The sequence below is a fragment of the Nonomuraea sp. NPDC049158 genome (genome assembly GCF_040648335.1).
GTDB lineage: Bacteria > Actinomycetota > Actinomycetes > Streptosporangiales > Streptosporangiaceae > Nonomuraea.
Genome location: NZ_JBEZDM010000017.1, coordinates 1 through 57,671 on the forward strand (window position 1 = coordinate 1; position 57,671 = coordinate 57,671).

Consider the following 57,671-nt stretch of genomic DNA (forward strand, 5'->3'; position numbering starts at 1 on the left):
CCGGGCATGGCGATATCGTCCGCCATGCCCGGCTGCCGCGCTGGGCTGAGATGGTCAGAAGCGGTCGACCCGGTACGGGTCCAGCACGTCCACGCGCGCCCCGTCAAGCACCTCGGTGGCCATGAGCTGGGCGAGCACGGGCCCCAGCGTGATCCCGGCGTTGGTGGTGACGCTGCGCACGTTGGAGTACAGCGGGCTGTGCCCGATCACGGGCAGGCCGTCCGCGGGGACGATTCTGCGGCCCACCGTCACCTTCTCGATCGAGGCGTCGCGGAGCGCGGGCAGGGCGGCGGCCGCGTCGGCGCGCAGGCGCTCGCTACGTTGATCCCGAGCGGGGTGAGCAGCGCGCGGGAGTCGGCGCCGCACGCGATGACGACCTCGTCGCACTCGACGTGTCCGGCGCTGGTGACGACCGCCGTGGCCCGGCCGCGAACGCCCTCCACGGACAGCGCCTCGGCGCCGGTCACGTACCGTACGCCCAGCTCCTCGCCGGCCTTGACCAGCGCGGCGACGGCGGCGTTGGGGTCGGCCGAGCCGGCCTCGGCTCGGGCGGGATCACCCTCGGCGAGCTGGCCGGCCGTGACGAGATCTACCTGCCCTGGGGGCCCGACTACGACCTATGGCGTGAACGACACCTGCTCCGGAAACCCGCCCATACCATCACCAAGGCACACTCGCTGGCGCCCGTGCTCCGCGCACCCGAAACGTGGGCTCTCGTACCCTCGTTCATGGCCGCCGACCTCACCGCCAGGACCGGCTGCCGGGCCGCGCCCCTGGCCGAGAACCCTCCCGAGCGGGCGGTCTACTGGGTGGAGCGCCGGCGCCGTCGCGCCGCCAACAACGCCGCGCTGCACGTCCTGGAGGACGCCCTCACCGACCTGTTCTGAACGGCCGCCCCGCGAGCGACGACATGACAGGCGTGTTTCTAGATTGTTATGAAAGGCAACAAATTAGCCCGGAAATAGGGCTAGACCCGTCTGGCCTCCCGGGATTACGTTGCCGCAAACAACATTCAACGAAACGGTGAGGCCGGGACCCGGCGTACTCGAAGCGCGATCGACGGTCGGAGGCGCTGCCCATGACCATGACCACAGCAACGATGGCAAGCCCGTCCAGGCAACCGGATCCCGCGCGGACGGTGGCCAGCCGGGTGCTCAGCGTTCTGGACGCGTTCTCCGGCGAACGTCGCCGGCTGACCCTGTCCGACATCAGCCGGCGGACCAGGATGCCGCTGACGACGGCGCACCGCCTGGTCGGCGAGCTGGTCGCGTGGGGCGCGCTCGAACGCGACCGCAACGGCCGCTACCAGATCGGCCTGCACCTGTGGGAGGTCGCGGCATTGGCACCTCGCGGCCTGGGGCTGCGCGAGGTGGCCATGCCCTACCTCGAGGACCTCTTCGTGGCGACCCGTCAGCACGTCCAGCTCGCCGTCCTCGACGGCCTGGACGTCGTGTACATCGAGCGGATCTCCAGCCACGACGCCGTCGGCGTGCACAGCCGTGTCGGCGGGCGATGGCCCGCGCACGCCACCGGTGTCGGCCTGGTGCTGCTCGCGTACGCGCCCCGGGCGTTCCAGGAGCGCTACCTGGGCAGGCCGCTGGCGGCCTTCACCAACAAGACCATCGTGGACCCGGACGCCTTGCGCCGCGTACTGGCCGAGGTGCGGCGCACCGGCTTCGCCGTCAGCGACCGGCAGGTCACCCTCGACGCGGTGTCGGTGGCCGCCCCCGTGAGTGACGCGGCCGACGAGGTGGTGGCCGCGCTCTCCGTCGTCGTCCGCGCCGGCGATCCGCTGCCGGGCTTGCCCATGCCGGGCGTCGTACCCCCTGTGCTGGCCGCCGCCCGCGGCATCAGCCTGCAACTCCTCCGGCATCCCGAAACGCCGTAGCGGCGAAAGTTGCCGGCTCCCCCTAGTCGTTCTTGGTCACGGTGCCGGACTTGGCGTCGATCTTGAGCCCCTGCCAGGTGCCGTCCGGGCTGACGACATCGACATCCCAGACGAGAAGGTCGTTGTTGTACTTGTCCAGGCTCATGTGGGTGATCTTGCCGTGCGACACCGAGGAGGACACCTTCTCCAGCGCGTCCTTGAAGGTCACCTTGGCGTCCTTGACCAGCCCCATGACCCTGGCCTTCTCATATTTGCCGGTGTCCTTGGACCTGGCCTCCGAGACCACCTTTCCCGACGCGTCCACTTCCAGCAGCCGCTCGGTGCCATCGGGCCCGGCCAGCTGGACCTCCCAGATCTTGCCGTCGTTCTCTGACTGGACCGAGAGGACATGGGAGCCCTCGGCGGAGTTCGTGGCCGCGGCGGCCGCCTTCTCGAGGCTCGTCATGTCGCCGGGTTCCTGCTGGGGACCGCCCGGCGTCGACATGGGCAGGGGGATGACGCCCCGCGCGGGTTCCGCCTTGATGGTGCCGGACTGAGTGTGGGCGCCTGCGCAGGCCCCGGCCGCGAGCAAGGCCGAGCCGGCGAAGAGGGTGCCTATGATGGTCTTTGACCGGTTTCTCCCATTCATGCTGAAGACGCTGCCCGGAACTCCATAAAGGCACGCCCAGGCGCTGGGCAACACGCTCCAGCGCTAGATCACTTCCCCGAGCACGTTGTCGAGCGGGGTGGCACGCACGCCGAGGATCTTCTCGGTCTCGGAGTAGTCGACGATGAACGGGTGGCCGGGCTTGGTGAGCACTTCGTGCATTTCCCCCCAGAGCGGGTCGGTGTACGCGAGCAGGGTCAGGTCGCGTTCGGTCATCTCCTCCATCCGTGGTGCCGGCGCCCCCGCGAGTTCGGCGAGTCGCCCGGCCAGCTCCCGTACCGACACGGTCGAGGTGGGCGCATGCCACGCCCTCCCGTACGCCTGCTCGTCGCGGCTCGCGGCGACCAGCGTGCGCGCGGCGTCGCCGATCGCCGTGTAGCTGTGCGGCACGTCGAGCTCCTGCGGCACCAGGACGAGCCTGCCCTCCAGTACGTGCCGCTGCACCATGAAGCTGAACACCGAGAAGGCTCCGGCGCCGTAGAACTGGCCGGCCCGCACCTCGGTGACCCTCACCCCTGCGGAGGCGGCCTCCTCCCATACCCGCGCCCTGGCCCGCCCCTTGGGTCCGGCCGCGGCCAGCGGGAAGTCCGGGGTGATCGGCCCCTCCACCGGCCCGTAGGCGTAGAGATTGCCGAGCATGACGTAGGCGGTCCCGGTCCGCCTCACGGCGGTGAGCAGCGACGCCGACAGGATCGGGAACAGTTCGGGCCAGGTGTGGTACGGCGGCGCGGCGGTGGTGAACAGCGTGTCCGCCCCCTGGGTCAGCTCGGTGAGCCGATCGGTGTCGGTCGCGTCCGCGGCGACCCTGTCGATGAGCGGGTGCTCGGGCCCGCCGCCGGTGCGGCTGATCATCCGTACCCGCTCGCCGTCCTCGGCCAGCAGCAGAGCGGTCTTCGACGCGGTAGCCCCACGACCCACGATCACATGAAATTTCATGACAACAACGGTGCCGACTCGCAGTCTCGTAGCCTAGTGGCCGGAATGCCAACTATCCGGAGGATCTGGCCATGCACCGCGTCGCCGCAGTCGTCGTGCCCCCCGTGCTGAGTTTCGACATCTCGATCCCCTCCATGGTCTTCAACAGCGTCCCCCACTATGACGTGCGCGTCTGTACGGCACGCCCCGGCCCGCTGCCGACCGTCGGGGGCCCCGACGTCGTGGTGGCGGACGGTCTGGACGCGCTGGAGGGCGCGGACACGGTGCTCGCGGTCGGCAGCGGCGGCGAGCAGGCGCCCCCGGAGGTTCTCGACGCCTTGAGGAGAGCCGCGGCCGGCGGCGCCCGGATCGCCTCACTGTGCACGGGCGCGTTCGTGCTGGCCCAGGCCGGCCTGCTCGATGGGCGCCGCGCCACCACGCACTGGGGGCTGGCCGACGACCTGGCCACCCGCTTCCCGTCGATCGAGGTACGGCCCGACGTCCTCTTCGTCGAGGACGGCGGCATCTTCACCTCGGCGGGCGCCGCGGCCGCCATCGACCTGTGCCTGCATCTTGTCAGGCTCGACTATGGCGCGGCGGTGGCCAACGCGGCCGCGCGACTCGCGGTCGTCTCGCCCGTACGGCCCGGCGGCCAGTCCCAGTTCATCGAGACGCCGCTGCCTCCCGAGCGCGGCACCTCACTGGCTCCCACCCGGGCCTGGGCGCTGGAGCACCTCGATCGCCCGCTCACCCTGGCCGATCTGGCCGGACACGCCAAGATCAGCGTGCGCACCCTGACCAGACGCTTCCACGCGGAGACCGGGCTGAGCCCGCTCCAGTGGCTGCTGCACCGGCGCGTCGACCGGGCCAGGGAGCTTCTGGAGACCACGGAGCTGCCCATGGATCAGGTGGCCGGGCAGAGCGGTCTGGGCAGCGCGGACTCCCTCCGCAAGCACCTGTCGAGCCGGGTCGGGCTCACTCCCACGGCCTATCGCGCGAGCTTCAGCCGGGTTCCCGCCTAACGAGGCCGGTGGGCGCGGGCAAGGCCTCGCGTCCGCTCGCCGGAGTGACGCGGACGCGGGCGGGCGCCGCACGCGTTCGCGTTCAACGCGCTGGGCTTCATCGCACCCGGACTGCTGGTGATCGCGTTCGCGACGGGGTTCGCCCCGCTGATCCGGGCGGGCGGCTCCGCGGTCGGGCCGGCGCTGCTGGCCCTGTCCGGGGCGTCTCTGGTGATCGCCGGCGTCTTTCCCGTGGACATGGCGGCACGCGACTCCGGCACGTCCCTCGCGCATCTGGCCGGCGCCAGCGCCTCGGGTATCTTCTGGGCCGCCTCCCTGTTCTGGATGGGCCGGCTGCTGACGCGCCTGCCCTCCGTCGCGGGCTTGGCGCGGATCACGCCGTGGTTTGTCGTGTTCCTGGTGGCGAATCTGGCCTGGCAGGCGATGTGGCAGGCCACGGGGTGGCCGCCGCCCGGCTGGGGCCAACGCATCGCTTTCGCCGGCTACTTCCTCTGGATCGCATTTACCGGCGTGATGCTGTTGCGCGGGTCAAGCCCGGCCAATGGCCAGCCGGTGCGCGGCGCGGGTCCTCCGTCTTCCCCTCACAACGGTGTCATCGGTCCGTAATCCATGTACGGATCAGGCCGCCTGGGGAAGGTGGCGCTGATCGGCCTCGGCCTGGTCGCGGTGGTCTCCGCCATCGCCTTGCGGGTCACCGAGCACCGCCGAACGCGGCGAAAAGCGGCGAAGAGCCGTTGAACGCAGAAGCCCGACGTGGCCAGCGCTCGCCCGGCTGAGGTTTGTGATCTTAGGGTGTCGCCCAGGAGCCCCTGCAGCCCCGACGCGGCGGGTCGGTGAAAGCCGGATGCGGTGCGCGAGCGGCAGGCTGGCCCCGCAACCTGCTGTGCTGCAAAAAGGGGCGTACCTTCATGGCTGCTGTCGTGATCGCCGTGGTGGCGATCTTCTTCCTCGGGATGGGCGTCTACGGACTTGTCGCGCCCGCCGCGCTGATCAGGCCGTTCCGGATCGTGGCCGACTCGGCCGAGGCACGCGCCGAGATCCGCGCCGTGTACGGCGGTTTCGGCGTGGCCGTCGCGGGCCTGCTGCTGGCAGCGGCGGCCGACGTGGGCGGGATACGGACGGGCGCGGTCGTGGCCGTCGCGGTGTCCCTGCTGGGCATGGCCTTCGGACGGCTCGTGGCGCGGTTGGTCGAGCGGCCGTCGGCGTTCTATCCCTCGTGGCTGTACTTCTGGGTGGAGGCCGTCGGCGGTGGCGCGCTGCTGGCCGCCCTCACCTGGTGAGCCGTCCCGTCACACGACGGGATCCAGGGCGGCGGGCGCATGGACGGGTGCCGGTCATCAGTGCATGCTCCGGGCGTCCAGTTGGCGTAGCACCCTCGTGACCACCTCGGGGTCGGCGGTTGAGTCGCGGCGTGCGTCGATTACAGCCTGGCGGGCGGCGGACAGCATCTCCGATTCGACGCGCCTGACCGTCCGTACCCGCTCGGCGCGTTTCTCGTATGCCGCGCGTCGCTCCTCGTCGGCGGCCTCGGCGCTGATGCGCATGCCGATGTCCGTCATCCGTTTGGAGAGCAGTTCGACTACCTCTTCGGGCAGGTCCTCGGTTTCGTTGATTTCCTTGAGCCGCTTCCTGGCGGCTTTGGCGGCGCTGATGGCCAGGCGGCGTTCCAGGTCTCGTTCGGCTGCGGTGTCGGTTTTGACGCCTAGCCTGGTCACCAGCCAGGGCAGGGTCAGCCCCTGGAAGACCAGCGTGACCAGGATGACGGCGAACGCGATGAACACCAGCACGGCCCGCTCCGGGAACGGCGACCCGTCCTCCGTCTTCAGCGGGAGGGCCAGGGCGAGTGCCACCGAGGCGACGCCGCGCATGCCCGCCCACCACATGACGACCGTCTCGCGCCAGCTCAGCGGTACCTCGGAGTCGTCGTCGCCGGCTCGGCGGGTCTTCCTGGCCAGCCAGGCGGCGGGCAGCAGCCAGACCAGCCGTACCACCACCACGACGCCCACCACGGCGGCGCTCCAGCCGAGCACCTCGGTCAGCCGGCCGCCGACCGTACCGAACAGGCTGTGCAGCTCCAGCCCGATCAGCCCGAACGCCACGCCCGTCACGAGCGTGTCGACGATCTGCCAGAACGTCGCGGCCGCGAACCTGCCGTGCACGTCGTCGGCGTCCGACAATCGGTCGCTCAGGTAGAACGCGCTGGTCAGTACGGCCAGCACCCCCGAGCCGTGCCACTTGTCGGCCACCGCGTAGCTGACGAACGGCACCAGCAGCGACAGCCCCACCTGCAGCGTGGCATCGCCCAGCAGGGCCATCAGCCGGCCGGCGAGCCAGCCGAGCCCCAGCCCCACGGCGACCGCCACCACCGCCGACAGCACGAACTCGCCCAGCGCGCCCGGCCACCAGAAGACGCCGGTGACCGCCGCCGTGATCGCCACCTTGTACAGCACGATCGCGGTGACATCGTTGAACAGGCCCTCGCCCTCCAGCAGCGACACCAGCCGCCTCGGCAGCCCCAGCCGGCCCGCCACCGCCGTGGCCGCCACCGGGTCGGGCGGCGCCACCAGCGCCCCGAGCGCCGCCGCGGCCGCGATCGGCAGGCCGGGGATGAGCGCGTGCGCCGTCACCGCGACGGCCGCCGTCGTCACGAACACCAGCGCCACGGCGAGCAGGAAGATCGGCCGCCAGCTCGCCGCGAACTGCCGCCACGACGTCCGCCGCACCGCCGCGTACAGCAGGGGAGGGAGGAGGAGCGGCAGGACGATGTCGGGGGGTACGTCCACGTTCGGCACGAACGGCAGCAGGGCCAGGACGATGCCGAGCAGGGTCATCAGCACGGGGGACGGCAGCCCGAGCCGGTCGCCGAGCGGCACCGTGATCAGGGCGCCCAGCAGGATGAGCATGAGCAGCACGAACTGGTCCACGACGCCCTCCGATGATCGTCTCAATCAGCCTAGACGGGTCGTTCGCCGAGGCCACGGAGGGGCGGCCGCCGGAGGTGCGATCGGGGGTTACGGGGGGTGGCCTCGGAGGTCTGATCCGGGTTTACGGGGGACGGCCCCAGAGGTGCGATCCCGGGGCCGCGGGGGCGGGCCTGGGCCCTGGAGGTGCATCCGTGTGGGGTGCGGCGTCAGTGGTCGAGGACCCGCAGGGTGTGGTGGGCGGAGCCGAGCGGGGCCGGGCCCGCCGCCGTGATGGCGACCACGTCGGCCACCCGGGCGCCGAACAGGTCCGGCACGTAGATCGCGGGCTCCAGGCACAGGGTCATCCCCGGTTCCAGCGGCGTGTCGTCGCCTGGCTGGACACGCGGGCCCTCGTCGTGGCCCAGCCCGACGCCCCGGCCGAAGTGGGCGGCGGCGAAACGGCCGTACCCGCTGCCGTCGATCACGTCCCCGACCGCCTTGGCCACGCTCTCGGCGACGGCCGACGGCCGGGCCGCCGAGCGTAGAGCGGCGGCCCGTGCGGCGAGTACCACCGAGTACATCGCCTCGAAGTCCTCGGGCGGCTCGGCGACGGCGAACACCCGCGCCACCTCCGCGCAGTAGCCGTCCCACCGGCCGCAGAGCGACACCAGCAGCGCGTCGCCGGGGTTGATCACTCGGTCGCCGGGGCGGTGCGCGGGCCGCGCGGTGTGCTCGCCCGCGGCGACCCGCAGCGACAGGACCTCCTCGCAGCCGGTCTCCATCAGCAGTAACCGCAGCCGGGCCGCCATCGCCCGCTCGGTGGAGCCGAACCAGGACAGCTCGCGAGCCTGGCCGAGCACCGATTCCGCGGCCACGACTGCGCGCTGGACCGCCTCGATCTCGTGCGGTCGCTTGCGCAGCCGCAGCGGCGCCAGCACGGCCGTGGCGGGCACCAGCTCGGCCTCGATCGCGAGGCCGAACAGCTCGCGGACCCGCATCTCCGGGTCCACGCCGACGCGCCGCGCGGCCCGAGGTACGAGCGGGACCGGGTCGGCGGTCTCGGCGGCCGTGTCCAGAGTGACGACGAGAAACCCGTCGCCCCGCCCGCCCAGGAACCTGAAGTCGGGCGAGGGCCGCAACACCAGGGCGTCGACCTCCGCCTCGGCCATGGCCCCCCGCACGGCCCTCAGGACGGACTCCGGGCTGGCCTGCTCCAGGATGGGAACTGCGGTGGGATCCGTGGTGGGCTCCAGGACCGGTCCCTGCGTGGGTTCCGTCACGTTGGGGTCCGTCACTTTGGCTCGTGCAGCCAGCAGGCGACCGGTCCGAAGTCGGGCTCCTTGTCCCGGCACACGTCCATGACCTGCGGGCAGCGCGGATTGAACCGGCAGCCCGCCGGCGGGTCGGCCGGGTCTGGTACGTCGCCGGGCAGTTCGGCGGGCAGCACGCCCATGCCGTCGGGCTTGGGGATGGCGCGCAGGAGCGCCTGCGTGTACGGGTGACGGGGATTGGCCCACACCTCGGCCGTGTTCCCGACCTCGACGATCCTGCCGAGGTACATGACCGCGATCCGGTCGGCGATCAGCCGCACCACCGACAGGTCGTGGCTGATGAACAGCAGCCCCGCCCCCGAGTCCACGGCCAGGTCGCGCATCAGGGTGGCGACCTGCGACTGGGCCGAGGCGTCCAGCGCCGAGATCGGCTCGTCGCCGATCAGCAGCCGGGGCCGGGCCGCCAGCGCCCTGGCGATCGCGATGCGCTGCCGCTGGCCGCCGGAGAACTCGTGCGGGTGCCGGCTCACGAAGTCGCGCGGCAGCCCGACGCGTTCCAGCAGGTCGGCGGGGGCGGTGGCGGTGTCGCCTGAGGTACGGAGGCCGTCGGCGATCTGGTCGCCCACGCGGCGGCGCGGGTTCAGCGACGCGTACGGGTCCTGGAACACCATCTGGATGCCCGTCAGCTTGCGCCGCCGCAGCCCGAGCGGCGTCACCGGCTGCCCGTCGAACGTGATCGAGCCCTCGGTGACGGGGTTCAGCCCGCAGACGGCGCGGGCCAGCGTCGACTTGCCGCAGCCGGACTCGCCGACCAGGCCCACGACCTCGCCGGGCCCGACGGACAGGCTCGCCCCGGCGACCGCCCTGACGATCGGGCGCCCGGGCGAGCGGTGCTCGACGACCAGGTCGTCGATCGCCAGCAGCGTCATGAATCCTCCGAACGGGGAGCGGGAGCGGGCGGGCCAACAGGCCCGGCAGCGGGCGCGGGGTCGGACCCGGCAGCGGGCTCGGTGTCGGGCGGTGAGGCGTCGGGTAGCGAGTCGAGCAGGGAGCGGGTGTACGGGTGGGCGGGTTCGCGCAGCACCTGGCCGCGCGCCCCCGTCTCCACCACCAGCCCGTCCTTCATCACACTCACTTCATCCGCCACCGCCGACATGACGCCCAGGTCGTGGGTGACGAGCAGCACGGCCAGCCCCAGCTCGTCGCAGAGCCCCCGAAGCAGCCGCAGCACCCCCGCCTGCACGGTCACGTCCAGCGCCGTCGTCGGCTCGTCCGCGATCAGCACCTTGGGGGAGCAGGCCAGCGCGATGGCGATCGCCACGCGCTGCCGCATGCCGCCCGAGAACTGGTGCGGGAAGCGCCCGTACGCCTCCTCGGCCCCGGGGATGCGTACCTTGCCGAGCAGCTCGACGGCTCGCCGCCGGGCCTCCCGCTTGTCGACGCCGAGGTGGTGGCGCATGTGCTCGGTGAGCTGCTTGCCGATCGTGAGCATCGGGTGCAGGCTCGTGGCCGGGTCCTGGAAGACCATGGCCACCTCGCCGCCGCGTACCCGGTTCAGCTCCTTCGGCGGCAGCGTGAGCAGTTCGCGCTCGCCGAGCGCGATGCTGCCGGTGGCCCGCGAGCCGTGCGGCAGCAGCCCGAGTACGGCCAGCCCGGTCATGGTCTTGCCGGACCCGCTCTCGCCCGCCAGCCCGTGCACCCGGCCCTCCTGGAGCGACAGGTCCACGCCGCGCAGGATCTCCTTGCCGCCGATGGTCACCTTCAGATCGGTGATGTCCAGGGTCACAGCGCACGCTCCTTGATGGCGCGGGCCGTACGGGGGTCGAGGGCGTCCCGCAGCGTGTCGCCGAGGAAGTTGAAGGCCAGCACCACGGTCAGGATCGCCAGGCCGGGGAAGGTCGCCACCCACCAGCTGTCGAAGACCTCCACGCCCGAGGCCACCATCGCGCCCCACTCCGGAGACGGCGGCTTGGCCCCGAGACCGAGGAACGACAATCCCGACAGCAGCAGCAGCGCGGTGCCGATGTCGAGCGTGGCCAGGACGAGCACCGGGCCCGTCACGTTCGGCAGCACGTCCACGCGCAGCGAGCGCCAGGCCGAGAAGCCCAGCAGCCGCCCGCTCAGCACGAACTCCCGCTCCCGCACGCCCAGCACCAGCCCGCGCGTCACGCGGGCGTAGGCGGGCCAGGCCACGACGAGTACGGCCAGCACCGCGTTGGTCAGGCTGGCCCCGAGCGCCGCGGCCACCACCATGGCCAGGATGACCGTCGGGAAGGCGAACACCAGGTCCGCCACCCGCATGATCGTCTCATCCACCCATCGGCCGAAATATCCGGCGCAGGCGCCGAGCAGGCCGCCGATCAGCACCGACAGCGCCACCAGCATCAGCGTCAGCGGGATCGACACCCGCGCGCCGTGCATCACCCGGCTGAGGATGTCCCGGCCGAGCTGGTCCGTACCGAACCAGTGCCCGGGCCCGGGGGCGGCCAGGCGCGGCAGGTCCTGGGCCAGCGGGTCGTGCGGCGCGAGCACCGGCGCGGCCAGCGCGACCACGAGCCAGGCGATCGCGATCACGCCGCCGACGATGGCCAGCGGTTGCCGCCAGGCATGGGGGAGCCGCCCGGTCAGGCCCTTGCGGGCCAGGGGATCCCGTTTCACTGAAGCCTCACTCGGGGATCGATGACGCCGTACAGCACGTCCACGATCAGGTTGATGACGAGGTAGACGACGCCGACCACCAGCCCGACGCCCATGACGGCGGGCAGGTCGAGGGTGGTGGCGCTCTTGTAGGCGTACTGGCCGACGCCCGGCCAGGCGAAGATCGCCTCGACCAGCACCGTGCCGGACAGCAGGCTGCCGAACGCCAGGCCGGCGACCGTGATGATCGGCACCAGCGCCGAGCGCAGCACGTACCGGAACAGGATCGTCCGGCCCGGCAGGCCCTTGGCCCGGGCGGCGCGCACGTAGTCCTGGCCGAGCACCTCCAGCACGGCCGAGCGGGTGAAGCGGGTCAGCAGCCCGATCGTGTACAGGGCCAGCACCAGGGCGGGCGTGATCAGGTGGCCGACGGCCGAGCCGAAGATGTCCCACCGGCCGGCGAGCAGCGCGTCCACCGTCTGCAGGCCGGTGACGGCCGGGGCCGTGCCCAGCGCCGCGTCGACCCTGCCGCTGCCCGGGGTGATCTGCAGCCGGTAGAAGAACACGTAGAAGGCCACCAGCGCCAGCCAGAACGTCGGCACCGAGATGCCGATCAGGCTCAGCACCCGCAGCGCGTGGTCCGACAGCCGGTCCCTGCGCAGCGCGGCGATCACGCCGAAGGCCACACCGAGCACGAGGGAGACCAGGATCGCCGCCCCGGCCAGCTCCAGCGTCGCCGGGACGAACTCGGCCAGGTCCTGGCTCACCGGCCGGTGACTCTGCTGGCTGGTGCCGAGGTCGCCGTGGACGACGCCCTGCAGATGCAGCAGGTACTGCTCCCACAGCGGCTTGTCCAGGCCGTGCTCGCTGCGCCACTGCGCGACGATGGCCGGGTCGCCCAGGGCCCGCTGGCCCAGGTTCGCGGCGACGGGGTCGCCGGGCACCAGGTTCGTCAGCACGAACGTCACCAGCGTGATGCCCCAGGCCAGCAGGAGCGCCATGAGGATCCGCCGGATCAGGAACCGGGCGAGGGGATGCGCCCCGCGCCGCCTGGACGGGCGGGGCGGGGCGGCCGTGGTGGGCATGCCTACTTCGCGCCGAGGTCGGCGACGTCGACGGTCCAGACCGGGTGGTACTCCAGGCCGGTCACCGAGGCGGCGGTCACGATGTTCTGGCTCGGCTGGATCAGCGGGATGAACGGGCCCGAGGCGTTCAGCTTCGTCTGCACGTCGGCGTACGCCTGCTTGCGCGCGTCGTCGCCGATCGCGACCGCGGCCTTCTCACCGGCGGCCTCGATCTCCTTGGCCGCGCCGGCCTTCCAGCCCGCCCGCAGGCCCACCGTCTTGCCCGGCAGGAAGGCCAGGTAGTCGCTGGGGTCCGGGTAGTCAGGGCCCCAGTACCACAGGCCCATCTCCTCCTTGCCGTTGCGGTAGTTGTCCAGCGCGGTGGTGACCGGCGCGGGCTGCAGGTCCACCGTGATGCCGACCTCCTTGAGGTTGGCCTGGATCCGCTCGGCCAGCGGCTGGAACGACAGGCCGTTCACGGTCAGCTCGCTCGGGTACTCCAGCTTCACCGTGGGGTTGGCCACGCCGCTCGCGGCCAGGGCCGCCTTGGCGCCCTCGACGTCGCGCTTGGCCGCCTGGTCGGCGGGCAGCGCGCCGAGCAGCTGCGACGGGATGACGCCGGGCGCCTGCGTGGAGCCCTCACCGGCCAGTTCGAGCAGGCCCGCGTAGTCGACGCCCTTGCGTACGGCCTCGACGAACTTGGCGTTCGGCGTCGTCTTGCTGACCTTGTCGTCCTGGTTGGCCAGCAGGAAGATCACGTTGGCCGAGGCGGTCTTCTTGACCTGCAGGTTCGCCGGCATGCCGGTCACCTGGTCGCCCGACAGGTTGAGCGCCACCTGGCTGTCGCCGCGCTGGACGTTCAGCTTCTGCGTGGCGGACTCGACGTTGCGGATGACGACCTTGTCGTAGGCGGGCTTGGTGCCGTAGTACTTCGGGTTCGCCTTCAGTACGACCTGGCTGCTCACGTTGAACGACTCGATCGTGTACGGGCCCGAGCCGGCGGAGGAGGCGTTCAGGTACTGCTCGGCCTTGTCCTGCGCGTCCGCGGTCGCGCCGTGCTGCTTGGCGAGCTTGCTGTTGATGATGCCGAGCGCCGGGTTCGGCAGGATGAACGGCAGCGCCGGGTTGGCCGCCTTGGAGGTCAGCGTGATCGTCGAGTCGCCCTCCTTGGCCACCTCGACGCCGTCGAGCAGGAACGACGGGGTCCCCTTCATGTCCCGCACCCGGTTCAGGGAGAACACCACGTCGTCCGCGGTGACGGGGGAGCCGTCGGCGAACGTCGCGCCCTGCTTGAGCTTGAGCGTGAGCACCTTGCCGTCCTTGGACAGCTCGTACGACTCGGCCAGCGCCGGCACCGGCTTGGTCACGTCGGCGCCGTCGAAGGTGAGGAGCGTCTCGTAGATCGCCTTCTCGACGGTCAGGCCCGTCGGCTCGTACGTGCGCCCGGGGTCGGCCGTCTTGAGGTCGAAGGACGTGTCGATCACCAGGGTCTTGCCGCCGCTCTGGGCGGCGGGCGTCTGGGAACCGCCGCTTCCGCAGGCGGCGAGGGCGAGTGCACCGGCGAGCAGCACAGCCGCCGTCTGCGAGCGGGTCGCCATTGAGTCCTCCAGTTGGACGGTTGGCCGAAAGATGTCGAGGATTGTCGGGCAGAACGTCCAGGCACTGTGCGGTCGCTGAGACGTATATAAATGGGCTGGGGGTAACTATGAGTGAAATTTCCAGGAATGGTGCCAGCGGTAGTGGTCAGCCTGGACGGATCGGCATCGGCCTGGAGCTCGACGCGGTCCACCTGAAGATCCTCGAGGTCCTGCGGGAGAACGGCAGGATCTCGGTCTCGTCGCTGGCCGAACGGGTGGGCATCTCCCGGGCCAACGCCTACACCCGCTTCGAGGCGCTGCGCGCCGACGGCGCGATCAAGCGGTTCACCGCCGAGATCGACCATGTCAGGACGGGCCTCGGCATCACCGCGCTGATCTTCGTGACCGTGCGGCAGCAGATGTGGAAGCAGTTCAGGGCCGAGCTGGCCAGGATGCCCGAGGTCGAGTACTGCGCGATCACCACCGGCCAGCACGACGCGATGATCCAGGTACGGATGTCGGACGTGGCCGAGGTCCACGCCATGGTGACCGACCGGCTGGCCAACATCCCGGCCGTGAAGGCGACCGAGACGGTCTTCATCCTGGACGAGGTGCTCAGGCGGCCGTACGTGCTGCCCAGCGACCGTGACAAGGCCCGTCCGGCACGGCGGGCGGCCCAGGAGGCCCCCGGCGACGTGCCGCTCGGCAAGATGCGCTTCGTCGGCGCCGCGGAGGGAAGGGCCGCCCTGCGCAAGGACGGGTAGGTCAGGCGGAAGGACGGTCAGGTCAGCCGGTGACGACCTCGGTGCACACGCTGACGTGCCGGGTGTCGTCGCCCTCGAACTGGAACTCCTCCACCAGGCGCAGCCGTCCGTCGGCCTCGGTCTCGATGCGGCTGTTGCTCTGGCCGCCCGCCTTGCCCCCGGCCTTGAGCGCGTGCGCGTAGGCGATGGAGACCAGGTCGCCGTCCCTGGTGCCGACGAAACGGCCGTGGGTGACGGTGTCACCCGTGTAGCTGCCCCACACCACCCCGTCGGCCTCCCAGTAGTCGAACGCGGTGGGCCGCTCCTGGTCCACCACGCTCGCCGTCGAACTCACCATCACGAATCTGCGGCCGTTGAGAAGGTTCACGCCGCCCATGCTCCCGATGTTTCCTGACACGGAGCGTCAGGCTGGACGTTTCTCGCCGAACGCCGAGATCTCCTCGGCGATCCGTCCAGCCGCCGGGGCCGCGAGACGGGCCTTGTCAGGAATCCGGCTCCGCTGGTCGGGGTTGACCAGGGGTCGGACAAATGGTCAAAGAGTCGAGTGGAACGATGGACTTGTGACGGCCGCTCCGCGGGCCGCCGCGTCCCATGACGAAAAGGAGACGCCATGTCTTCTTCGGCCACACACCGTTCCATGCAGGCCGGCGAGCCTGGCGGCGACCTGTCTCTCGTCCGGGCGGACACCCGGGAGCCGGGCCCGGGCCAGGTACGGATCACCGTCGAGGCGTGCGGGGTGTGCCACTCCGACGCGTTGATCACCTCCGGCCACATCCCGGGCACCACCTTCCCCGTCACGGCGGGGCACGAGATCGCGGGACGCGTCGACGCGATCGGCGACCACGTCACCGGCTGGTCCGTCGGTGATCGGGTGGCGGTCGGCTGGTACGGAGGCAGCTGCGGTCACTGCGACGCCTGCCGGCAGGGAGACGGCATCCTGTGCCCCGAGCTCCAGGTGCCGGGCGCCGCCTACGCCGGCGGGTTCGCCGACTCCGTCGTGGTGCCGGCCGTCGCCCTGGCCGCGATCCCGGACGAGCTCACGGCGGTGGAGGCCGGGCCCCTGGCCTGCGCCGGCGTGACCGTGTACAACGCGCTGCGCCACAGCTCCGCTCGTCCGGGCGACACCGTCGCGATCCTCGGCGTGGGCGGTCTGGGGCACCTGGGCGTCCAGTTCGCCGCGAAGATGGGCTTCAACACCATCGCGCTGGCCCGCGGTCCCGACAAGGCGCCGCTGGCGCACAAGCTCGGCGCCGCTCACTACGTCGACAGCGCCACCGCGCCGGTGGCTGACGCGCTGCGGGCGTGCGGGGGAGCCAAGGTGGTGCTGGCCACGGTGACCAACGCCGAGGCGATGTCCGCGACCGTCGACGGCCTGGGGCCCCGCGGTGAGCTCATCGTCGTCGGCGTCGACATGGAACCGCTGCGGGTCACGCCCCTGCAGCTGGTGGGAGCGGCCAGGCGGGTGTACGGGCACGCTTCCGGCAACGCGGTCGACATCCAGGACACCATGAGGTTCGCCGCCCAGAGCGGTGTCCGGGCGTGGGCCGAGGAGGTCCCGCTGGAGGAGGCCCAGGCGGCCTTCCAGAAGATGCTCTCCGGCCAGGCCCGCTTCCGCATGGTCCTGGCCACCGGGAACTGATCGACCATCGCAGCGGAAACTCCGCCTGACCGTTACCGATCGGTTACGTACCGTACCGCAATCTATCCCCTGAGTAGTCATGCGGTCTGTGATAGTAATGTCACGCTCGGTGTTCGGTGGGGATTGGGGAGATCCTTATGCTGCAATACGTAATCGCGGCCGTGGCCGCGGTGGGTGTGGTGGCGCTGGCGGCCACCCTGTTCAGGCTCACGAAGAAGGGCAGCGACGACAACGACGCCGGCGGACCGTCGGCGGGCCACGCGGGCGCGATGCTGTCCGCCCTGTTCCTCCTGGTCTTCGCCATCGCGATCATCGTGCCGTGGACCACCGCCGACTCCGCCGGCCAGAACACCCACACCGAGAGCCAGGCCGCCGTGGAGGCCTACTGGTCGGCGTCCGGCCTGCCCGGCACCGCCCCTGACGTGGTGCGCGCCGGGCTGCGCGACTACATGACGTTCGTCGTCAGGGACGAGTGGCCCGTCATGCAGCGCGGCTCGATGGATCCCGTCGGCACGGAGCGGCTCGACGCGCTCCGGGCCCGCGTCGCCGCGCTGCAGGTGACCACCGACCAGAAGGAGGCCAAGACCGCGGTGCTCGACCACCTCGCGGCGATCGCCTCCGCCCGTTCCCAGCGCACCGCCGACGCCGCCGCGACGCCGCCCGACGGCCTGCTGGCCCTGACGATCCTCACCGGCCTGTTGGTGGTCCTGTTCCCGTTCCTGGCCGGAGCGCGGCCGAGCGGGCTGGCGGTCCTGCCGCTGCTGGCGATGGCCGCGATGCTCGGCTTCGGCATCTACCTCACCTGGGACATCTCCCACGCCTTCGACGGACCGCTGGCTGTGGGGCCCGAGGCGTACAAGGGCGCGCTGCAGGAGTTCGCCCGGATAGCCGGAGGCGTGTGATCGTGGGGGCCTGGCGCATGCCGCTGCTCCTGGCCGGCACGCTGCTGGCGCTGTCCGCGAGCGCTCCCGCCGCGGCCGATCCGGATCCGGGCGACGTGACGGTGAAGGTCGGCGTCGAGGCGAACGTCTGTGTGGACGTGCCGCTGGTGAGCGTACACATCGGGCACTGCGGGGCACCGGCGGCGCAACCGCCGACCGTGGTGAAGCCGCCGACCGTGGTGATCGTGAAGCCGCAGCCCGTCGTCACCCCGAAACCGCAGCCCGTGGCCACCCCGAAGATGACACCCAGGGTGCGGGTCGTGATCACGCCTCCTCCCGCGAAGCCCAAGCCGACCCAGCGGCCGGCCTCCCGGCCGATCCGAAACCCCGTGCGGGTGCCGCACGTCGCACCCCAGCCCGTCCGCGTCAAGCCGGCGAAACCGACACCGAAGCCCACCCCGACCCTCAAGCCGACCCCCAAGCCCCCGGTGACCTACGTACGCGCCCATCGCGCCCCGCCACCGCGCCCGCGGAAGAACCCGCTGGGCACCGTGCTCCTGATGGTGGTCCTCACCACGGCCATCGCCTCCACCACGGCTGTGGCGTTCGCGTCCGTGCGATGAAAACGCGCTCGGCCAAACCGCATGCCGCCCTCGAAAGCCGTGAGACATCGCTTCACCGGTGAAGCGATGTCTTCACCATCGGCAAGCTGGTCGAATGACCGTCTGGCGACGCTGGAGGCGGAACCGAAACCGGTTCCGCCTTCTTGGCTTTCAGCGTGCGGTGGTGAACAGGAACGCGCAGTCCTGTACGGCCTCCACGCGGTGGCGGCGTTCGGGCATGACCAGCAGATCGCCGGGCATCCCGTCCCAGGAGTCGGGCCCGGCGACAAGCCGCATCCGCCCGTGCAGTACGTGCACCGTGACCTCGCCAGGATGCTCGTGTTCGTGTAGGTGTTCGCCCTGTCGCAACGCCATGACGGTCTGCCGCAGCGAACGATCGTGTCCCCCGTGGACAGTGGTGGCGCTGCGACCGCTGTCCGCCTCGCGGGCAAGCGTGAGCTGATCGCGAACGAGGGCAGTCAACGAGACCTTGGTCATGACTGTGGGGCGCGACGGTCTCGCCGAGCTTCCAACTCTTCCGGGCTGACCGGGATCAGCATCGGCTGTCCGGGCGCGCAGAACATCGTCACCACGAACTGCGACTCCTCGTCGGTGAGGTGGTTGCCGTCCTGGTAGTGGATCACGTCTCCACCGGGCTCCCAGAACGCGTCACCAGGCCGGAGAACCCGCACGGGTTCGCCTTCGAGCTCGAAGTTGACGGCGCCCTTGATCACGTAACCGTACGCGGGCCCGGAGTGCCGGTGCGGCGGCGCACCCGGGCTGTTCGGCGGCAGCGTGACCCGGAGCGTCATCGCTTCGGCCCCCTCCGGCGCGGCCGGCGCCCCCGGTACGGTGCCGACGACGTCGATCTGCGGCGGTGGCCCGCTCTTGTCGGGGTTCTCGAGGTGGTGGGCTTGAGCGTGATCGGTGCTCATCACGATTCCTTCCCGGAAGTGGCCGGCTCGATCCGGCCGTTCACCAGCTCAGACAAGACAGCGCCCCGATCTGTGACAACGCTCCGAACAGTGCGTCTGTCTCATCCGCCCATTTCAAGCGGCAGGTTGGTGGCGGCGTGCGCCCGGTCGTCTGCGTCCCGGCTCGCGCAGCCGCCATCGAGCATCTCCAGGGCGCTACCCGGTGTCGAGGACGACCCGGGCAGTGAAGAGAGTGGCCGGACCAACGAGGAGCGCTGGCCGGGCACCGACGACGACGCGGCGCAAGCCCGGCGTGGCGGATGGCGCGCGTAGCCCGGCGGCCAGTGTCCAAGACGCGCAAACAGCGGCCAGTGTCCAAGAAGCGCAAACAACTGTTCCGTTGTCCTTCAACTTCGCGTACGACCGTCCTTGCCGGGTACCGGGGGCGCCAGAGAGGGGGAGCCATGACATTGGACGCCATCAGCATGATCAAGTCAGACCATCGCGACGTCGAGCGGCTTTTCGGCCGGCTCAAGAAGGACACCGAGGATCGTCCGGCCCTGCTAGCCGAACTGGCCGCCAAATTCGTCGCCCACTCCAGAGGGGAGGAGGAACTGGTCTACCCGGAGATCGCCAAGACCGTACCCAGTGAGAAGGACCAGGTCCGAGAGGGGGCGGAGGAACACCACCAGGCCGAGCGGATGCTGCTCAACCTCCTGGACGTCGACACCGACTCGGCGCGGTTCGACACGCTGCTGAACGAGCTCGTTCAGGCGGTCGCTCACCACGTTCAGGAGGAGGAGAGCGAGATCCTGCCGGCGCTCAAGAAGGCGGTTTCCCGCGAGCGTCTGGAGGAGCTCGGCCGAGCCTTCAGCGAACGCAAGGCGCAGGAGATCCAGCACGGTCTTCCGGTGGGGAGCCGTAACAAGTCGAGGAAGCAGAGCCGAGGAGCCAAGGAACCGAGCAAGGAGGATCTGTACCACCGAGCCCAGGAGGCCAAGGTTCCGGGCCGCTCATCCATGACCAAGGAAGAGCTCACCCGTGCGCTGCAGAAGAGCGGCAAGATCTGATCGGCGCGTGGGCCGCCTCGCAAGATTGGGGCCTTCGGCCCTGCCAAACTCAGCGATAGCGCCGGATAATAGCAGGTAGGAGGTGATTTCGATGAAAGAGAGTCATGAGCTCCGTTGGGGTGGAGTGGCAGGCGTCGCGGCCGTAGTGGTCGCCCTCATCGGGCGCCTGGTGATGGGGAACGTGCCGCAGATCACGGAATCCGCGATGACGATCTCGGGGTATCTGGTCGAGCGCCGGGCCCAGGTTCTGGCGGCGGCACTGCTGTACGCCATCGCGACCGCGCTGTTCCTGTGGTTCGGCGTGGCGCTGGCCACCGTCTTCCGCCGTTCGGACGAGACCAGTGACGCGCCCGCGATGGTGCTCGCGGGGTACATAGTCCTCGCCGCCACCGGGTTCATCGGCATATCCGTGTTCGCCGGGATGACCTACGCGGTCACCACGCATCGGCCGCTGCTGGCCATCGCCGCGGGGCCGTACATCTCGCTGACCGTGATGGACGCCATCATGGGAATCGCGCTGGCCGTGCCGTTCGGGGCCTCGGCCGCCGCCATCATGCGCACGCACGTGTTTCCGCAGTGGATGGCCTGGTGCGCCATCATCGTCGCCGTGGTCAGCGTCCTGGGCGCGTTCACGGTCGCGATCACCGGCGGTCCGCTGGCGCCCGGCGGCGCGTTGGTGGCGTTCGTGCCCGGAGTGCTCACCGCGCTGTGGGTGCTGGCCGCGAGCTGGCTGCTCATCCGCGAGCATCTTCCGATCCCGAGCGCCGGGGTAAGGCCGGTGATGGGCCACTAGCCACACGCCACCAGCCACCACGCCGGGTGCCCGACCATGCCGGATCCGATCCGGCATGCTCGGGCACTCGGCGAGCGGCGATCCAGTGAGCCTGCTCAGTCTCCGTGCAGGCCGTCGGGGTCGCAGTAGTCGACCTCGTCCGTGGGCCTGAAGTTGGACACGATGATCTCGCGTTTGAACCGGCCGCCCTTTGGTACGTCCTCGGCCGACACCTCGTACGTGAACTGCTGCATCGTACGAAGCCGGGTGCCACCGATGACGATCGGGCGCCGGACCAGGTAGATGGCCGCCCACGGGCAGCAGTAGTAGCTGCCGTACGGCTTGCCCCCGGCGTCGGTGGCGTAGGTGATGGCGCCACTGGTGAACGCGGTGTCGATCTCGGCCTGGATGCGCAGGGTGTGGGCCCGGTCGGGGTCGTACTCCCACATCTCCTTGATCGCTTGCCGGGCGCGGGGATCCGCCTGCCAGACGCCGCGCTTCTGCGGGTCGGTCAGGCACCAGGGATCGAAACTGCGGGGGTTCACCGGCGGCGTCGCGACGGGAGGCATGGCCCGTCGCGCGTCCACGCCTTTGTAGCCGGCGATGAGTTGCGGCATCGCGATCAGCTGGCCGAGGTGGTAGTAGATGTCCAGCGCCCGCTGCAGCCGCTGCTCGATCGCCTCGTGCATCCGCGGGCTCGGGTCGGTGTCCAGCAGTCCCTCGGCGTAGTCGGCGGCGGTCGCGGCCTCGGCGGCGAGCTGCCTGAGCCGCCGCAACGCGTCCAGGTGCCGGTCGGCGTCGGCGACCGTCTGCTCGAAGACGCCGAGCGCGACCTCGGCATGCTGACGGATCGAGCGGGCCGCGGCCAGCATGCCGTGCAGGTGCGGCAGCGGACACGGGTCGGCTTCGGCCCACTCCGGCAGGTCGGCCGGGAGGAGTAATTCCCGCTCCACCAGGTAGCCGGGATTGCCCGCCGCCTGCCGCGCCCGCGACACCCAGCCCTCGACCTGCGCGAAGCAGGCGCCCACCTGGTGGGCGGTCACCGGCGGCACGAATCCGGAGGTGCGGGGGTCGGCGGCGTAGTCGGCGTCCAGCAGGTGCTCGCCGACGGCCTGGAGGACGAACGCGTTCCACACGCACAGCAGCTGCCCGGCGGCCCCCTGCGGGCCGTGCCACAGGTTCACCCCCTCCAGGGCCAACCGGCGGCGGAGGCTTTCCGCCTGCTCCAGCTCGGTGTACACGATCCCGCCTGCCCGCCGGTACGCTTCGAGCTCGTCGGCCCGGACTTCTCCCTTCAGGGCGGCGGCCATCCGCGTCATCAATGTCCCCATGTGATCCCCCATCCCCATCCCCGTGCGCCGTCCGTCGTAGCGTAAGTCGGATATGGGGGATGATCCCCGGGTAGCAGGAACATTTTGATCACGACTCGCTCCCCTGGGACCGACGCGTGCGCCGGTCTCAGGGGAGCCGTGCGGGTCAGCTGCCGGGGCCGACGCGCATCATCTGCTCGTTCATGATGAGGAAGGCGCCCAGCCCGTGGAAGTCGTTCACCGGACGGCCGCGGTTGAAGTAGTAGCTGAGCGAGTCGCTGGCGTTGGTGCCCTCGCTGACGTCCACGAGGTTCGTCCGCCCGTCCTGGCCGAGTGAGATCTTGTTCAGCACCCCCTGGTAGCCCCGGTCGGCGTTGGCGCGGTAGGAGGCGTCCACGTACCCGCGCTCGACCGCCTTCGAGATCGTGTACGTGTACATCGCCGAGCAGGACGTCTCGGTCCAGTTGGCCGAGTTCGTCGTCTCGGTGACCACCTGGAACCACCGTCCGGTCGCCGGGTCCTGCCAGCGGGCGTAGGCGGGCACCAGGTCGCGGATGATGTTGATCAACGCGGCCCGGCGCGGGTGGTCGGCGGGGATGAGGTCGAGGATGTCGATCGTGGCCATGCCGAACCAGCCCATGGCCCGGCACCACGAGATCCCGTTGGTGTTGCCCAGGGACGGCTTCACCCAGGAGGCGGTCAGGCCGCCGGGCTCGTCGTAGGCGTGGTAGAGCAGCCCGGCCGCCGTGCCCGAGGTGCGGCGCAGGTGGCTGTGGTAGACCTCGATCTGCTTGGCCGGCTCGGCGCTGGTGAAGCTGTCGCCCGCGACCCAGGCGCCGTAGCGGGCCAGGAACGGATCGGCCATGTAGACGCCGTCGCCCCAGAGCTGGCCCTGCCGCGAGTCGGAGGTGGAGTGCCACCAGCCGCCGTCGGAGGTGCGCGGGTAGGTGTTCAGCCGGTTCCGGATCTTGGCGGCGGCGGTGCGGTAGCGGGCCTGGCCCGTCTCCTTGAACAGGGCCAGCAGGACGTTGCCCGCCTGCATGCTGTCCAGGTTGCTGAAGCTGTTGGAGATGCTGCCCGAGCTGTCGACGAACCGGTCGGCCCAGTCCTTGATGTACTGCAGGTAGCGAGCGTCGCCGGTGCGCTGCCAGACGAGATACTGCCCCCACAGGTATAAGCCCTGCGGGTAGCTCCAGCCGCCCAGCGAGCTGGGGGTGAAGCGGGCCATCGTGGAGTCGATGACGGCCTTGGACCAGTCGGTGCCGCCGCCCGTGCTGCCGTCGTCGACGGTGAGCGAGTCGACGTTCGGGCCGCCGTTCGCGGTCGTCGCGGTGGCGCGTACGGTGTTCGGACCGGCGACCAGCGAAGCCTGTACGGTCACCGTCTGCCAGGTGGTCCACGCCCCGGTGCCGGGGAAGGACAGGCCGGTCGCGATGGTCGTGCCGTTGAGGGAGATGCTCATCGGCCGGTCCACGGTGGTGCCGTTGGCGTACCGGAAGATCAGCCGCACCTGGCGCGCCTGCGGCGAGTCGGTCGCCCATTCGACCGACGAGCCGGTCACGTTGTCGTAGTTGACGAAACCGGTGCCGGTGAACCCGGCGTGGTTGGATTCCACGACGCCCTGCGAGATGGTGGCGTTCTCGGCTTCGTGGAGCGTGGCCGCGGCGACGGCCGCGGGCACGGGCTGGATCAGCAGGGCACCGAGGGCCACCACGGCCACCATTCGATGTCGGATTCTGAGGGGCAAGGGACTCTCCTCACGCTGGTGAGCGTCACAGGTAAGACATCCTAGGTCTCACCTGTGATCTTCTGACCTGTGATGTCTCTCGGCGTCCCTCAGTGCGGTGAAGTGCCTGGCGCGCCATCGGCAGCGTCGAGAGACAGATCCAACCTTTCGCCTGTCGCATAGCCAAACATCCCGGCTCTCTCCCTGTCCAGGTGTCAGGACATCCGATCTCTGCTCCGGATGACCATAAGTGGGGTTAGGAAAGTTTCCTAAAGATTGGAGCGTTCCAAGATCTAGAATCTGTTGACGGTTGTGACTATTTGTGGGAACACGATGAAAAGCTCCAATCTCTCGCCGAGATACCACCCCCCGCAGGAGTGATCGAATGAACTTACGCAGGTACCGCGTCCTCGCCGGTGTCCTCGCGCTCTTCGCCGGGGCGCTGACGGTCGTGGCCCCTCCGGCCGCCGCGGCGCCCACCCGATACGAGGCGGAGAGCGCCACGATCTCGCAAGGTGTCGTGGAGTCGAACCACACCGGATACTCCGGCACCGGCTTCGTCAACGGCGACAACGTCGCCGGATCCTCGGTCGAATGGACCATCAACGCGCCCAGCGCGGGCACCGCCACGCTGGCCTTCCGCTATGCCAACGGCACCAGCGCCAACCGGCCGAGCGACATCGCGGTCAACGGCACCGTCGTCGCCGCGGCCCGGGCGTTCAACGCCACCACGAACTGGGACACCTGGGCGACGGTCACGCTGACCGCGCCGGTCGTCGCCGGCACCAACACGATCAAGGCCACCGCCACCACCGCGGGCGGCAACCCGAACTGGGACTACCTGGAGGCCGAGGTCGCCTCGGGCTCCAACTTCACCGACTACCAGGCCGAGAGCGGCACGATCTCGCAGGGCGTCGTCGAGTCGAACCACGAAGGCTACACCGGCTCCGGTTTCGTGAACTACGACAACGTGGCCGGCTCCTACGTCGAGTTCGCGGTGAGCGCCGCGACCGCCGGGCCGCAGACCCTGACGTTCCGCTTCGCCAACGGCACCACCGTGGACCGGCCGATGAGCGTCACGGTCAACGGTACGTCCATCGCGGCGAGCCAGTCCTTCCCGGGCACCGGCGCGTGGACCACGTGGCAGGAGATCAGCCTCAACGCCACGCTGAACGCCGGCGCCAACACGATCAGAGCCACCGGCACCACCGCCAACGGCGGCCCGAACCTGGACCGGCTGCGTGTCAGCGGCCCCGGTGACACCGAGAAGCCGACCGCTCCGGGTCAGCCGGTGTGCAGTGACATCACTTACAACAGCATCCGGCTGGACTGGCCGACGTCGAGCGACAACGTCGGCGTCGTGGCCTACGACATCTTCCACCAGGGCACGCAGATCGCCACCGCGCCCGCTCCGCCGTACACGGTGACGGGGCTGAACGCCGACTTCGCGTACCAGATCTCGGTGTTCGCCCGGGACGCGTCCGGGAACGTGTCGCTGAGCAGCCCGGAGGCGAACTGCCGCACGCTGCCCGCGCCCGCGGACAACCCGCCGTCGCAGCCCGGCCAGCCCACCGTGACCGGCGTGCAGCCCACCTCGGCGACCGCGACCTGGGCCGCTTCGACCGATGACAACGGCGTGCGCGCCTATCTGATCCGCGACCACGCCACCGGCACCGTGCTGCAGACGGTCACCGGCACGCCGCCCGCGACCAGCGCCAGCGTGCCGCTGGAGTGCGCGCACACCTACACGCTCGACGTCGTCGCGCGTGACAGCGCCAACCAGCTGTCCACCCCGAGCGCCGCGTCCGCGTCGTTCACGACCGGTACCTGCGGCACCGTGCCGCAGACGCCGACCACGATCGCCGGCGGCTGGGACATCCCCTGGGACATCTCCTGGGCGCCCGACGGTTCGTACGCGCTGGTCACCGAGCGGGATTCGTTCAAGGTGTTCAAGATCACCCCGTCCGGTACCAAGACGCAGGTCGGCACCGTGCCCAACGTGGTGACCACCGACGGCGAGGGCGGCCTGATGGGCCTCGACTTCTCGCCCACCTGGAACGGCACGACCGACCAGGAGGTGTTCTTCATGCACACCGCCTCCGAGGGCAACCGCGTCGCGAAGATGAACTTCAACGGCACCACGCTCAGCGGCTACACCGCGATCCTGCAGGGCATGATCGACAAGAACCGCTACCACAACGGCGGCCGCATCAGGTTCGGCCCCGACGGCTACCTGTACGTCACCGCGGGCGACGCGCAGCAGAGCAGCAACGCGCAGAACCTCAGCTCGCTCAACGGCAAGATCCTGCGCATCACCAAGACGGGCGCGGCCGCTCCGGGTAACCCGTTCAACACCCGCGTCTACAGCTACGGCCACCGCAACCCGCAGGGCCTGGCGTGGGACTCGGCCGGGCGGCTGTGGGAGTCGGAGCTGGGCAACTCCTCCAGGGACGAGCTCAACCTGATCCAGCCGGGCAAGAACTACGGCTGGCCCACCTGCGAGGGCACCTGCAGCACCACCGGCATGACCAACCCCAAGTACACGTGGAGCGTCTCTGAGGCCTCGCCCAGCGGCATCGCCATCGTGAACAACACGGTCTTCATGGCGGCGCTGCGCGGCACGCGGCTGTGGCGGATCGTGCTCAACGGCGAGAACGTCTCGACGGTCAACTCCTACTTCAACGGGACGTACGGCCGGCTCCGCGCGGTGGAGAAGGTGCCGAACGCCAGCGCCATCTGGTTCGGCTCCACCAACTCCGACAACAACGGCAACGGTGACGCCGACGTGATCAGGCGCACCAACATCCAGTGACGCACGCCCCCTCACCAGGCGGCCGCGCTTCGGCGCGGCCGCCTGTCACCCCCCGAGCAGCTGGAGAACCACGCGTGATGGAACCTGACGACAGTGAGAGTAAGCCGACGCGCCGGGTGGTGCTGGGTGGCGCCTTCGGCACCCTGGCCGCGGCGGCGCTGACCGGCACCCCCAACCCCGCCCATGCCGAGGCGCAGGCCGCGCCCTGGACGCTCGACGTCCGGATGACCTCGGACGCCCAGTGGGCCGCGTTCCTGCGGGAGCAGGATCTGCTGTGGGCCAAGCTGCCCACGCTCTGGCACGAGGGCCCGTTCCTGGGGGACGGCCTGCTCGGCAGCATGATCTACAAGGAGCCGGCCGCCAACAAGGTCCGCTTCACCACCCAGCACGGCCGTGTCCAGGACCACCGGCCGGAGTTCGGCAGCGGGTTCGGCACCTGCCGGCTGCCCGTCGGCCATCTCACGCTGGACCCCGTCGGCACCATCACCGCCGTCGACTGGCGGCTGAGCCTGTGGGACGCCGAGCTGACCGGCACCGTCACCACCTCGTCGGGGAAGATCACGTTCACCGCGTTCATCCATGACGAGACGTTCGTGGCCAGCGCCTCGGTCACGGGCAGTGAGCAGGTCCGGTGGACCTTCCACCCGGAGGTGGCCGACAGCCCCAGGCAGGCGTCGGAGGACCCGCCGTCCGGTTACACGCACAACCCGGCCTACACCACCAAGACCACCGGCGACGTCAAGCAGGTACTCCAGGGGCTGGCCGGGGGAGGGCAGACCGCCACCGCCTACCGGCAGAGCGGCAACCTCCTGCTGCTGTCGGTCGCCCACAGCTTCCCGTCCAACACCGCGGCCGAGACGACCTCGCTCGGCCGGATCCAGAACGCGGGAACGTACGACACGCTGCGGGCGGCGCACCGGACCTGGTGGCACGCCTTCTACCGCAAGAGTTTCGTGTCCTTCCCGGACCAGCGGCTGCAGAGCTTCCACTGGATCCAGCTCTACAAGGTGGCCTCCGCCACCCGCGCCGGCGCGCCGGTGATGGCGACGACCGGCCCGTGGCTGGAGCCCACCCCGTGGCCCGGCGTGTGGTGGAACCTCAACGTGCAGCTGGAGTACTGGCTCATCCACGGCTCCAACCACCTGGAGCTCGACTCGGTCACCAGCACGCTCGACCAGAACCGGGCGCAGCTGACCGCCAACGTGGCCAGCGCGTACCGCAGCGACTCCTCGGGCGTGGGCCGCAGCTCGGACATGTTCGCCAACCGGAGCGTCGGCACGCCCGGCAGCGGCGCCGAGGTCGGCGACCTGACCTGGGCGCTGCACAACGTGTGGCTGTCCTACCGGCACACGATGGACGACGCGCTGCTCCGGGACATGTTGTTCCCGCTGCTGCGCCGGGCGATCAACTACTACCTGCACTTCCTGGCCAGTGGCAGTGACGGCAAGCTGCACCTGCCGAGCACGTTGTCGCCCGAGTACCCGACCGTTCCGCCGCAGGACACCAACTACGACCTGGCCCTCATCAGGTGGGGCTGCCAGACGCTGCTCGACTCGGCCGCCCGCCTGGGTATCGACGATTCGCTGAAGACCAAGTGGCAGCAGGTGCTCAGCACGCTCGTGTCGTACCCGACGGACACGAACGGCTACATGATCGGCGGCAGCACGCCGTACGCGCAGTCCCACCGCCACTACTCCCACCTTCTGATGATTTATCCCCTCTACCTGGTCAACTGGGATCAGACGGGCAACCGCTCGCTGATCGAGAAGTCGATCGTCCGGTGGCACGCCCTGACCGGCGCCCACCGGGGCTACAGCTACACCGGCGCCGCCTCCATGTACGCCATGATGCGGCGGGGCGACACGGCGCTGTCCTACCTGCTGAAGTTCTTCGACCCCTCGACCTCCTATCCGTGCCGGGCCAACACCCACTACACCGAGGCCGGACCGGTCATCGAGACGCCGCTGTCGGCCTCGCAGTCGATCCACGACCTGCTCTGCCAGAGCTGGGGCGGCGTCGTCCGCGTCTTCCCCGCGATCCCGGGCTCGTGGCCCGACGTCACGCTGCACGACTTCCGTACGCAGGGCGCCTTCCTCGTCTCCGCGGTACGTCAGGCGGGCACGACCCGCTTCGTCCGGGTCAGGAGCCTGGCGGGTGAGCCGCTCAAGCTCGACCACGGCCTGACCGGCACGGTCACCGCCGTGCTCGACGACGGGACTCCCGCCACGGTCTCGGACCTGGGCGGCGGCGTCCTGGGCATCACCCTGCCCAAGAACCGTGAGGTGCTCCTCTACGCGGGCGCGGTCCCGGACTTGGTGATCGCGCCGGTGCCGATCGCCACGCCGGGAGCCGCCTGGGGTCTGCCGGGCGCGAGCACCCCGCCGCCGCCGGGCCGCTACGAGGCGGAGGACGCGACGATCTCGCAAGGGATCTTCGAGAACTCCCACACCGGCTACAGCGGCACGGGCTACGTCAACGGCGACAACGCGGCGGGCGCCTTCATCGAGTGGGCCTTCGAGGCGGCGGCGGCCGGCACGGCGACGATCAAGCTCCGGTACGCCAACGGCACCACCACCAACCGGCCGTCGGCGATCGCGGTCAACGGCACGACGGTGTTCGCCACCCGTGACTACGGCAGCACCGGCACCTGGGACACCTGGGCCACCGACACCTTCGCGGTGCCGGTCAACGCCGGGGCCAACACGCTGCGGGCCACCGCGACCACGGCCAACGGCAACCCGAACATCGACTACGTCGACGTGGCGGCCGCCTCGGGGGGCGGCACCGACTACCAGGCCGAGGACGCCACGATCTCCCAGGGCGTCGTGGAGTCCAACCACACCGGCTTCACCGGCACCGGCTTCGTCAACCTCGACAACGTCACCGGTTCGTACGTCGAGTTCGCCGTCACCGCCGCGCAGGCGGGCGCCGCGACGCTGACGATCCGCTACGCCAACGGCACCACGGTCAACCGGCCGATGGCCATCGCGGTCAACGGCGGCACGGCCGTGAACCGCGACTTCGCCGGCACCGGGAACTGGGACACCTGGCAGACCGCCACGCTCACCGTCCAGCTCACGGCGGGGGCCAACACGATCAGGACGACCGCCACGACGGCCAACGGGGGCCCCAACCTCGACAAGATCACAATCGGATAGGAAGCCATGGACATCACCCGACGCCAGCTGGGGACCCTTGTAGGCGCCGCGCTCCTCACCCCGTACCTGCCCGCCCGCCCGGCCGCGGCGGCGCTCGCCTGGCAGCTCATGTGGGCGCCGGAGGCGTCGTCGGTCGGGCTCGGCGCGTTCGAGACGATCGAGGACGACCGCGCCGACTCCCACCCCGCCGGTCAGCCGCACATCTTCGCCGAAGGCAACAACTTCCGCTTCAACATGCACACCGTCGACCGCGACACGATGACCGACCGGCAGCGGCAGGAGGTGACCGGCACCCGCAACCCCAGCGGTTACCTGCAGTGGCTGAAGGGCGAGACGTGGCGGGTCACGTACTCGATGTTCATCCCGAGCTCGCTGAAGGCCACCACGACCTTCACCCACATCAGCCAGACGAAGATGCCGGGCACCGGCGGGCTGCCCATCACGACCACCTCGTTGCGCCGGGTGAACGGCGTGCAGACCATCGAGCACACGATCTACGAGCAGGGCATCCTGGTCGGCCGGACCAACCTGGAGCCGCTGCAGGACAAGTGGATCGACGCCGAGTACGAGATCAAGATCGGCGACGGCAGCGCGGGCTCGGTCCGCTGGGTGCTGCGCGACGGGAGCACCACGCTGGTCGACGCCACCAAGACCGGCGACACGTTCCTGGGCGACCGGGTCCGCCCCAAGTGGGGCATCTACCGCTCGCTCGGCGACACCTCGGGCTCGCTGCAGAACTGCTACATGCTGCTCACCAACATGCGGGCCTACAAGCAGGTGCAGGTCACCGCGACCCGCCTGGAGGCGGAGAACGCGACGATCTCGCAGGGCGTGGTCGAGTCCAACCACGCCGGATACTCCGGCACCGGCTTCGTCAACTCCGACAACGTGGCGGGCGCGTACACCCAGTGGGGATTCCAGCAGGGCACCGCGGGCCCCGCGACCCTCACCATCCGGTACGCCAACGGCACCTCCGCGAACCGGCCCATGGACGTCACGGTCAACGGCACCGTCGTCGCCTCGGGCCTGAGCTTCGCGGGCACCGGCGCCTGGACCACGTGGGCGAGCAAGACCGTCAACGCCACCCTGGTCGCGGGCGCGAACACGGTCAGGCTCACCGCCACCACCGCCAACGGCTGCCCGAACCTCGACTACCTCGACATCACCGGACCCTAGGAGCACGCATATGTCCCGTGTGTCGCGTACGGCGTTATTCGCCGTACTCGCCCTCCTGCTCGGCCTGCTCACCGCACTGCCCGCCCGGGCCGACCTGCAACACCCACGGCAGGCGTTTCTGCGCAACTCGATCGCCGGCCTCTTCCTGCACTGGGGCGAGCGCACCTCGCCGCAGCACACCAGCTGCAGCGGCTGGGAGGCCGATGTGACCAACGGCGGCTGGAGCGCCTCCTACTGGGTCAACGAGGCCAAGAAGCTGCACGCCCAGTACATCGTCCTGGCCACCTTCCACAGCAGGCTCGGCTACGCCCGGCCGTACCCGTCGTCGATCCCCGGCTCGTGCCGCACCACGCGGGACTTCCTGGGCGAGCTGATCGACGCCGCCGACGCGCAGGGGCTGAAGGTCATCAACTACATGACCGACGACCCGCAGTGGCACAACGAGGGGCTCAGTTCCGGCGACTGGCTCAACTCCTCCGCCTTCTCCAGCTACGTCGGCCACAACGTGGACCTGACCACTCGTGACGGGTTCGGGGAGTTCAGCTACCTGCAGTTCTTCGAGCAGATGCAGCGCTACCCGAAGCTGGCCGGATTCTGGATCGACAACGACAACGCCTATTGGGAGAGCAACAACCTCTACGCCAAGATCTACCAGCAGCGCCCCGACATGACGATCTCGAACAACAACGAAGACACGCCGATCATGGACATGATCAGCAACGAGCAGAAGACCGGCATGTCGCCCTCCTACGACTACCCGCAGGCGGTCTACACGGCGCTGCCGAGGCTGATCGAGGCCGACTTCAAGCTGCCGACCGGCGGTCCCTGGTGGTACGGCGGCTCGGACGAGGCGGTGGACCGCAAGCTCACGCTGGGCCGGCTCATCACCAACGCCGGATCGTCGGTGAAGGCGCTGATGGCCGAGACCGCGATGGTCAACGGCAAGTTCCCCGCCCAGCAGGTGAGCTTCAACAACTTCGCCAACACCTATCTGGAGGACATCTGGGAGTCGCTCGGCGGCACCGAGGGCGGCGGCTACATGTTCGGCGGGCTCAAACCGGGCTTCTGGAACAACGGCGCCCACGGCGTGACCACGATCTCCAAGACCGATCCCAACCGGCACTACATCCACGTCGTCACGCCGCCGTCCGGCAGCACGCTGTCCGTGCGCGACAACGGCTACCGGATCAGCTCGGTGACGAACCTGCGTACCGGCTCGCCGGTGACGTTCACGCAGGCCAACGGGACGCTGACGCTGAGCGGCATCTCCTCCTGGGACCAGTACGACACGGTCTTCAAGGTGATCTCCAGTGGCCGTGAGGGCATCTACAGCGGCGTCACGCTGTCGGCGAGCTCCTCCACCAGCGGCCACGGCGCCTCGGCCGCGGGCGACGGTGACTACCTCACCTACTGGGACAGCAACGCCGCCGAGCCCGCGTCCCTGACCTTCGACCTGGGCTCGGCCAAGCGGATCCAGTACCTGGCCTTCAACCAGCGGGAGGACTCGACCGTCTATCCGTCGTCCGGGTCGGCCCGCATCTCCGGCTACCAGGTGCACGTCAGCAACGACGGGTCGAGCTGGGGGAGCGCGGTCAAGACCGGCACCGTGCCGAACGCGCGCGGCGTGCAGGTCATCGACCTGACCGCCACCACCGCCCGCTACGTCAGGCTCACCAAGACCGGCCACCACGGCGTCTCCCGCTGGCGGGTGGACGAGGCGTGGGTCGGCGGCCAGTACGCGGCCGGCGGCGGCACGACACCCCCGCCGGGCCGCTACGAGGCGGAGGACGCGACGATCTCGCAGGGCATCTTCGAGAACTCCCACACCGGTTACAGCGGCACGGGCTACGTCAACGGCGACAACGCCACCGGGTCCTACCTGCAGTGGTCCATCACCGCCGCCACGGCGGGCACGGCGACGATCAAGATGGGGTACGCCAACGGCACCACGACGAACCGGCCGTCGGCGATCGCGGTCAACGGCACGACGGTGTTCGCCGCCCGCGACTACGGCAGCACCGGCACCTGGGACACCTGGGCCACCGACACCTTCACGGTCCCGGTCAACGCCGGGGCCAACACGATCCGCGCCACGGCGACCACGGCCAACGGCAACCCGAACATCGACTACATCGACGTGGACGTGACACCGGGCGGCGGCGGAACCACCACCGACTACCAGGCCGAGGACGCCACGATCTCCCAGGGTGTGGCGGAGTCCAACCACACCGGCTTCACCGGGACCGGGTTCGTCAACTACGACAACCTCGTCGGTTCCTACGTCGAGTTCACGGCGAACGCCGAGTCGGCCGGGAACGCCACGCTGACGCTGAGGTTCGCCAACGGCACCTCCGCGAACCGGCCGATGGACGTCACGGTCAACGGCACCCTCGTCTCCGACGAGCTCGCCTTCGACCCGACGGCGAACTGGGACACCTGGACGACCAAGTCGATCACGGTCCCGCTGAACGCGGGCGCCAACACCATCCGCGCCACCGCCACCACGGCCGGCGGCGGTCCGAACCTCGATCGCGTCACGATCGGTTGAACCCCGGCCGCCGTGCGGGCGCGGACGCTTCGCACGGCGGCCGGCACCAACGGAGGCCACGGCCCACAAGGCGCACGTAGCGGCGGCGCGCCGGCTCCACCGGAGGAGCGTTTCCCTGGACAGTCCCCGGCCCCGTACGGCGCTTGGCGCCCACCGGGCCGGCCGTACGAGCGAAGGAGAGAATCCCGTGAGAGGGAGAGGGATAGTCACGGCGGTGGCGGTGCTCTTAGCGGGCCTGTTCGCAGGCCTGCAGCCCGCGGCCGCGTCCGACAACGGCCTGTCGATCAGGCCCGCCATGGGGTGGAGCAGCTGGAGCTTCGTGCGCCGCTGGCCCGATGAGACCAAGATGAAGGCCCAGGCCGACGCGCTGGTCAGCAGCGGCCTGGCCGCGCACGGCTACGTCTATATCAACCTCGACGACTTCTACCAGAAGTGCGACTCCAACGGCTTCCAGGTCGACGGCTTCGGGCGGTGGGCCGTCGACACCGCCAAGTTCCCCAGCGGGATCAAGGCGCTGGCCGACTACGTGCACGCCAAGGGGCTGAAGTTCGGCTTCTACGTCACGCCCGGCATCGCCAAGAACGCCGTCACCGCCAACAAGCCGGTCGAGGGCACCTCCTACCACGCGCAGGACATCGCCGACACCTCGCAGACGCACAAGAACTACAACTGCAAGAACATGTACCGGCTGAAGTACTCCCACCCCGGCGCGCAGCTGTTCATCAACTCCTGGGCGAACCAGATGGCCTCGTGGGGCGTCGACTACCTGAAGATCGACGGCGTGGACGCGACGACGGTCGCCGACGTCGAAGCCTGGGACAAGGCGCTGCGCCAGACCGGCCGGCCGATCAACTTCGCGCTGTCCAACAACCTGCCCATCGCCCAGGCCACCACCTGGAAGCGGCTGGCCAACAGCTGGCGCACCCAGGGCGACGTCGAGTGCTACTGCGGTCCGGGCGCGAACGGCAGCGGGTTCCCCCTCACCGACTGGTCGCACGTCTCCAGCCGGTTCACCTCGGCCGCCAGCTGGCAGCAGTACGCCGCTCCTGGCGGCTGGAACGACTACGACTCCCTGGAGGTCGGCAACGGCGACCAGGTCGGCCTGACCGCCGACCAGCGGCGTACGCACATGACGCACTGGGCCATGATCTCCAGCCCGCTGCTGCTCGGCACCGACCTGACCGCGCTCACCTCGACCGACCTGGCCATGCTGACCAACGACCGGCTCATCGCCGTCGACCAGGACGGCGTCGCGGCCAGCCGGGTTGTGAACAGTGGTGTCAACCAGGTCTGGCGTAAACGGGAGTCGAACGGCGACTACATCGTGGCGCTCTACAACACCGGTACGTCCGGCAACTCCACCGTCAGCGTCACCTGGTCGCAAGTGGGCTTCACCGGCCCGGCCGAGGTCACGAACCTGTGGTCCGGCGGCTCAGAAGGCACCGTCGCCTCCTCCTACAGCGCCACCCTGCGCCCCGGCGAGACCCGCCTCATCCGCGCCCGGCCCACCACCGTGACCCCCCACTACGAGGCGGAGAACGCGACGATCTCGCAGGGCGTCGTCGAGTCCAACCACGCGGGCTACTCGGGGACCGGCTTCGTCAACTACGACAACGTCGTCGGCTCGTACGTCGAGTACACCGTCAACGCCACCGCGGCCGGCAACGCCAACGTCACCCTCAGGTACGCCAACGGCACGACGGTGAACCGCCCGATGACCATCACCGCCAACGGCACCACGCTGACCCGCGACTTCCCCAGCACGGGCGACTGGGACACCTGGGCGACGGCCACGTTCACGCTGCCGCTGACCGCCGGGGCCAACACCATCCGCGCGACGGCCACCACCGCGAACGGCGGCCCGAACGCGGACTACATCGACGTGTCGGCCGTCACCTCGCCCGGCACCGAGTACCAGGCGGAGAGCGCGACGATCTCGCAGGGTGTGGCGGAGTCCAACCACACCGGCTTCACCGGGACCGGCTTCGTCAACTACGACAACCTCGTGGGCTCCTACGTCGAGTTCGCCGTCAACGCCGCCGCCGCGGGCGCCACGCCCCTGACGATCCGGTACGCCAATGGGACGGCGGTGGACCGGCCGATGGAGGTCGCGGTGAACGGCACGGCGGTGACCACCCGGTCCTTCCCCGCCACCGCGAACTGGGACACCTGGGCGGACGGCACGGTCACGGTAGACCTCCAGGCGGGGGCCAACACGATCCGTCTCACGGCCACGACCGAGGGCGGCGGCCCCAACCTGGACCGGGTCACGCTGGGCTGACACTCCGACCGCGGGCGGCGGCCCCCCGGCCTGGATCACGTCATGCTCGGCTGACCCGACCACGGGCGCACGCACACCGGCCTGGCGGTGTGCGTGCGCCCTGCGTTATTTGGCTTTCGACCAGATGGCGAGGCCCAGGCACATCTCGTCGCTGGTCCCCTCACCCCAGACCACATAGCGCGGCTGCACCTTGCGCAGCTGCGGCAGCCGAGCGCGCAACCCGGCGTCATGCGTGCAGGTCACCCGCAGCATGTCACCCTTCTTGAGGGTGACCGGCTTGGCCAGCACGCGGAGCGCCTGGTCGTCGAAGTCGTAGTTCGGGACGTTCAGCAGCGTCTGCGCCTTGGGCGTGCCGGGATTGAGCTCGACCTTGATGGAGCGCCCGAGCAGGTGCATGTGCCCGGCCATCGCGTGCAGCGTGATGGGCCCCGGGACGGGCCGGTCGCAGTGCTGCGTCGGCCCCGGCTTGAGCGGCCCGCACATCTTGGCCAGCTGGTCGGCCTGCTCCTCCGACCCCGGCCCGAATCTGCGCGCCACGTCCTTGACCGCGGCGGCCCGGTCGCACAGCGGGCCGGACTCCTGCGGCGTGCACGGCAGCTCCACCGGCCCCGGCAGCAGCGCGGTCTCCAACGGCTCCAGGGTCTTGTCGGTGAGCCGCAGCCGGATGCCCGACTTGTCGGAGCCGGGGGTGCCTTCCACGTTCAGCGTGTTGTAGTGGATCTGCATGATGAGCTTGCTGCCGGGCGGCAACGCGTAGCCGTAGCGCGCGTCCAGCAGCGTCTCGTTGGTGCCCGGCGCCCAGTGCGCCACCCACGAGGCGTCGTCCACGCCGGCGTCGCCGAAGCACGTCCAGCCCTGACCGGGGGTGCGGTCGTCGAGCGTCTTCGCCTTGGCGGCCTGCCGGGGGTCTACCCGGAAGAAGATCGCGTGGTGCACGATGTCGGCGTTCTGCGGCTGGAACTGGGCTCCGGTCAGGAACGCCTGTTTCGTCAGTTTGGGGTCGATGATGAAGCACCGGTAGTCGTCGGTGCCGCCGTTGGGGGCGTGCGGCGTGTAGGGCTCCGCCATCGTCAGGGACTCGAACCGCTCGCCGTCGCGTAAGGGGGCGGCCACCGGCGCGACCTTGGCCCCATGTCCCCCGGCGTGGCTCGGGTGGGCCGCCGGGGTGGCGGTGGTGGCCGTCCCGCACGAGGCGAGCAGGGCGACCACGGCGCACGAGGCGGCGATACGGGCTAGTCGAATCATGCTTCCACGGTCCCGCGTGGCCCGGCGGGGGACATCCTTCCCGAGGATGTTCCGTGTCGTTCCTTGGAACGACGGCCGCGCTCCGCCTCTCGAACGCCGGGACTGCGACGTTAGTTGTACGTCAGCTGTAGATCACTGACAGGAAGCGCACCAGCACCGCCTCCCGCCGGGGCGCGGGCAGCGCGTCCAGGACCGCGTTGACCAGCGCCATCTCCGGCTGCCCCGCGCCGGGCCGCAGGTCCACCCCGACCGCCGCGGCCAGGTCGGCGAACGCCGCGTCGTCCAGCGCCTCCAGGTCCAGGTCCACGACCAGGTCGATCAGCCCGTCGGGGAGTACGGCCGGGCCGCGCGTCCGGGCGGCCGCCGCCGACTCGCCGATGACCTTCAGCAGCGCCTCGATCCCCGAGAGCGTCACCCCGGTGACCGTGATGTGCAGGTTGGCCGGGATGCCCGCGTAGGACAGCTGCGGCTGCAGGTACCAGCCGCGCCGCCGCGCCTCGTCGGCCAGGACGAACACGTCGAGCTCCGAGGAGGTGAACGCCACCAGCGAGGCCTCCGGATCGCCCAGCACCCGCAGCCCCGGGATCGCCGCGATGCCCGCGCGTAACCTGGCCGTCGCCTCCAGCGTGGTCCGGCCCAGGGCCAGGTAACCGTCGCGGCCCAGCGCCTGGAGCGTGGCCCACGCCCCGCCGAGCGACCCCGCCGACCTGGAGCTCTGCACGGTGGCGTTGATGACGGTGTAGCCGGGCCAGGCGGCCGAGGCGAAGTACGCCCTCCGGCGCGTCGCCGGGTCGGCGAACAGCACGACCGAGGCGCCCTTCGGGGCGTACCCGAACTTGTGCAGGTCACAGGAGAGCGAGGTGACCCCCGGCACCGACAGGTCGAACGGCGGGATCGCCGCGCCCGCCGCCCGCAGCCACGGCAGCAGCCACCCGCCCACGCACGCGTCCACATGGCAGCCGACGCCCGCGGCGGCGGCCACGGCCGCGATCTCCTCGACCGGGTCGATCACGCCCTGGGGGTACGACGGCGCCGAGACCACGACCAGGACGGTGTCGTCGTCCATCGCCGCCGCCACGGCCCGCGCACCTGTCTTGAACGTGATCGGATCGACCGCCACCGGCTTGACCTCGAGCCCGAGGTAGTGCGCCGCCTTGTGGAAGGCCGGATGGGCGGTGACGGGGAGCACCAGGTTGGGGCGCTCGCGCCCGGCCGCGTCACGGGCGGCCTTCACCGCCAGCATGATCGACTCGGTGCCGCCGCTGGTGAAGATGCCGTGGCCACCGCCCAGCAGGTCGGCGACGGCGCCGACGACCTGCTTCTCCATCTCCACCACGCTGGGGAAGGCCGTCGGGTCGAGGCAGTTGACCTCCAGCATCTCCGCGTAGGCGCGGGCCGCCGCCTCGTGAACCCCGTCCCGGCCGCTGTCGTAGACGTAGGCGGTCACCTGGCCGCCCCTGACCGGCAGATCGTGCTCCTTGAGCCGGGCCATCTCGGTCAGCAGCTCGTCGGCGGTCCTCCCGGTGTCGGGCAGGTTCACACGCTCTCCTCGTATCATGGCGCCGCCGTGGTCACGGGGTTTCGCCGGTCAGCCCGAGCATGCGGTGCACGGTCAGGTGCAGGTGGGCGCGGAAGCGGCGCAGCGCCACCGTGTCGCTCCCGCCCCTGCGGTGGCCCTCCTCGTCCAGCACGCCGCCCTTGGCGAACCCGTGCACGCACCAGATCACCGACCACATGGCGTACTCCAGGTCGACCGCGCGGTCGATCACCCCGGCCGCGACCGAGGGACGCAGGGCGTCGGTCACCATCACCACCAGCGGCTGGACGTAGTGGCGTTCGAGCTCGGTGAGGTCGCTGGCGTCGGAGAGCCAGCGGTGCATCCACAGCGCGGGCACCTCGGGATGGACCACGCAGAAGTCCAGGTAGTCGTCGATCAGGCGGTGAATCCCGGTGACCGGGTCATCTCCGCCCAGGCGGCCCAGCGCCCCCTCCAGGGCGGCGCGCTCGGCTTGGTGGGCGCGCTCCATCACGGCGAGATAGAGCTCCCGCTTGCCGCCGACGTGGTAGTTGACGGTGGCGATGTTCAGGCCGGCCGCGTCGGCGATCTGCCTGGTGGAGGTGCCGTCGAAGCCGAGTGCCGCGAAGAGCTGTGTCGCGACTTTCATGATCACGGTGACCTGGTCACTGTCTCTCATGGAACGAAACTAATGCGGCCTCCGCCGCTCCGTCAATCACTTGATGGAGTCACTTTAGGTGCCATCTCAATTACTTCTCGTGACATTCCTTTGAGGTGGCTGTTACTGGTAATCCATGACCATCTTCTCAGGGCGGTTCGTGGTCCCCTTCCTCGCGACTCTCCTGCTCGTCCCGCCGGCCGGCGCCGCCGCGACCGCGCGCGCGATGCCCGTCCCGATCTCGGTGGCCGACGCCCGTACGGCTCTCGACGGCCTGGCCGTCGCCAAGAGGGGCACGCTCCACGGCTACAGTCACATCCGCTTCATGCCCGAATGGGCCCCGCAGCGGGGCGCGTGCGACACCCGAGAGATCGTCCTGAACCGCGACGGAGAGGCCGTCCGGCGCGACGCGTCCTGCCGTGTCCTGGCCGGCACCTGGTACAGCCGCTACGACGGCAAGCTGCTCACCAGCGAGGCGAACATCGACGTCGACCACCTCGTCCCCCTGGCCAACGCCTGGCGTTCGGGCGCCGACACCTGGACCGACGCCCAGCGCCACGCCTTCGCCAACGACCTGATCCGCCCCGAACTGGTCACCGTCAGCGCCACCGCCAACATCGACAAGGGCGGCAGCACGCCGATCACCTGGCGGCCGCCGGTCATCGGCTATTGGTGCACGTACGCCCGGTCGTGGATCACCGTCAAGCGGCACTACGCGCTGCGGATCACGAAGGGGGAGAAGGCCGCGCTGAAGGAGATGCTCGACACCTGCTCGGCCTGATCACCGGCGCACATCACGGAATGCGGCCTCGATCGGCTCGCGGGCGTGCGGGCATTCAGCATCGAGGCCAAGTCCCGTGAGGAGGGACCCGATGTGGTGAACCTGCCGACGGGCCGGAGGTGGACCTACCCCGCGGTCAGCCGTTCGTGATCGACAATGGGGGGTCTGAGCCCAGCTGGAGGAGATCGGCATGACCATCGCCGCGTACACCGTGACCGCTCCCGTCGCCGAGCACGGGGAGGGCCCCGTGTGGTCCGACCGCTGGGGCGGCCTCCGGTTCGTCGACATGATGGCCGGTGACGTGCTGGCGCTGGAGCCGGACGGCACGGTCCGGCGCCGCCACGTCGGCGCGGTCGCGGCGACGATCCGCCCGCGCGCGGCCGACGCGGGCTATGTGGTCGCGGCCGAGCGGGAGCTGCTGCTGGCCGACTCCGACGGGCTGGACGCCCCGCTGCGCTCGCTCGGCGAGGCGTGGAGCGATGCCTCGGTACGCATGAACGACGGCGGCTGCGACCCCGACGGCCGCTTCTACATCGGCAGCATGGCCTACGACGAGACCCCGGGCCGCGGCTCCCTCTATGTGGCCGAGGCCGGCGGCGGGCTGCGCGTGGTGCTGCCGGAGGTCACGATCTCCAACGGCCTGGACTTCAGCCCCGCCGGCGACCTCGCCTACTACGCCGACACGACCACCGGGCGGGTCGACGTGCTGGACTACGACCGGGAGAACGGGCTCACCGGGCGGCGGCCGTTCGCGGTCGTGGACCCGGCCGACGGCGCCCCCGACGGGCTCACGGTCGACTCCGAGGGCGGGGTGTGGGTGGCGCTGTGGGGCGGCGCCGCCGTACACCGCTACTGCCCGGAGGGCCGTCTCGACGCCGTCGTCCGGCTCCCGGTACGCAAGGTCACCGCGGTCGCCTTCGGCGGCGACAACCTCGACCAGCTGTTCATCACCACCTCGGCCCTCGATGTCGACCGGGTGGAACAGCCGGCCGCGGGCGCGCTCTTCGCCGCCGAGCCCGGCGTGCGCGGCCGCCCCGTGTTGCAGTGCGCGCTCTGAACGGCCTCACTGTGCCGCCGATTGACCGCACCGCCGACGGACTCGCCGTGCGGGGTGCGGATCTGAACGACCCCTCAGCTTGAGGAGCCTGCGCGAGCGCGGACGCCGTTGGCCAGGGCGACGCGGGACGACACGCCCAGGCGGGCGTACACCTGGCTGATGTGGTATTCGACCGTCTTGACGCTCAGCAGCAGCTCGCGGGCGATCTGCCGGTTGGTCAGCCCGGTGGCCACCAGCTGGGCCACGGCGTCCTGCTGCGGCGTCAGGCCCAGGGGAGAGACCGCGTGCTGCTGCCCGCACGCCGCCAGCTCGATCTCGCAGCGTTGCGCGTAGGGCACCGCCTCCAGGCGTTCCAGCTCCCGCAGCGCCTCCTTGAGCTGTTCGGCCGCCGCGGCCCGGCGGCCGAGCCGGCGCAGGAACGAGCCGTACGCCAGCAAGGTCCTGGCCCGCTCGAACGGCTCCCCGGTCTCCGCGCACGCCGCCTCGAACGCCGCCCTGGCCGCCTCCGTCTCGTGCCCCGCCGCCAGCAGCCGAGCCCGGACACCGGGAGAGGCGGCCGGTACGTCACCGGCCCGGCGCAGATCGCCCTCGGTGATGAGCGCGTCCACCAGCAGATCGGCCCACGGCAGTAGCCCGCGCTCGGCCTGAGCGGTCGCATCGGGCAGGCCAGGCTGGGGGTAGGCCGTCGCGTCGGGTGGCGCGGACTGGGCGCAGGCCGTCGCGTCGGGCTGGGCGGACGCGGTCCGGTTGGGCGAGAGGTTCGCGGTCCGGTCGGGTGAGGCGGACGCGGGCGCGGTGACCAGGTCGAGCAGCGGTGTCAGCAGGGCGATCACCTCGTCCGGCCGGTTCCGGGCGGCGGCCAGGTGGGCCGCGGCGTACGCGGGGCCGATGACCGCCACCGGCGCCGTCGCGTCCCTGGCCAGCCGCCGTGCCGCCTCGGCGTGCTGTCCGGCGCGCCGCCAGTCGCCCCTGGCCGCGGGCACGAGTGAGGCCACCGCGTGGGCGTGCGCCGACATCCAGCAGGGGCCGAGCTCGTCGGCGAGCGCGGCGGCGAGCTCCCCCAGGGCCGCCGCCTCGTCCCAGCGGCCCTGCCGGAAGCCGGTCAGGCTGCCCATCCCGGCGATGAGCAGCCTGACCGGTGGCGAGCCCTCCGGCCCGCCGGAGTGACGCATCAGCCGCAGGTAGTCGCCGGGCTCGGGACGGCAGCTCCAGGCGTCGATCCTGGTGAGCAGCGCGGGCCGCGCGCACCGGACCCGCGCCTCGTCCAGCGCCGCCACCGCCTCATCGGTACGGCCCGCGTAGTGAGACAGCACCCCTCGCGCGAAACGACCGTCCGCCGTGTCGATCCTGGGGGTCGTGGGGGAGGTACCACCGCTGGGGGTTGTCGGGGAGGGCGTGGGGGAGGTGCCTGGCCGGGTGGTCGGCTCGTTGGCGCCGAGCCGTACCGCCAGGGCGTGGGCCTCGGCCGGGCGGCCGTCGAACAGGAGGGCCTCGACGGCGTCGGCGCCCGGCTCCCGGTCCAGCCGGGCCGCCTGCGCGAGCAGCCGCGCCGCCTGTCCCCAGTCTCCCGTCGCCGCCCGGTGCCGTCCCGCCGCGGCGATCTCCTGGACGAGCTCCGGGCTGGGACGTTCGGTGGCCCGCAGCAGGTGCTCCAGCCGGGCGGTCTCGTCCTCGGTCAGCCTCGCCGCCGCGGCGTGCAGCCGCAGCCGCTTGGTGGGGCCCATGTGCTGATAGACCGCCCCCTTGAGCAGCGGGTACGAGAAGCGGATCAGGATCCCGGCACCTGTCGGCCGCTCCACGAGCAGCCCGGCCCCCAGCGCCTCCTCCAGCGCCGAGAGCGGCGCCCCGACGCCGGCCAGCTTGGCCGCCGCACCGAGCGAAACCTCGCCCGCCGTCCGCGCGCCGCCGCCTGAGGCGATGTCGCAGGCCAGGACCGCCGCCGCCTCGACCAGCGACCGGGCGGGCTCGCTGCACCAGGCCAGCCGGGCCAGGGCGTCGCGGGCGTGCTGCCCCGGCACCGGCAGCGGGATCTGCGGGTCGGCCAGCTCGTCGAGGTCCGTCTCCTCCAGGACTTGCAGGATGTGCCGCGGATTGCCGCCCGTGTGCTCGCACAGCCGCCCGGCCGCCTGCTCGGTCAGGGGCAGGTGGGTCAGCGCGCGCACCTGCCGGGCGCCGATGCCGGTCAGCGCCAGCCGTACCGACATCTCGCGGGTGAGCAACGGCTGGAGCGAGGCGGGCTGATAGGGGTCCGGGCTGGTCAGCACGGCCAGGACGCGGGCGGGCCGCAGCCGTCGCCAGGCGAACGCGAGCGCGGTGAGCGAGACGGAGTCGGCCCAGTGCGCGTCGTCGACGGCGATCACCACCGGCCGCGCCGCCTGCAGCTCGTCGAGCCGGTCGCGCAGCCGTGCTCCCGCCTCGAACGGGTCCGCGGGCTGCAGACCGGCGATCCGGGTGAGCACGCCGTACGGCAGGACCGACTCGCTCTCCACGGCGTCGGCGGCGATCACGTGCGCCTGGTCGTCAAGGGTGGCCAGGAACCGGCGCAGCAGGGTGCTCTTCCCGATGCCGGCCGGGCCGTGGATCAGGACCAGCCCCGGCTCACCCCGGCGGGCCAGCTCGAAGCGGTCCGTCAGTGACTCCAGCTCTCGTTCTCGCATGCGCACACAGTGCTCTTGTGCGCTCGCAGCCTCCTTGTCGCCGACTGCAAGCGAAGGTTAAGCGGCGCGAGCTATACCAGCATCGGGAGATTTAGCGCGACATGCGAGGGGGCTTGCATGGCTGGGGAGACGTTCACGATCGTGCTGAGAGGCGGGGCGATCCGTCCCGACGCGAGGCTGGGGGTGTTCAGCAGCCTCGACGGCTGGCGGACCCGTGTGCCCTGCCGCTACGTGGAGGGCGCGGACGAGTGGCGGGTGGAGCTCGTCAGGCCGCCCGCCGGGACGGCCGTGGAGTTCAAGTTCCACTGCGACGGGGCCTGGGAGGCGCTGGACGGCAACCGTACGGCGTGGCCCGCGGACATCGCGGCGGGCGAGCGGATCGAGACGATGACCGGCACCCAGTCGGAGCTGTTCCCGACCCGGGACGACATCATCGTCACCAACCCGCTCCCGGCCCGCCGCCACTTCGCCCCCAAGCTGGACGAGGACGCGGTGTACGACTACATCCTGGTCGGCAGCGGTATGGGCGGCGGCGTCCTGGCGCACGAGCTGACGAGGATGGCCGCGGCCAAGGGCGGGCGGATGCCGCAGATCCTGGTGCTGGAGGCCGGCGGGTACCTGTTCTCGACCCACGTCGGCAACATGCCCAGGCAGCAGGGCTCCGGCGCGGAGGCCAACCGGACCGTCTGGGGCCTGTGGTATCAGTACCGGTCGCAGCGCTACCGGACGAGCTCGGCCGGGATGCAGGTCGCCGAGGCGTTCTGCCTGGGCGGGAAGTCGGTCTTCTGGGGGGCGCTGATCCCGCCGATGGACGGGCGGGAGTTCGAGACGTGGCCGCGCGGCGTCCGCGAGGAACTGCGGACCGAGTGGTACGACGAGGCCACCGACCTGATGCACGGCACGCGCCCGACGCTCAGCGACTACCGCAGGACGATCAAGGAGCTGCTCCGCACCCAGCTGAAGCGCTTCCGCCAGCACGAGGTGCAGGTGGCGGCCGAGAACTCGGTGGCGCACCGGCTGGGCATCCCCTCAGGGATCTTCTCGACGGCGGCGCTGCTGATGGAGGACCGCCTGCGCGACGGCTGGAACAAGAGCCTGCACGTCAACCTCAACCACGAGGTCGTCGGGTTCGAGTGGGACCGGTCGGGCGGCCGGACCAGGGTGGCGGCCGTGCGGGCCCGCGACCTGATCGCCGGGAAGGACCGGGTGTTCCGCGTGGCGGACGGCGGGCGGGTGATCATGGCGGCCGGCACCGTGGGCAGCGCCGTGCTGGCCCGCCGGGCGCGGGTGGACAACGAGTGGGTGGGCAAGGGGATCACCGACCACCCCACGTACGTCTGGAAGTTCACGCTGCCGAGCGACGCGCCCGGATACGCCGCGCACGACTCGGTCAAGATCCTGCTGCGCGGCTCGGTCGGCGCGATGCCGCTCAACGTGGTGGTGGAGATGGGTGTGGGGCTCAACCAGTACCGGGTGGACGAGGACGCCGTCCCGGCGCACGCCGACGTCTCCAGGATGGACTGCGAGATCGTCTTCTTCCCCTCGGTGCCGCTGCTCGACGGCAACACCGTCGAGCTGGACCCGGACACGGGCCGGCCGGTGATCACGATGAAGCCGGTCGAGATCCCCGGCTACTTCGCCGCGGTACGGGAGATCGGCGGCCGGATCATCCGCATCATGGGCGGCGACCCGGCGGCCTCGGAGCCGTTCTCCGCCGATCTCGGGGCGGTCGGTCACGAGGTCGGCACGCTGCGGATGAGCGAGGACCCCGGCATGGGCGTGGTCGACCCCGACCTGAAGGCGTGGGGGCACGACAACCTCTACGTCTGCGACCTGTCGGTCTTCCCGACATCGCCGGCCGCGAACCCCTCGCTGACGCTCACGGCCTTGGCGATGCGGTTGGCGGACCACCTTTCTGCTTGACGAGGCTGGCTAGGGGACGGGCTCATTCGTCAGGACCAGCGCGGACGCGGGAGGCAGATCCTGCAGCTCGATGTGGCGCGAGGCACCCGGGCCGGGCAGCACGGGCACGGCCGACCTGAGCGGGTGCTTCGTCACCCCGCCGATCTCGGCCGTGTTGGCGACCACGGTGAGCTCCTGCGTGCGGGCGTTGAGGGCGCCGTCGATCTCGACGAGGGCGCCGCGCGTCTCGGTCAGGCTCGGGTTGACCACGCAGACCATCTCGGTCCCGGCCAGTACGCGCGACCAGCACAGGACGTCGCCGGGCCGGGGGAGCGCGTAGCCGCCGTCGGCCCGGCCGAGCCTGCGCAGGTACTGCCGGCCGGCCCGCAGCGCCCGGTGGGCCGCCCGCGCGGCCAGCAGCATCCTGACCCGCTGGTAGACCTCGTTGTCCTGGTCGAAGACGTGGTGGTTCGTGGTGCCGTACGGGCCGAACCCGACCATATCCGTGTCGAACAGGTGCGCCGCGGTCGGCGACTCGCCGTCGGCGGGCCGCCCTGCGGCTCCCGCCTTGCGCGGATGCTCCGGCCCGAACATGGCCTCCCGCAGATACCGATCCCCGGACAGCTCGCGGCGGCCCCAGCCCTCGCCCATGAGCCACCCCCGCTCGCTCTCCTCCGGGCCCGTCAGCCCCTGCTCGATGCCGTAGTAGAGGCACGGGATGCCCAGCGAGTACAGCAGCAGCGCCACCCCGACCGTGACCTGGCGGGGATCGGGCTCGCTGTGACCCGGTGGCGTCAGCGCGCCGAACCGGAGCTGGGGATCGATCGACAGATCGTCATGATCGTCCACCATGGAGACATAGACGGACCCGAGGGAATGATGAGAGACCCCCTGCGTGGCGAACCTGCGGAAGAACTCCTCGACGGCGTCGGGGAAGGGGAAGCCCTCCCGGCCGAGCGCGACATCGCGCAGGAGCCGCCGCGTCTCGCCGGTCTCCAGGACGGCGCTCAGGTTGCGGCCGATCAGGTCCAGGTACCGCTCCTCGATCGTGTCGCCGCCGCCGACCTCGCCCACGATGAGGAAGTTCGCCTTCCCCAGCCCGTCGGCGAACTCCCTGAGCGCCCCGCAGAACAACGTGGCGTCGCGCGGCGGCACGTGCTTGAGCGTGTCGATGCGTACACCGTCGATGTCGGTGAGCGCCATCCAGTAGGTCCAGATCCGGATGAGCGTCTGCAGTTCTTTGGACTGGTCGAGGTCCCGGCTGAACCAGTCGGCCCGCCGGTAGGGCGCGTCCGGCTCGTCGTCGCCGCCCTGGCCCCAGCCGAGCCCGTCGCCGCCCGCCCTGGTGTAGGCGTCGGGGTCGTGCAGCTCGCTCGGCCACACGCCGTGGTCGGGCTCGGTGGGCGCGGCGCCGTGCGGCAGGCGCCCCCCGGCGCCGTCACGCCAGGCGCCGAACGGCAGCTTCCCGTCCCGGCCGGCGTATGGCGGGCGGACCACGTACTGGGGGGAGCCGGGGGTGCCGAGGTCGTAGTCCCAGTTCTCGCCGGTGTGGTTGATGAGGATGTCGAGGATGACGCGGATGCCGTGCTCGTGGGCCTTGCCGACCAGCTCCACCAGGTCCTCGCGGGTGCCGAACCTGCGGTCGACGTCCAGGAAGTGCTGGATGGAGTAGCCGTGGGGGTCGTCCGGCGCGGGGACGCCGTCCACGGTCGTGACGGGCCGCTGCTTCCACACCGGAGCGATCCACAGCGCGGTCACGCCGAGGTCGCGCAGGTAATCGAGCTTGGAGATGACCCCCCGCAGGGTGCCGCCCTGGAAGCGGTCCCGGCCGGAGGCCGCCCACTGGTTCCACATCCACCCGGCCGGGCGGGAGTTCGCCGGCCGGGCCCGGTCGACGAGATCGCGCCGGTGCTCGCGGCCGTCGCTGAACCTGTCGGGCAGCAGGAAGTAGATGACCTCGTCCCGCCAGTCGGACGGCGAGGGGTGGTAGCTCTCACGCCGGGGCCAGACGGCCTCCCAAATGCTTCGGGGCGGGGCTTGGCCGATGATCTCGTCGATGTTCGCCATGGCGCCGGGCTCCTTGGCTGTGTATTCGTGCCTGTCTGCCCAATCTGAACCGCGTTACAGTCGCAGGCAAGAGGAGAGGAGACGCGTGGACATCCGGATTCTGGGCACGTTCGACGTCTTGATCGAGGGCGACTCCGTCGCGCTCGGCGGACCGCAGCGGATGGCCATTCTCGCAGTCCTCCTCCTCCACCAGGGTGAGGTCCTCAGCTCTGACCAGCTCATCGAGCACGTCTGGGGCGGGACCCCGCCCAAGAGCGCGCTCAGCGCGCTGCACGCGCACGTGTCACGTCTGCGCAAGGCGCTGAACGGCGCCGACATCCTGCAGTCGTACGGCTCCGGCTACCGCGTCGTCGTCGAGCCGGAGAAGGTCGACGCCTTCCGCTTCGAGCGGCTGGTCGAGCAGGGCGCCCGCGCTCTGGCCCAGCAGGACTGGGCGGGGGCCGTGGCGTTGTACAGCCAGGCGCTGGAGTTGTGGCGCGGCCCGGCGCTGACGGAGTTCGCCACGGAGCCGTGGGCGCAGTGCGACGCCATCAGGCTCGAGGAGTTACGCTTCAGCGCCGAAGAGGGCAGGACCGACGCCGAGCTGGCCCTGGGACGGCACGCCGAGGCGTTGCCAAGGCTGGAGCAGCGCGTCAGCGAGCATCCGCTGCGCGAGCGGTCCGTCGCCCAGCTCATGCGCTCGCTCTACCGGTGCGGGCGGCAGGGCGACGCGCTGAACGTCTACGACCGGGTCCGCCGGATCCTGGCCGAGGAACTCGGCGTGGACCCGGCCCCGGCGCTGCAGGCCACCCACCAGGCGATCCTGCTGCACGACCCGGGACTCGACGGCAGTCCCGTCCCGCCGCCGCGCCAGGACGCGCCGCCGCGGCGGATCACCAACCTGCCCTCGCGCAACCACGTCTTCTCCGGCCGCCAGGCGATCCTGGCCGAGATCGAGGGCGCGCTGACCGAGCCGACGACCCGCCCGCCGCCCCGGGTGGTGGCGCTGCACGGGCTCGGCGGCACCGGCAAGACACAGACCGCCCTGGAGTACGCGCACCGGCACGCCGCCGACTACGACGTGGTCTGGGAGGCGCCGGCCGTCGAGCCGGTCGCCTTCTGGAGCGTGCTGGCGGAGCTGGCGCTGCGCCTGGGCGTACGCCAGCAGGCCGACCGCGGCGAGATCCTCGCCGCGCTGAGCGAGCGCCTGGCCGGGATGGACCGCTGGCTGCTCATCCTCGACGACGTCGAGGACGGCACGCTGATCGAGGCGTTCCTGTCGTCCCTGCGGGCCGGGCACGTCATCGTGACCTCGCGCAACCCCGCCTGGGGCCAGCTGGCCGTGGGCGTACGCGTGGGCTCCTTCTCCCGGGCCGAGTCCGTCGATTTCCTGTCCACGCGCGTGGTCAGGACCAGCGGTGCCTGGGCGCTGGCCGAGCAGCTCGGTGACCTGCCCTTCGCGCTGGAGCAGGCCGCCGCCTACAGCGAGCAGACCGGCATGAAGCTCGACGAGTACGGCGACCTGTTCCGCCGCCGCGCCGACCAGTTGCTGACCCGCGACAAGGCGTTCGCCACGGTCTGGCAGCTCGCCTTCGAGCGGGTCGCGCAGGCCTCGCCGGTCGCCATCGAGCTGCTGCACCTGTGCGCGACCCTGGGCCCCGGCGGCGTCTCGCTCGACCTGCTGGACTCCATGCCCGGCGTCCTGCCGCCCGCGCTCAGGGAGGCGGTGGAGGACGAGCTGGCCCTGCAGGACGCCATCGCCCACCTGCTGCGCCACTCGCTCGTCGAGCGGGACAGGGGACGGCTGCGCATGCATCCGCTCGTCAAGGCGGCGGTCTGGGCCAGGTTGCCCGACGAGGAGCGGCGTACCTGGGTGACCTGCGCCGTCAGGATTCTCGGCTCGGTCGTGCCCGCCGACGCCGAGAACCCGACCACCTGGCGTACCTGGGACAGCGTCATCCCCGACGTCATCCACCTCGGCCAGGAGGCCGACAGCGCGGACATCGCCGTGCCCGGGCTGCCGCGCATGCTCTGCGGCTCCGGCCATTACCTCACGGTGCGGGCGGCGTTCGAGCGGGCGCAGGAGCTGTTCGAGCTGGCGCTGCGGCTGGTCAGGCGGCAGCCGGGCGCCGACGCCGACCTGGCGGCCGTGCTGTCCGACCACGGCAACCTGCTGGAGCTCACCGGCGACGTCAACGGCGCCCGCGCCGCCCAGGAGCAGGCACTGGTGCTGGCCGAACGGGCTCTGGGCGGCGACGACCCGGCCGTGGCGCGGGTCCTGCGACGCCTCGGCAACGTGCTGGTCTGCCAGCGCCGCCTGCCCGAGGCCAGGCGTACCCTCGAACGCGCCCTGGCCATCCTGACCGCCCGGCAGGAGCCGGACCGCAGGGAGATCGCCCGCGTCAGCCGGGAGCTGGGCTTCGCCGCGTGGACGGCGGGCGACCTGCGCGCCGGCCAGGAATGGCTGACCAAGGCGCTGGCCACCGCCCGGACGATTCTCGGCCCCGACCATCCGGACGTCGCGCACACCCTGTCCGGGCTGGGGCTGATAGTCCAGGACACCGGCCGCCCGCAGCGGGCCGTCAAGCTGCAGGAGCAGGCCGCCTCCATGCTCACCGCCGTGTACGGCGACGAGCACCCCGAGGTCGCCCACACCCTCGACAAGCTCGGGTACGCCCTGCGCCTGTCGGGCCGCTTCGAGGAGGCCAGGGTCAGCCACGAGCGGGCGCTGTCGATACTCGAGTTCTGCTACGGCCCCGGCCACGGCGAGGTGGGCATGCCGCTGACCAACCTCGGCCTGGTCTACCTGGACACCGGCGAGCCGAAGCTGGCCAGGGACCATCAGGAGCGGGCGATCCAGGTGTTCCGGAACGCCTACGGCGACGACCACGCCCACGTCCACCTCGGCGTCCGCCGGCTGGGCCAGGCCATGCTGGCCGACGGCCGCGCCGCCGAGGCGCGGGACCTGCTGCGCAGCGCGCTCACGGGCACCGAGCGCGTGCTGGGGGGCGGCCATCCGGACGTCGCGGGGACCCTGCTCGACCTCGCGGAGGCGTACGAGGGGCTGGCGGAGCAGGAGTCGGCCGACGCCTGCCGGGCGCGGGCCGAACGGATTCTGGCCCGTGGCAGGAGCCCCATTCAGGGCTAGCCTTCACCATTCAGGGTTAGCCCTCAGCCGTCACCCGAGGCCGGATTCGCTCACGGACCCGACTCTGGGGACATGCCGGATTTCACGGACGCGTCCCCAGAGCACCGGATCATCTCCGCCGAGGTGGAGCCGGTGCCGGGACGACGGCACCAGGCGGCGGCCGTGCTGCGCCGGCTCGGCCTGCGCGTTCTGCACCTCGGCCCGACGATCAGCGTGAGCGCCCCGGAAGAGGTCTGGGAGCGGACGTTCGGCCTGCCTGAGCCCGCCATCCCCCGCGAACTGCGGGGACTTGTCACAGGGATCCATCTCGCCGGGCCTCCCGACCTGCACTGACCCACTGACACGCCCCGAGGGGGATGCATGACCACGATCACCGAACGCCGCGAGTCCACCGTCCACTTCGAGGCAGTGGTGCGGCCACCGGGCCGGGCCTCCATGTTCGCCGAGTCGTCGGCCGTACAGGCGGCGGGCCTGGACGACCTCAGGCCGCCGCCGGACCGGGCCGCGCAGACGGCGCTCGCGCTGCAGCGCAGGGGGTTCGTCGTCCGGCACGTCGGGACGTTCTCCATCAGCGCGGAGGGCCCGCGCCGGCTGTGGGAGGAGACGTTCAACACCCGCGTGGCCGTCAGGCCGCACACCCTGCGTGGCGCGCCGGGTGACGTGGCCGCCGAGCCGGGCGACGAGGTCTCCTATCTGGCGCATGTGTCCGGGGTCCCGTTCACGCTGCCCGTCGACCTGGAACCGCTGGTCGAACGGGCCTACCCGCAGGCGCCGCCGCAGTTCTACGGCTCACCGCTGCCGCCCAGGGTGTCGTATCACCACCTGCGCGTGCCGGACGACGTCGGGCTCCTCCTGCGCGCCTGCCACGTGCACGAGCGGGGGGTGACCGGCCGGGGGGTGTTCGTGGCCATGGTCGACACGGGCTTCTACAAGCATCCCTTCTATCCGCATCACGGCTACAACTACAACGCCACCCTCGCGCCGGACGCCGCCCGCGTGGACCACGACGAGTACGGCCACGGCACGGCCGAGGCGGCCAACATCTTCGCCTGCGCGCGTGACGTGGACTTCGTCGGCGTGAAGATGGGCGGCAACGCCACGCTCGCGTTCAAGACCGCCGCCGACCTGTCGCCCGCTGTCCTGACCAACAGCTGGGGCTACGACCTCAACGGGCTCACCGGGCTGCCCAACTTCCTGCGGCCGCTGGAGTTGGCGGTGCTGGAGGCCGTACGGGTGCGCGGCATCACGGTCTGCTTCTCGGCGGGCAACGGCCACATCTCCTTCCCCGCGATGATGCCCGACGTCATCGCCGCGGGCGGCGTGTACGTGGAGGAGACGCAGGCCAACGGGGACTTCAAGATGGAGGCGTCCGACTATGCGAGCAGCTTCGACAGCCTCATCTACCCGGGCCGGCACGTGCCCGACGTCTGCGGGCTGGTCGGGCGGCAGCCCAGGGCGCTCTACATCATGCTGCCGACCGAGCCCGGCGACGTCATCGACTCCTCACTGGCCGGTCCCGGCTACCCGGTCAAGGACGGCACCGCGCCCGACGACGGCTGGAGCGTGATCAGCGGCACCAGCGCCGCCGCGCCCCAGATTGCCGGGGTGTGCGCGCTGCTCAAGCAGGTCCAGCCGGGGTTGTCTCCCGACCTGGTGAAGGCGCTGCTCAGGGCCTCGGCGCGGGATGTCGTCGAGGGCAAGAGCGGGACGGGGGAGCTCGCGGGCGAGGGCTTCGACGGGGCTACCGGCGCGGGGCTCGTCGACGCCGCGGCCGCGTACCGGCTGGCGCGGTCGGTCACGCCGCGCAGCCTGCACACCGTCCCACCGCCCCTCTGACGGGTCGGCCGACTGCCGGGCGGCCCCCGCCGATGGGCGGGGTTCGACCGGCGGGGGCCGCGGCGGTGACGCGGGGGCGGCCGCCGCGGCCCCGATCGCTCTTCCCGGGGCTCTGGGCTCTTTCTGGGGCTCTCGGCTCTCCCCGGGGTTCGTCCCCGGGAAGAGCCACGGGGCTTCGCCGGTTGCATCCGTACGTGGACGAGATCGACGTCGTGGTGATCGGGGCCGGGCAGGCCGGGCTGTCGAGCGCCTACTTCCTGCGCCGGTTCGGCTTCGAGCCGCTGGTGCTGGACGCGGGCGACGGGCCGGGCGGGGCGTGGCGGCACCGGTCACCGTCGCTGACCATGGACAAGGTGCACGGCATCTTCGATCTTCCCGGTGTGCGGCGCTCCGATCCACCGGTGGCCGCCCCGCCCGGAGCCGGTAAGGCAGAACCGCCGGGAGCCGGTCGGGCAGAGCCGCCGGGAACTGGTTGGGCAGAGCCGCCGGGAACTGGTCGAGCTGATCTGCCGGGAACTGGTCGGGCAGAGCTGCCGGGAGTTGAGCTGCCTGGGGCTGGTCCAGCTGATCTGTCCGGGGCCGACGGGCGGCGGCCCGCCGCCGTGGTCGTCCCCGAGTACTTCGCGGACTACGAACGGGAGCTTGGGCTCACCGTGCTGCGGCCGGTCAAGGTGACGGCCGTGGCGCCGGGGGAGGGCGGGCGGCTCGTCGTCACCTCCGGGACGGGGGAGTGGGCGGCGCGGGCCGTGGTCAACGCCACCGGCACCTGGACCCGCCCGTACTGGCCGTACTACCCGGGCGCGCGCTCGTTCCGCGGCCGTCAGCTGCACTACGCGTCGTACCGGGGACCGGAGGAGTTCGCCGGGCGGCGGGTGGTCGTGGTGGGCGGTGGGACCTCGGCCGCGCACGTGCTCTCCGAGATCGCCGGCGTCGCCGCGAGCACCCTCTGGGTCACCCGCCGGCCGCCCGTGTTCCGCCCGCTGGACGACTTCGGCGAGGACGCGCGCCGCGACGCCGTCGCCATGGTCGAGGCGCGGGTACGCGCCGGGCTGCCGCCGCAGAGCGTGGTCGCCGTGACCGGCCTCGGGTACACGCCGGTCGTCCGGGACGCGCTGGCCAAGGGGGCGCTGGAACGGCTGCCGATGTTCGGCCGCATCACCGCCGACGGGGTGAGCTGGGACGACGGACGGTACGTGGAAGCGGACACGATCATCTGGGCGACCGGGTTCCGCTCGGCGCTCGACCACCTCGCCCCGCTACGGCTGCGCGAGCCCGGGGGCGGGATCAGGGTGGACGGCACCGCGGTGCTCGCCGAGCCGCGCCTGCAACTCGTCGGCTACGGCCCCTCGGCGAGCACGATCGGCGCCAACCGCGCGGGCCGTACCGCCGCCCGCAACGTCCGCCGCCTCCTCACCGCGGCCCCTTCCGTTCCGGCCGCCTGACCTACGAACATCGGCCGCCTCAACCGCGCTCTCTGCATTGCGGCCGCCTCACCTACTAACGTCCGCCATCTCCTTGCCGCGCCCCCGCCATTGCGGCCGTTCGACCTACTATAAGAAGTAGTAAAAATACCGATTGAGGCAGAGGCTGGTAGCGCTCTCGACACGGGGTGTTACCACGGGATAGCGTCGGGTGAAAGGATCTTTATCCGCCTTTGGAGGTCCCCCCCGATGGATGTTCCCGGCTACACCGAAATTCGGGAACTCGGACACGGCGGGACCGGACGGGTGATGCTTGCTTTACGGACGTCCGACGGGACGCCCGTGGCGATCAAGCATCTCTCGGCGCGATTACGTGACGACGAGGTGTTCGTCGACCGCTTCCGCGCGGAAGCCGGGCTGATCCGCGAGCTCGACAGCCCGCACACGGCCCGCCTGCTCGACTACGTCGAGGGTCACGACGACGTCTGCATCGTGATGGAGCTGGTGGACGGCATCACCCTGCGCCGCCTGTTGCGGCACGCGGGCGCCACCGGCCCCGAGGCGGCGCTGGCCGTACTGAAGGGGGCCCTGCTCGGACTGGCCGAGGCGCACCGGCACGGCGTCGTACACCGTGACTTCAAGCCCGAGAACGTGATCGTCTCCCAGGACGGCCAGAGCAAGCTCGTCGACTTCGGCGTCGCCGCCCACTCCGGCGAGAACGCCCCACTCGCCGGAACCCCCTCCTACATGGCCCCCGAGCAGTGGGCGGACGCCCCGGCGGGGTCGGCGTCGGACGTGTACGCGGCGGCCGTGGTGTTCTTCGAGTGCCTCAGCGGGCACCGGCCGTTCGTCGCGGACAACTTCGCCGCCCTCGCCTACCAGCACCAGCACGCCGAGCCCCCGCTGCAGGACATCGAGGAGCCGATGCGGGCGCTGGTCGGGCACGGCCTGGCCAAGGACCCCGCCGAGCGGCCGGAGTCGGCTGAGGCGTTCCTGGCGGAGCTGGAGGAGGTCGCCGACACCGCCTACGGCACCGGCTGGGAGGTACGCGGCCGGGCCGGGCTCGGCCTGCTGACCGTACCGCTCGTCTCTTTACTGCCTCTGTCGCGGCCTCTGCCCGCGTCGGGGAGCGGCGGCACGAGCCTGTTCAGCAGCGCGCTGGCGCCGATGACCAAGTTCGCGGTGACGGGCGGCCTGGTGGTCGCGACCGCCGCGGCGGTGGCGTCGGCGTTCGTGATCTGGAACGACGCGCCACCGGATCGCCTCGCCGGGCTCCCGCCGGTCAGCACGCCCGCCGAGTCGGCCCTGATTCCCACGCCATCCGGTACGGCGGAGCCGTCCATCTTCACCGCGGGGCCCAGCGACCTGGCCAGCCCTCCGCCCAGCACCGACGCCGCAGATCCAGTGGTCACCGGGGACCCCGCCGAGCCCACTGAGGCCACCCGCACCCGTTCGCCGGAGCCCGTCCGTACCCGCTCGCCGGAGCCCACCCGTGGGGCGGAGCCGACGCGGACCACGCGCCCGGCCACCTCCGAACCCGCCACCTCCAAACCGACCACCCGGCCGGCCACCAAGCAGGCGTCGACCACGAAGCCCGCCGGCAGCGAGCCCAAGCCATCCGCCCGCCCGGCCACCACCAGCCCTCCGACCACCCAGGCTCCTGCCCCGACCAAGGCCGCTGGGCCGCTGGTCTCGATTTCGGTCAAGGTGTCGATCGACGTACCCGTGCTCAAGGGCAAGGACGGCCTGCTCGACATCGACCTCGGGCTCGGGCTCGGGAGTGGTCTGCTCGGCTCCGTGCTGGTCCCCGGCTCCGCGCTGCTCGGCCGCCACTGGGCCGCCCGCAGAGCCAGGCGGGCCCGGCCTCCGCACACGTCGTCCTGTCCTCCGCCGGACATCGACCCGCCGTGACCGCGCCGCCCGCAGTCAGTGGGGCGTGCACGGAGGCGGCCATACCGCGAAGCCCGCCTGCCGTTCCTCTCGCCCGATATTTCGCCCATACCAAAATTTGCTGATTTGCCGACCGATACATGTGATCCCCTACTATCTAGCCTCGGATAGGGGGCGTACTTCTGGGCCCCGCAGTTCGGGCGAAGGAGAAGTGTGGCGGTTGCATGCCCCGCCGACCGGCGGCGCCGTCCGATCCTCACCAAAGCGCTCACCGCGATGATCACAGCGGTGTTCCTGTTAGCGAGCCTGGCCACGCCCGGGCACGCGGCCCCCAAGCCGACGATCAAGCAGCTCAAGAAGGAGCTGGCCGCCTTGGGGAAGCAGTCGGACAAGCTGATCACCGAGTACTACAACGGCCGCATCGCCCACCAGAAGGCCGAGAAGGCGGAGAAGGCCGCCCAGGAGAAGCTGGCCGCCGCCCAGGAGGTCTACGACCGGGAGTCGGCCCAGCTCAGGCTGATGGCCGTATCCCAATACACCAACGGCGGCCCCCCGAGCACCGCCACCCTGCTCTCGACGAGCGAGGACCCCTCCGCGCTCATGAGCCGCCTCGCGCTGTCCAATCACCTGGTCGAGGAGCAGGGCGCCAGGCTACGCGGCTTCGCGCAGGTCAGGGATGACCACAAGAAGGCCGAAGAGGAGGCGGCCGCCCGCGCCAAGGAACTCGGCGACCAGGTCGCCGACCTCGGCAAGCGCAAGGACAAGGCCGAGCAGCTGATCAAGAAGATCAAAGACAAGATCGACAAGCTCTACCAGGCGCCCGGGGTCCGGCGCTCGGACGGCACCTGGGTCCCGCAGCTCCCCGAGGGCTCCGACAACATCACGCCTCGGATGCGCCTGGTCAAGACCCTCGTGAAGGAGCACTTCGCCGTACCCAACGGAATCGGCTGCTACCGGGCGATCCAGGACGGCGGCGAGCACCCGCTCGGGAGAGCGTGCGACTTCATGCTGAGCCGTGGCGGCTCGATGCCGACGGCCGCGGAGGTGGCGCGCGGCAACGAGATCGCCGCCTGGGCGATCAAGAACGCCAAGCGGCTGGGCATCATGTACATCATCTACCGCCAGCGGATCTGGCACGCCAGGACCGGCGCCTGGCGCACGATGTCAGACCGCGGCGGCACCACGGCCAACCACTACGACCACCCGCACATCTCGGTGTACTGAACGGCGCGTGCGCTGAGGACGGGCCGGATGCCAAGAATCATGGATAAGCATCGGCCATCGCGTTGAGTTCCGCGTATCGGGCCTGGCAATCGCGATAGAGCGGAAGCAGCCCGCGTTCCTCGGCATCCCGGGCTAATACGCTCGCATTAACGATGGATAGGGGTACTAGGGGGAGCTTTAGGGGGTTGCCGCCCATATGCCGCGCTGAAAGCCTTGAATTGCCATGACAGAGAACATGTCTACGGGAGGTTTTCGGGCATGCACATCGAAGAACTTGACGTAGCGGACTCCTTCATGATCGACCAGAAAATCTATCCAGACATGCGCGGGATTTTCCTGGAACCATTCAGCCAGCCCGCGTTCCGCAAAGCAGTGGGCCATCCGCTCTGGGTGGCTCAGGTCAACTGCTCCTGGTCCTATCGCGGCACCATACGCGGCCTCCATGTAGTGGGCCTGCCGGGCCAAGCGCGCTACTTCAACTGCGCGCAGGGGGCCATGCTCTGCGTCGTACTCGACACCAGGATCGGTTCGCCCACCTACGGCGAGCACCTCGCGGTCGAGCTGACCGCCGAGAGCAGGAGGGCCCTTTACGTCGCGGAGGGACTCGCCGCCGGATTCCTCGCGCTGACGAAGGAGGTGACCGTCTGGTATCTCTGCTCAAGCCTCTATTCGCCCAGCACGACCGTGTCCATCAACCCGCTGGACCCAGAGCTG

Annotated in this window: 46 protein-coding genes and 2 pseudogenes (1 of these 48 running past the window's edge); 27 read left to right on the plus strand and 21 right to left on the minus strand. The window is 70.7% G+C overall.

From position 1 onward, the window contains the following. Positions 1-54: 54 nt before the first annotated feature. The gene (locus AB0B61_RS31675) at positions 55-366 is read right to left on the minus strand and encodes a hypothetical protein (RefSeq protein ID WP_358439566.1); all 312 of its coding nucleotides are present in this window, start codon (positions 364-366) and stop codon (positions 55-57) included. Further along, on the minus strand, positions 249-503 hold the full coding sequence (locus tag AB0B61_RS31680) for an FAD-dependent oxidoreductase (RefSeq protein ID WP_358440029.1): 255 nt from the start codon (positions 501-503) through the stop codon (positions 249-251). Before AB0B61_RS31680 ends, AB0B61_RS31675 begins: the two co-directional genes overlap by 118 nt. Here AB0B61_RS31680 and AB0B61_RS31685 point away from each other — a divergent pair. Then, positions 393-887: a hypothetical protein gene (locus AB0B61_RS31685; protein WP_358439568.1), complete on the plus strand. Its 495-nt coding sequence runs from the start codon at positions 393-395 to the stop codon at positions 885-887. The two genes, AB0B61_RS31680 and AB0B61_RS31685, sit on opposite strands and share 111 nt — an antisense overlap. A 191-nt stretch (positions 888-1,078) precedes the next feature. Beyond that, a complete protein-coding gene (locus AB0B61_RS31690) occupies positions 1,079-1,888 on the plus strand; it encodes an IclR family transcriptional regulator (RefSeq protein ID WP_358439571.1) in 810 nt (269 codons plus the stop codon). A 22-nt stretch (positions 1,889-1,910) separates the two neighbouring features. Here the strand turns inward: AB0B61_RS31690 and AB0B61_RS31695 are convergent, their stop codons facing one another. Continuing rightward, positions 1,911-2,516 (minus strand): PepSY domain-containing protein, encoded by a 606-nt coding sequence (locus tag AB0B61_RS31695; protein ID WP_358439574.1) that lies wholly within the window; start codon positions 2,514-2,516, stop codon positions 1,911-1,913. 63 nt (positions 2,517-2,579) lie between these two features. Continuing rightward, the gene (locus AB0B61_RS31700; protein WP_358439577.1) at positions 2,580-3,470 is read right to left on the minus strand and encodes an NAD-dependent epimerase/dehydratase family protein; all 891 of its coding nucleotides are present in this window, start codon (positions 3,468-3,470) and stop codon (positions 2,580-2,582) included. A gap of 71 nt (positions 3,471-3,541) precedes the next feature. On the opposite strand from AB0B61_RS31700, the gene AB0B61_RS31705 reads away from it, so the two are divergent. From AB0B61_RS31705 to AB0B61_RS31720, 4 genes and pseudogenes are all read left to right on the plus strand, one after another. Then, on the plus strand, positions 3,542-4,471 hold the full coding sequence (locus AB0B61_RS31705; RefSeq protein WP_358439580.1) for a helix-turn-helix domain-containing protein: 930 nt from the start codon (positions 3,542-3,544) through the stop codon (positions 4,469-4,471). Positions 4,472-4,546: 75 nt separating this feature from the next. Next, positions 4,547-5,077: pseudogene (locus tag AB0B61_RS31710) on the plus strand (DUF998 domain-containing protein); the annotation flags it as partial. Positions 5,078-5,080: 3 nt separating this feature from the next. Further along, entirely contained in the window at positions 5,081-5,209 is a 129-nt protein-coding gene (locus tag AB0B61_RS31715) for a hypothetical protein (RefSeq protein ID WP_358439583.1), read from the plus strand. Positions 5,210-5,379: 170 nt separating this feature from the next. Next, positions 5,380-5,751, plus strand: a complete 372-nt coding sequence (locus AB0B61_RS31720) for a DUF4345 family protein (RefSeq protein ID WP_358439585.1) — start codon at positions 5,380-5,382, stop codon at positions 5,749-5,751. 57 nt (positions 5,752-5,808) lie between these two features. Here AB0B61_RS31720 and AB0B61_RS31725 read toward each other — a convergent pair whose 3' ends face one another. From AB0B61_RS31725 to AB0B61_RS31755, 7 genes are all read right to left on the minus strand, one after another. Further along, entirely contained in the window at positions 5,809-7,395 is a 1,587-nt protein-coding gene (locus tag AB0B61_RS31725; RefSeq protein ID WP_358439587.1) for a Na+/H+ antiporter, read from the minus strand. A gap of 206 nt (positions 7,396-7,601) precedes the next feature. Further along, positions 7,602-8,654 (minus strand): M24 family metallopeptidase, encoded by a 1,053-nt coding sequence (locus AB0B61_RS31730; protein WP_358439590.1) that lies wholly within the window; start codon positions 8,652-8,654, stop codon positions 7,602-7,604. 11 nt (positions 8,655-8,665) lie between these two features. Beyond that, positions 8,666-9,574, minus strand: coding sequence for an ABC transporter ATP-binding protein (locus AB0B61_RS31735; RefSeq protein ID WP_225301149.1), 909 nt, complete (start codon positions 9,572-9,574; stop codon positions 8,666-8,668). Then, on the minus strand, positions 9,571-10,431 hold the full coding sequence (locus AB0B61_RS31740; protein ID WP_358439593.1) for an ABC transporter ATP-binding protein: 861 nt from the start codon (positions 10,429-10,431) through the stop codon (positions 9,571-9,573). The genes AB0B61_RS31735 and AB0B61_RS31740 overlap by 4 nt, the downstream gene beginning before the upstream one ends. Then, entirely contained in the window at positions 10,428-11,303 is an 876-nt protein-coding gene (locus AB0B61_RS31745; RefSeq protein WP_225301147.1) for an ABC transporter permease, read from the minus strand. Before AB0B61_RS31745 ends, AB0B61_RS31740 begins: the two co-directional genes overlap by 4 nt. Beyond that, entirely contained in the window at positions 11,300-12,367 is a 1,068-nt protein-coding gene (locus AB0B61_RS31750) for an ABC transporter permease (protein WP_358439597.1), read from the minus strand. Before AB0B61_RS31750 ends, AB0B61_RS31745 begins: the two co-directional genes overlap by 4 nt. 2 nt (positions 12,368-12,369) lie before the next feature. Further along, positions 12,370-13,944, minus strand: a complete 1,575-nt coding sequence (locus AB0B61_RS31755) for an ABC transporter substrate-binding protein (RefSeq protein WP_358439600.1) — start codon at positions 13,942-13,944, stop codon at positions 12,370-12,372. A 107-nt stretch (positions 13,945-14,051) separates the two neighbouring features. Between AB0B61_RS31755 and AB0B61_RS31760 the strand changes: the two genes are divergently transcribed. Beyond that, entirely contained in the window at positions 14,052-14,687 is a 636-nt protein-coding gene (locus AB0B61_RS31760; protein ID WP_357953344.1) for an Lrp/AsnC family transcriptional regulator, read from the plus strand. A gap of 22 nt (positions 14,688-14,709) precedes the next feature. On the opposite strand, the gene AB0B61_RS31765 is transcribed toward AB0B61_RS31760, so the two are convergent. Further along, on the minus strand, positions 14,710-15,054 hold the full coding sequence (locus AB0B61_RS31765; RefSeq protein ID WP_357645519.1) for a hypothetical protein: 345 nt from the start codon (positions 15,052-15,054) through the stop codon (positions 14,710-14,712). 243 nt (positions 15,055-15,297) lie between these two features. Between AB0B61_RS31765 and AB0B61_RS31770 the strand changes: the two genes are divergently transcribed. The 3 genes from AB0B61_RS31770 to AB0B61_RS31780 all read left to right on the plus strand — a co-directional run bounded on the left by AB0B61_RS31770 (position 15,298) and on the right by AB0B61_RS31780 (position 17,830). Further along, positions 15,298-16,326, plus strand: coding sequence for an alcohol dehydrogenase catalytic domain-containing protein (locus AB0B61_RS31770; RefSeq protein ID WP_358439603.1), 1,029 nt, complete (start codon positions 15,298-15,300; stop codon positions 16,324-16,326). Positions 16,327-16,463: 137 nt separating this feature from the next. Further along, entirely contained in the window at positions 16,464-17,228 is a 765-nt protein-coding gene (locus AB0B61_RS31775; protein WP_358439606.1) for a hypothetical protein, read from the plus strand. Then, complete coding sequence (locus tag AB0B61_RS31780) at positions 17,225-17,830, plus strand: hypothetical protein (protein WP_358439608.1); 606 nt, start codon at positions 17,225-17,227, stop codon at positions 17,828-17,830. Before AB0B61_RS31775 ends, AB0B61_RS31780 begins: the two co-directional genes overlap by 4 nt. Before the next feature lie 150 nt (positions 17,831-17,980). Here the strand turns inward: AB0B61_RS31780 and AB0B61_RS31785 are convergent, their stop codons facing one another. Next, the gene (locus tag AB0B61_RS31785) at positions 17,981-18,292 is read right to left on the minus strand and encodes a LuxR family transcriptional regulator (protein WP_357953335.1); all 312 of its coding nucleotides are present in this window, start codon (positions 18,290-18,292) and stop codon (positions 17,981-17,983) included. An 11-nt stretch (positions 18,293-18,303) separates the two neighbouring features. After that, positions 18,304-18,744: a cupin domain-containing protein gene (locus AB0B61_RS31790; RefSeq protein ID WP_358439611.1), complete on the minus strand. Its 441-nt coding sequence runs from the start codon at positions 18,742-18,744 to the stop codon at positions 18,304-18,306. 443 nt (positions 18,745-19,187) lie between these two features. On the opposite strand from AB0B61_RS31790, the gene AB0B61_RS31795 reads away from it, so the two are divergent. Together AB0B61_RS31795 and AB0B61_RS31800 are read left to right on the plus strand one after the other, a co-directional pair. After that, complete coding sequence (locus tag AB0B61_RS31795; RefSeq protein WP_358439613.1) at positions 19,188-19,793, plus strand: hemerythrin domain-containing protein; 606 nt, start codon at positions 19,188-19,190, stop codon at positions 19,791-19,793. Between the two features lie 91 nt (positions 19,794-19,884). Next, positions 19,885-20,586, plus strand: a complete 702-nt coding sequence (locus AB0B61_RS31800) for a hypothetical protein (protein WP_358439616.1) — start codon at positions 19,885-19,887, stop codon at positions 20,584-20,586. Between the two features lie 95 nt (positions 20,587-20,681). On the opposite strand, the gene AB0B61_RS31805 is transcribed toward AB0B61_RS31800, so the two are convergent. Beyond that, positions 20,682-21,896: a hypothetical protein gene (locus AB0B61_RS31805; RefSeq protein WP_358439619.1), complete on the minus strand. Its 1,215-nt coding sequence runs from the start codon at positions 21,894-21,896 to the stop codon at positions 20,682-20,684. A gap of 145 nt (positions 21,897-22,041) precedes the next feature. Continuing rightward, the gene (locus AB0B61_RS31810) at positions 22,042-23,622 is read right to left on the minus strand and encodes a glycoside hydrolase family 88 protein (RefSeq protein ID WP_358439622.1); all 1,581 of its coding nucleotides are present in this window, start codon (positions 23,620-23,622) and stop codon (positions 22,042-22,044) included. Positions 23,623-23,986: 364 nt separating this feature from the next. On the opposite strand from AB0B61_RS31810, the gene AB0B61_RS31815 reads away from it, so the two are divergent. The 5 genes from AB0B61_RS31815 to AB0B61_RS31835 all read left to right on the plus strand — a co-directional run bounded on the left by AB0B61_RS31815 (position 23,987) and on the right by AB0B61_RS31835 (position 35,576). Continuing rightward, positions 23,987-26,413 (plus strand): PQQ-dependent sugar dehydrogenase, encoded by a 2,427-nt coding sequence (locus tag AB0B61_RS31815; RefSeq protein ID WP_358439625.1) that lies wholly within the window; start codon positions 23,987-23,989, stop codon positions 26,411-26,413. 77 nt (positions 26,414-26,490) lie between these two features. Further along, the gene (locus AB0B61_RS31820; RefSeq protein ID WP_358440031.1) at positions 26,491-29,571 is read left to right on the plus strand and encodes a carbohydrate-binding protein; all 3,081 of its coding nucleotides are present in this window, start codon (positions 26,491-26,493) and stop codon (positions 29,569-29,571) included. 6 nt (positions 29,572-29,577) lie between these two features. Continuing rightward, positions 29,578-30,747, plus strand: a complete 1,170-nt coding sequence (locus AB0B61_RS31825; protein ID WP_358439627.1) for a carbohydrate-binding protein — start codon at positions 29,578-29,580, stop codon at positions 30,745-30,747. A 10-nt stretch (positions 30,748-30,757) separates the two neighbouring features. Then, entirely contained in the window at positions 30,758-33,295 is a 2,538-nt protein-coding gene (locus tag AB0B61_RS31830) for a carbohydrate-binding protein (protein WP_358439630.1), read from the plus strand. Positions 33,296-33,482: 187 nt separating this feature from the next. Further along, complete coding sequence (locus AB0B61_RS31835; protein WP_358439633.1) at positions 33,483-35,576, plus strand: carbohydrate-binding protein; 2,094 nt, start codon at positions 33,483-33,485, stop codon at positions 35,574-35,576. A 105-nt stretch (positions 35,577-35,681) separates the two neighbouring features. Here the strand turns inward: AB0B61_RS31835 and AB0B61_RS31840 are convergent, their stop codons facing one another. The 3 genes from AB0B61_RS31840 to AB0B61_RS31850 all read right to left on the minus strand — a co-directional run bounded on the left by AB0B61_RS31840 (position 35,682) and on the right by AB0B61_RS31850 (position 39,016). Next, positions 35,682-36,821: a monooxygenase gene (locus tag AB0B61_RS31840; RefSeq protein ID WP_358439635.1), complete on the minus strand. Its 1,140-nt coding sequence runs from the start codon at positions 36,819-36,821 to the stop codon at positions 35,682-35,684. A gap of 121 nt (positions 36,822-36,942) precedes the next feature. After that, positions 36,943-38,361 carry an aspartate aminotransferase family protein gene (locus AB0B61_RS31845; RefSeq protein ID WP_358439638.1) on the minus strand — a complete coding sequence of 473 codons (1,419 nt, stop codon included), beginning with the start codon at positions 38,359-38,361 and terminating at the stop codon, positions 36,943-36,945. A 31-nt stretch (positions 38,362-38,392) separates the two neighbouring features. Further along, the gene (locus AB0B61_RS31850; protein WP_358439641.1) at positions 38,393-39,016 is read right to left on the minus strand and encodes a TetR/AcrR family transcriptional regulator; all 624 of its coding nucleotides are present in this window, start codon (positions 39,014-39,016) and stop codon (positions 38,393-38,395) included. Between the two features lie 115 nt (positions 39,017-39,131). Between AB0B61_RS31850 and AB0B61_RS31855 the strand changes: the two genes are divergently transcribed. Both AB0B61_RS31855 and AB0B61_RS31860 read left to right on the plus strand, forming a co-directional pair. Further along, on the plus strand, positions 39,132-39,776 hold the full coding sequence (locus AB0B61_RS31855) for an HNH endonuclease family protein (RefSeq protein ID WP_358439644.1): 645 nt from the start codon (positions 39,132-39,134) through the stop codon (positions 39,774-39,776). 190 nt (positions 39,777-39,966) lie between these two features. Then, positions 39,967-40,833, plus strand: coding sequence for an SMP-30/gluconolactonase/LRE family protein (locus AB0B61_RS31860; RefSeq protein WP_358439647.1), 867 nt, complete (start codon positions 39,967-39,969; stop codon positions 40,831-40,833). 74 nt (positions 40,834-40,907) lie between these two features. On the opposite strand, the gene AB0B61_RS31865 is transcribed toward AB0B61_RS31860, so the two are convergent. Continuing rightward, a complete protein-coding gene (locus AB0B61_RS31865; RefSeq protein WP_358439650.1) occupies positions 40,908-43,490 on the minus strand; it encodes an AAA family ATPase in 2,583 nt (860 codons plus the stop codon). 117 nt (positions 43,491-43,607) lie between these two features. Here AB0B61_RS31865 and AB0B61_RS31870 point away from each other — a divergent pair, with 117 nt between their 5' ends. Beyond that, positions 43,608-45,413 carry a GMC oxidoreductase gene (locus AB0B61_RS31870; RefSeq protein WP_358439653.1) on the plus strand — a complete coding sequence of 602 codons (1,806 nt, stop codon included), beginning with the start codon at positions 43,608-43,610 and terminating at the stop codon, positions 45,411-45,413. A 9-nt stretch (positions 45,414-45,422) separates the two neighbouring features. Here the strand turns inward: AB0B61_RS31870 and AB0B61_RS31875 are convergent, their stop codons facing one another. Then, positions 45,423-47,459 (minus strand): alpha-amylase family glycosyl hydrolase, encoded by a 2,037-nt coding sequence (locus AB0B61_RS31875; RefSeq protein WP_358439655.1) that lies wholly within the window; start codon positions 47,457-47,459, stop codon positions 45,423-45,425. A gap of 85 nt (positions 47,460-47,544) precedes the next feature. Between AB0B61_RS31875 and fxsT the strand changes: the two genes are divergently transcribed. From fxsT to AB0B61_RS31910, 7 genes and pseudogenes are all read left to right on the plus strand, one after another. Beyond that, a complete protein-coding gene (fxsT, locus tag AB0B61_RS31880) occupies positions 47,545-50,586 on the plus strand; it encodes an FxSxx-COOH system tetratricopeptide repeat protein (RefSeq protein ID WP_358439657.1) in 3,042 nt (1,013 codons plus the stop codon). 72 nt (positions 50,587-50,658) lie between these two features. Beyond that, positions 50,659-50,919 carry a hypothetical protein gene (locus tag AB0B61_RS31885; protein WP_358439660.1) on the plus strand — a complete coding sequence of 87 codons (261 nt, stop codon included), beginning with the start codon at positions 50,659-50,661 and terminating at the stop codon, positions 50,917-50,919. Positions 50,920-50,946: 27 nt separating this feature from the next. Beyond that, positions 50,947-52,422 (plus strand): S8 family serine peptidase, encoded by a 1,476-nt coding sequence (locus tag AB0B61_RS31890; protein WP_358439662.1) that lies wholly within the window; start codon positions 50,947-50,949, stop codon positions 52,420-52,422. A gap of 194 nt (positions 52,423-52,616) precedes the next feature. Continuing rightward, complete coding sequence (locus AB0B61_RS31895) at positions 52,617-53,864, plus strand: FAD-dependent oxidoreductase (protein WP_358439665.1); 1,248 nt, start codon at positions 52,617-52,619, stop codon at positions 53,862-53,864. Between the two features lie 228 nt (positions 53,865-54,092). Beyond that, positions 54,093-55,754: a protein kinase gene (locus tag AB0B61_RS31900; RefSeq protein WP_358439668.1), complete on the plus strand. Its 1,662-nt coding sequence runs from the start codon at positions 54,093-54,095 to the stop codon at positions 55,752-55,754. Positions 55,755-55,946: 192 nt separating this feature from the next. Further along, entirely contained in the window at positions 55,947-56,957 is a 1,011-nt protein-coding gene (locus tag AB0B61_RS31905; protein WP_358439670.1) for a hypothetical protein, read from the plus strand. Positions 56,958-57,278: 321 nt separating this feature from the next. Beyond that, positions 57,279-57,671, plus strand: a pseudogene (locus AB0B61_RS31910) (dTDP-4-dehydrorhamnose 3,5-epimerase family protein) (its annotated part continues 6 nt past the right edge of the window); the annotation flags it as partial.

Coding starts and splice junctions, on each gene's coding strand:
- AB0B61_RS31690 (WP_358439571.1), top strand. CDS start 1,079: ATGACCATGACCACAGCAACGATGGCAAGCCCGTCCAGGCAACCGGAT.
- AB0B61_RS31850 (WP_358439641.1), bottom strand. CDS start 39,016: ATGAGAGACAGTGACCAGGTCACCGTGATCATGAAAGTCGCGACACAG.
- AB0B61_RS31790 (WP_358439611.1), bottom strand. CDS start 18,744: ATGAGCACCGATCACGCTCAAGCCCACCACCTCGAGAACCCCGACAAG.
- AB0B61_RS31770 (WP_358439603.1), top strand. CDS start 15,298: ATGTCTTCTTCGGCCACACACCGTTCCATGCAGGCCGGCGAGCCTGGC.
- AB0B61_RS31815 (WP_358439625.1), top strand. CDS start 23,987: ATGAACTTACGCAGGTACCGCGTCCTCGCCGGTGTCCTCGCGCTCTTC.
- AB0B61_RS31840 (WP_358439635.1), bottom strand. CDS start 36,821: ATGATTCGACTAGCCCGTATCGCCGCCTCGTGCGCCGTGGTCGCCCTG.
- AB0B61_RS31855 (WP_358439644.1), top strand. CDS start 39,132: ATGACCATCTTCTCAGGGCGGTTCGTGGTCCCCTTCCTCGCGACTCTC.
- AB0B61_RS31825 (WP_358439627.1), top strand. CDS start 29,578: ATGGACATCACCCGACGCCAGCTGGGGACCCTTGTAGGCGCCGCGCTC.
- AB0B61_RS31865 (WP_358439650.1), bottom strand. CDS start 43,490: ATGCGAGAACGAGAGCTGGAGTCACTGACGGACCGCTTCGAGCTGGCC.
- AB0B61_RS31750 (WP_358439597.1), bottom strand. CDS start 12,367: ATGCCCACCACGGCCGCCCCGCCCCGCCCGTCCAGGCGGCGCGGGGCG.
- AB0B61_RS31760 (WP_357953344.1), top strand. CDS start 14,052: ATGAGTGAAATTTCCAGGAATGGTGCCAGCGGTAGTGGTCAGCCTGGA.
- AB0B61_RS31900 (WP_358439668.1), top strand. CDS start 54,093: ATGGATGTTCCCGGCTACACCGAAATTCGGGAACTCGGACACGGCGGG.
- AB0B61_RS31890 (WP_358439662.1), top strand. CDS start 50,947: ATGACCACGATCACCGAACGCCGCGAGTCCACCGTCCACTTCGAGGCA.
- AB0B61_RS31820 (WP_358440031.1), top strand. CDS start 26,491: ATGGAACCTGACGACAGTGAGAGTAAGCCGACGCGCCGGGTGGTGCTG.
- AB0B61_RS31715 (WP_358439583.1), top strand. CDS start 5,081: ATGTACGGATCAGGCCGCCTGGGGAAGGTGGCGCTGATCGGCCTCGGC.
- AB0B61_RS31720 (WP_358439585.1), top strand. CDS start 5,380: ATGGCTGCTGTCGTGATCGCCGTGGTGGCGATCTTCTTCCTCGGGATG.
- AB0B61_RS31695 (WP_358439574.1), bottom strand. CDS start 2,516: ATGAATGGGAGAAACCGGTCAAAGACCATCATAGGCACCCTCTTCGCC.
- AB0B61_RS31700 (WP_358439577.1), bottom strand. CDS start 3,470: ATGAAATTTCATGTGATCGTGGGTCGTGGGGCTACCGCGTCGAAGACC.
- AB0B61_RS31875 (WP_358439655.1), bottom strand. CDS start 47,459: ATGGCGAACATCGACGAGATCATCGGCCAAGCCCCGCCCCGAAGCATT.
- AB0B61_RS31755 (WP_358439600.1), bottom strand. CDS start 13,944: ATGGCGACCCGCTCGCAGACGGCGGCTGTGCTGCTCGCCGGTGCACTC.
- AB0B61_RS31805 (WP_358439619.1), bottom strand. CDS start 21,896: ATGGGGACATTGATGACGCGGATGGCCGCCGCCCTGAAGGGAGAAGTC.
- AB0B61_RS31795 (WP_358439613.1), top strand. CDS start 19,188: ATGACATTGGACGCCATCAGCATGATCAAGTCAGACCATCGCGACGTC.
- AB0B61_RS31735 (WP_225301149.1), bottom strand. CDS start 9,574: ATGACGCTGCTGGCGATCGACGACCTGGTCGTCGAGCACCGCTCGCCC.
- AB0B61_RS31800 (WP_358439616.1), top strand. CDS start 19,885: ATGAAAGAGAGTCATGAGCTCCGTTGGGGTGGAGTGGCAGGCGTCGCG.
- AB0B61_RS31885 (WP_358439660.1), top strand. CDS start 50,659: ATGCCGGATTTCACGGACGCGTCCCCAGAGCACCGGATCATCTCCGCC.
- AB0B61_RS31870 (WP_358439653.1), top strand. CDS start 43,608: ATGGCTGGGGAGACGTTCACGATCGTGCTGAGAGGCGGGGCGATCCGT.
- AB0B61_RS31775 (WP_358439606.1), top strand. CDS start 16,464: ATGCTGCAATACGTAATCGCGGCCGTGGCCGCGGTGGGTGTGGTGGCG.
- AB0B61_RS31705 (WP_358439580.1), top strand. CDS start 3,542: ATGCACCGCGTCGCCGCAGTCGTCGTGCCCCCCGTGCTGAGTTTCGAC.
- AB0B61_RS31830 (WP_358439630.1), top strand. CDS start 30,758: ATGTCCCGTGTGTCGCGTACGGCGTTATTCGCCGTACTCGCCCTCCTG.
- AB0B61_RS31860 (WP_358439647.1), top strand. CDS start 39,967: ATGACCATCGCCGCGTACACCGTGACCGCTCCCGTCGCCGAGCACGGG.